At 59.5% G+C, this 57,047-nt stretch carries 50 protein-coding genes and 2 tRNA genes (2 of these 52 running past the window's edge); 21 read left to right on the forward strand and 31 right to left on the reverse strand.

Annotated features, from left to right (window positions below; all coding sequences use genetic code 11):
* Positions 1–135: the 5' portion of a hydrogen peroxide-inducible genes activator gene (locus GWQ27_RS15515; RefSeq protein WP_005313062.1), read on the reverse strand. Its footprint begins 774 nt before the window's first position; the window shows 135 of its 909 coding nt (coding positions 1–135); it begins with the start codon at positions 133–135; its stop codon lies off the left edge, out of view.
* 146 nt (positions 136–281) lie between these two features.
* Here GWQ27_RS15515 and GWQ27_RS15520 point away from each other — a divergent pair, with 146 nt between their 5' ends.
* Complete coding sequence (locus tag GWQ27_RS15520; protein ID WP_005313082.1) at positions 282–884, forward strand: peroxiredoxin C; 603 nt, start codon at positions 282–284, stop codon at positions 882–884.
* Positions 885–1,029: 145 nt separating this feature from the next.
* On the opposite strand, the gene GWQ27_RS15525 is transcribed toward GWQ27_RS15520, so the two are convergent.
* From GWQ27_RS15525 to GWQ27_RS15550, 6 genes are all read right to left on the reverse strand, one after another.
* A complete protein-coding gene (locus GWQ27_RS15525) occupies positions 1,030–1,995 on the reverse strand; it encodes an alpha-L-glutamate ligase-like protein (RefSeq protein ID WP_275907725.1) in 966 nt (321 codons plus the stop codon).
* A gap of 3 nt (positions 1,996–1,998) precedes the next feature.
* Positions 1,999–3,537 (reverse strand): inactive transglutaminase family protein, encoded by a 1,539-nt coding sequence (locus tag GWQ27_RS15530; RefSeq protein WP_059112566.1) that lies wholly within the window; start codon positions 3,535–3,537, stop codon positions 1,999–2,001.
* A gap of 3 nt (positions 3,538–3,540) precedes the next feature.
* Positions 3,541–4,299 carry an ATP-dependent zinc protease gene (locus GWQ27_RS15535; RefSeq protein WP_021137920.1) on the reverse strand — a complete coding sequence of 253 codons (759 nt, stop codon included), beginning with the start codon at positions 4,297–4,299 and terminating at the stop codon, positions 3,541–3,543.
* Between the two features lie 82 nt (positions 4,300–4,381).
* The gene (gene cmoB, locus GWQ27_RS15540) at positions 4,382–5,359 is read right to left on the reverse strand and encodes a tRNA 5-methoxyuridine(34)/uridine 5-oxyacetic acid(34) synthase CmoB (RefSeq protein WP_275907726.1); all 978 of its coding nucleotides are present in this window, start codon (positions 5,357–5,359) and stop codon (positions 4,382–4,384) included.
* 3 nt (positions 5,360–5,362) lie between these two features.
* Positions 5,363–6,106, reverse strand: coding sequence for a carboxy-S-adenosyl-L-methionine synthase CmoA (gene cmoA, locus GWQ27_RS15545; protein ID WP_059112564.1), 744 nt, complete (start codon positions 6,104–6,106; stop codon positions 5,363–5,365).
* 276 nt (positions 6,107–6,382) lie between these two features.
* Positions 6,383–7,231 carry a DUF72 domain-containing protein gene (locus GWQ27_RS15550; RefSeq protein ID WP_275907727.1) on the reverse strand — a complete coding sequence of 283 codons (849 nt, stop codon included), beginning with the start codon at positions 7,229–7,231 and terminating at the stop codon, positions 6,383–6,385.
* A gap of 431 nt (positions 7,232–7,662) precedes the next feature.
* Between GWQ27_RS15550 and aspS the strand changes: the two genes are divergently transcribed.
* The 3 genes from aspS to GWQ27_RS15565 all read left to right on the forward strand — a co-directional run bounded on the left by aspS (position 7,663) and on the right by GWQ27_RS15565 (position 12,215).
* Entirely contained in the window at positions 7,663–9,429 is a 1,767-nt protein-coding gene (aspS, locus tag GWQ27_RS15555; protein ID WP_275907728.1) for an aspartate--tRNA ligase, read from the forward strand.
* 92 nt (positions 9,430–9,521) lie between these two features.
* A complete protein-coding gene (locus tag GWQ27_RS15560; RefSeq protein WP_005313105.1) occupies positions 9,522–10,262 on the forward strand; it encodes a YebC/PmpR family DNA-binding transcriptional regulator in 741 nt (246 codons plus the stop codon).
* A gap of 327 nt (positions 10,263–10,589) precedes the next feature.
* Complete coding sequence (locus GWQ27_RS15565) at positions 10,590–12,215, forward strand: phosphoethanolamine--lipid A transferase (RefSeq protein WP_275907729.1); 1,626 nt, start codon at positions 10,590–10,592, stop codon at positions 12,213–12,215.
* A gap of 69 nt (positions 12,216–12,284) precedes the next feature.
* Here GWQ27_RS15565 and GWQ27_RS15570 read toward each other — a convergent pair whose 3' ends face one another.
* From GWQ27_RS15570 to nagB, 3 genes are read right to left on the reverse strand one after another with little or no spacing between them, the layout of a single operon-like run.
* Complete coding sequence (locus GWQ27_RS15570; protein WP_005309674.1) at positions 12,285–13,499, reverse strand: ROK family protein; 1,215 nt, start codon at positions 13,497–13,499, stop codon at positions 12,285–12,287.
* Between the two features lie 4 nt (positions 13,500–13,503).
* Positions 13,504–14,649: an N-acetylglucosamine-6-phosphate deacetylase gene (gene nagA, locus GWQ27_RS15575; protein WP_275907730.1), complete on the reverse strand. Its 1,146-nt coding sequence runs from the start codon at positions 14,647–14,649 to the stop codon at positions 13,504–13,506.
* Positions 14,650–14,658: 9 nt separating this feature from the next.
* On the reverse strand, positions 14,659–15,459 hold the full coding sequence (gene nagB, locus GWQ27_RS15580) for a glucosamine-6-phosphate deaminase (protein WP_021137914.1): 801 nt from the start codon (positions 15,457–15,459) through the stop codon (positions 14,659–14,661).
* A 273-nt stretch (positions 15,460–15,732) separates the two neighbouring features.
* On the opposite strand from nagB, the gene nagE reads away from it, so the two are divergent.
* The 3 genes from nagE to glnS all read left to right on the forward strand — a co-directional run bounded on the left by nagE (position 15,733) and on the right by glnS (position 22,002).
* The gene (gene nagE / locus GWQ27_RS15585; protein ID WP_058395030.1) at positions 15,733–17,208 is read left to right on the forward strand and encodes an N-acetylglucosamine-specific PTS transporter subunit IIBC; all 1,476 of its coding nucleotides are present in this window, start codon (positions 15,733–15,735) and stop codon (positions 17,206–17,208) included.
* Between the two features lie 121 nt (positions 17,209–17,329).
* Positions 17,330–19,993: a beta-N-acetylhexosaminidase gene (locus GWQ27_RS15590; protein WP_275907731.1), complete on the forward strand. Its 2,664-nt coding sequence runs from the start codon at positions 17,330–17,332 to the stop codon at positions 19,991–19,993.
* Between the two features lie 347 nt (positions 19,994–20,340).
* A complete protein-coding gene (gene glnS, locus GWQ27_RS15595) occupies positions 20,341–22,002 on the forward strand; it encodes a glutamine--tRNA ligase (protein ID WP_275907732.1) in 1,662 nt (553 codons plus the stop codon).
* A 111-nt stretch (positions 22,003–22,113) separates the two neighbouring features.
* Here the strand turns inward: glnS and fur are convergent, their stop codons facing one another.
* Positions 22,114–22,545 (reverse strand): ferric iron uptake transcriptional regulator, encoded by a 432-nt coding sequence (gene fur, locus GWQ27_RS15600; RefSeq protein WP_021137910.1) that lies wholly within the window; start codon positions 22,543–22,545, stop codon positions 22,114–22,116.
* Positions 22,546–22,789: 244 nt separating this feature from the next.
* Between fur and GWQ27_RS15605 the strand changes: the two genes are divergently transcribed.
* A complete protein-coding gene (locus GWQ27_RS15605) occupies positions 22,790–23,263 on the forward strand; it encodes a DUF4442 domain-containing protein (protein ID WP_005309695.1) in 474 nt (157 codons plus the stop codon).
* A 71-nt stretch (positions 23,264–23,334) separates the two neighbouring features.
* On the opposite strand, the gene fldA is transcribed toward GWQ27_RS15605, so the two are convergent.
* The 4 genes from fldA to GWQ27_RS15625 are packed head-to-tail and all read right to left on the reverse strand — an operon-like array spanning position 23,335 to position 25,257.
* A complete protein-coding gene (gene fldA / locus GWQ27_RS15610) occupies positions 23,335–23,859 on the reverse strand; it encodes a flavodoxin FldA (protein WP_017412672.1) in 525 nt (174 codons plus the stop codon).
* Between the two features lie 39 nt (positions 23,860–23,898).
* Positions 23,899–24,195 carry a LexA regulated protein gene (ybfE, locus tag GWQ27_RS15615; protein WP_005309699.1) on the reverse strand — a complete coding sequence of 99 codons (297 nt, stop codon included), beginning with the start codon at positions 24,193–24,195 and terminating at the stop codon, positions 23,899–23,901.
* Between the two features lie 20 nt (positions 24,196–24,215).
* The gene (locus GWQ27_RS15620; RefSeq protein WP_005309702.1) at positions 24,216–24,437 is read right to left on the reverse strand and encodes a DUF2788 domain-containing protein; all 222 of its coding nucleotides are present in this window, start codon (positions 24,435–24,437) and stop codon (positions 24,216–24,218) included.
* Between the two features lie 55 nt (positions 24,438–24,492).
* Complete coding sequence (locus GWQ27_RS15625) at positions 24,493–25,257, reverse strand: alpha/beta fold hydrolase (RefSeq protein WP_275907743.1); 765 nt, start codon at positions 25,255–25,257, stop codon at positions 24,493–24,495.
* 288 nt (positions 25,258–25,545) lie between these two features.
* On the opposite strand from GWQ27_RS15625, the gene seqA reads away from it, so the two are divergent.
* Entirely contained in the window at positions 25,546–26,055 is a 510-nt protein-coding gene (gene seqA, locus GWQ27_RS15630; RefSeq protein ID WP_021137907.1) for a replication initiation negative regulator SeqA, read from the forward strand.
* A 57-nt stretch (positions 26,056–26,112) separates the two neighbouring features.
* Positions 26,113–27,762: a phosphoglucomutase (alpha-D-glucose-1,6-bisphosphate-dependent) gene (gene pgm, locus GWQ27_RS15635; RefSeq protein WP_275907733.1), complete on the forward strand. Its 1,650-nt coding sequence runs from the start codon at positions 26,113–26,115 to the stop codon at positions 27,760–27,762.
* Positions 27,763–27,873: 111 nt separating this feature from the next.
* On the opposite strand, the gene GWQ27_RS15640 is transcribed toward pgm, so the two are convergent.
* Positions 27,874–28,767, reverse strand: a complete 894-nt coding sequence (locus tag GWQ27_RS15640) for an EamA family transporter (RefSeq protein WP_275907734.1) — start codon at positions 28,765–28,767, stop codon at positions 27,874–27,876.
* Positions 28,768–28,861: 94 nt separating this feature from the next.
* Between GWQ27_RS15640 and GWQ27_RS15645 the strand changes: the two genes are divergently transcribed.
* Positions 28,862–29,344 carry a MarR family transcriptional regulator gene (locus GWQ27_RS15645; RefSeq protein WP_219598664.1) on the forward strand — a complete coding sequence of 161 codons (483 nt, stop codon included), beginning with the start codon at positions 28,862–28,864 and terminating at the stop codon, positions 29,342–29,344.
* 45 nt (positions 29,345–29,389) lie between these two features.
* On the opposite strand, the gene mltB is transcribed toward GWQ27_RS15645, so the two are convergent.
* The 8 genes from mltB to GWQ27_RS15685 form a co-directional block, all read right to left on the reverse strand.
* On the reverse strand, positions 29,390–30,478 hold the full coding sequence (gene mltB / locus GWQ27_RS15650; protein ID WP_169046437.1) for a lytic murein transglycosylase B: 1,089 nt from the start codon (positions 30,476–30,478) through the stop codon (positions 29,390–29,392).
* Between the two features lie 149 nt (positions 30,479–30,627).
* Positions 30,628–31,233, reverse strand: a complete 606-nt coding sequence (locus GWQ27_RS15655) for a CDP-alcohol phosphatidyltransferase family protein (protein WP_005309725.1) — start codon at positions 31,231–31,233, stop codon at positions 30,628–30,630.
* Positions 31,226–31,888: an ATP-binding cassette domain-containing protein gene (locus GWQ27_RS15660; RefSeq protein WP_275907735.1), complete on the reverse strand. Its 663-nt coding sequence runs from the start codon at positions 31,886–31,888 to the stop codon at positions 31,226–31,228. The genes GWQ27_RS15655 and GWQ27_RS15660 overlap by 8 nt, the downstream gene beginning before the upstream one ends.
* Positions 31,889–31,904: 16 nt before the next feature.
* Positions 31,905–33,587, reverse strand: coding sequence for an ABC transporter permease (locus tag GWQ27_RS15665; RefSeq protein ID WP_275907736.1), 1,683 nt, complete (start codon positions 33,585–33,587; stop codon positions 31,905–31,907).
* Positions 33,587–34,771 carry an ABC transporter substrate-binding protein gene (locus tag GWQ27_RS15670; RefSeq protein ID WP_271771363.1) on the reverse strand — a complete coding sequence of 395 codons (1,185 nt, stop codon included), beginning with the start codon at positions 34,769–34,771 and terminating at the stop codon, positions 33,587–33,589. Before GWQ27_RS15670 ends, GWQ27_RS15665 begins: the two co-directional genes overlap by 1 nt.
* Before the next feature lie 22 nt (positions 34,772–34,793).
* The gene (locus GWQ27_RS15675) at positions 34,794–36,959 is read right to left on the reverse strand and encodes a bifunctional TVP38/TMEM64 family protein/FAD-dependent oxidoreductase (protein WP_275907737.1); all 2,166 of its coding nucleotides are present in this window, start codon (positions 36,957–36,959) and stop codon (positions 34,794–34,796) included.
* Positions 36,959–37,552, reverse strand: a complete 594-nt coding sequence (locus GWQ27_RS15680) for a carboxymuconolactone decarboxylase family protein (protein WP_005309739.1) — start codon at positions 37,550–37,552, stop codon at positions 36,959–36,961. Before GWQ27_RS15680 ends, GWQ27_RS15675 begins: the two co-directional genes overlap by 1 nt.
* Positions 37,542–38,240, reverse strand: coding sequence for a DUF1499 domain-containing protein (locus tag GWQ27_RS15685; protein ID WP_275907738.1), 699 nt, complete (start codon positions 38,238–38,240; stop codon positions 37,542–37,544). Before GWQ27_RS15685 ends, GWQ27_RS15680 begins: the two co-directional genes overlap by 11 nt.
* A 51-nt stretch (positions 38,241–38,291) precedes the next feature.
* On the opposite strand from GWQ27_RS15685, the gene GWQ27_RS15690 reads away from it, so the two are divergent.
* The gene (locus tag GWQ27_RS15690; RefSeq protein ID WP_275907739.1) at positions 38,292–38,852 is read left to right on the forward strand and encodes a peptide-methionine (S)-S-oxide reductase; all 561 of its coding nucleotides are present in this window, start codon (positions 38,292–38,294) and stop codon (positions 38,850–38,852) included.
* 19 nt (positions 38,853–38,871) lie between these two features.
* Here GWQ27_RS15690 and GWQ27_RS15695 read toward each other — a convergent pair whose 3' ends face one another.
* Positions 38,872–39,150, reverse strand: a complete 279-nt coding sequence (locus tag GWQ27_RS15695; RefSeq protein ID WP_275907740.1) for a peptidylprolyl isomerase — start codon at positions 39,148–39,150, stop codon at positions 38,872–38,874.
* A 78-nt stretch (positions 39,151–39,228) separates the two neighbouring features.
* A complete protein-coding gene (locus GWQ27_RS15700) occupies positions 39,229–39,603 on the reverse strand; it encodes a hypothetical protein (protein ID WP_005309754.1) in 375 nt (124 codons plus the stop codon).
* Between the two features lie 577 nt (positions 39,604–40,180).
* Here GWQ27_RS15700 and GWQ27_RS15705 point away from each other — a divergent pair.
* Both GWQ27_RS15705 and GWQ27_RS15710 read left to right on the forward strand, forming a co-directional pair.
* The gene (locus GWQ27_RS15705; protein ID WP_011898917.1) at positions 40,181–41,956 is read left to right on the forward strand and encodes an autotransporter assembly complex family protein; all 1,776 of its coding nucleotides are present in this window, start codon (positions 40,181–40,183) and stop codon (positions 41,954–41,956) included.
* Between the two features lie 61 nt (positions 41,957–42,017).
* Positions 42,018–45,833, forward strand: coding sequence for a translocation/assembly module TamB domain-containing protein (locus tag GWQ27_RS15710; RefSeq protein WP_265452313.1), 3,816 nt, complete (start codon positions 42,018–42,020; stop codon positions 45,831–45,833).
* Between the two features lie 123 nt (positions 45,834–45,956).
* On the opposite strand, the gene GWQ27_RS15715 is transcribed toward GWQ27_RS15710, so the two are convergent.
* Together GWQ27_RS15715 and GWQ27_RS15720 are read right to left on the reverse strand one after the other, a co-directional pair.
* Positions 45,957–46,041, reverse strand: a tRNA-Tyr gene (locus GWQ27_RS15715).
* 54 nt (positions 46,042–46,095) lie between these two features.
* Positions 46,096–46,180, reverse strand: a tRNA-Tyr gene (locus tag GWQ27_RS15720).
* A 125-nt stretch (positions 46,181–46,305) separates the two neighbouring features.
* Here GWQ27_RS15720 and GWQ27_RS15725 point away from each other — a divergent pair.
* Entirely contained in the window at positions 46,306–46,815 is a 510-nt protein-coding gene (locus GWQ27_RS15725; protein ID WP_111588592.1) for a VC2046/SO_2500 family protein, read from the forward strand.
* Between the two features lie 101 nt (positions 46,816–46,916).
* On the opposite strand, the gene raiA is transcribed toward GWQ27_RS15725, so the two are convergent.
* On the reverse strand, positions 46,917–47,255 hold the full coding sequence (gene raiA / locus GWQ27_RS15730; RefSeq protein WP_005309768.1) for a ribosome-associated translation inhibitor RaiA: 339 nt from the start codon (positions 47,253–47,255) through the stop codon (positions 46,917–46,919).
* A 371-nt stretch (positions 47,256–47,626) separates the two neighbouring features.
* Here raiA and GWQ27_RS15735 point away from each other — a divergent pair, with 371 nt between their 5' ends.
* The 5 genes from GWQ27_RS15735 (at position 47,627) to yciA (ending at position 54,944) form a co-directional block, all read left to right on the forward strand.
* Positions 47,627–50,125: an EAL domain-containing protein gene (locus GWQ27_RS15735; RefSeq protein WP_265452314.1), complete on the forward strand. Its 2,499-nt coding sequence runs from the start codon at positions 47,627–47,629 to the stop codon at positions 50,123–50,125.
* A gap of 103 nt (positions 50,126–50,228) precedes the next feature.
* A complete protein-coding gene (locus GWQ27_RS15740) occupies positions 50,229–52,145 on the forward strand; it encodes a transglycosylase SLT domain-containing protein (protein ID WP_131731790.1) in 1,917 nt (638 codons plus the stop codon).
* 179 nt (positions 52,146–52,324) lie between these two features.
* Positions 52,325–53,323: a LacI family DNA-binding transcriptional regulator gene (locus GWQ27_RS15745; RefSeq protein WP_034523272.1), complete on the forward strand. Its 999-nt coding sequence runs from the start codon at positions 52,325–52,327 to the stop codon at positions 53,321–53,323.
* A 260-nt stretch (positions 53,324–53,583) separates the two neighbouring features.
* Positions 53,584–54,396, forward strand: a complete 813-nt coding sequence (locus GWQ27_RS15750) for an NAD-dependent epimerase/dehydratase family protein (RefSeq protein ID WP_275907741.1) — start codon at positions 53,584–53,586, stop codon at positions 54,394–54,396.
* 149 nt (positions 54,397–54,545) lie between these two features.
* Positions 54,546–54,944, forward strand: a complete 399-nt coding sequence (gene yciA, locus GWQ27_RS15755; protein WP_005309782.1) for an acyl-CoA thioester hydrolase YciA — start codon at positions 54,546–54,548, stop codon at positions 54,942–54,944.
* Between the two features lie 6 nt (positions 54,945–54,950).
* On the opposite strand, the gene GWQ27_RS15760 is transcribed toward yciA, so the two are convergent.
* Positions 54,951–55,175 (reverse strand): hypothetical protein, encoded by a 225-nt coding sequence (locus tag GWQ27_RS15760; protein ID WP_034523267.1) that lies wholly within the window; start codon positions 55,173–55,175, stop codon positions 54,951–54,953.
* Positions 55,176–55,286: 111 nt separating this feature from the next.
* Between GWQ27_RS15760 and GWQ27_RS15765 the strand changes: the two genes are divergently transcribed.
* On the forward strand, positions 55,287–56,132 hold the full coding sequence (locus tag GWQ27_RS15765; RefSeq protein WP_155602990.1) for an endonuclease/exonuclease/phosphatase family protein: 846 nt from the start codon (positions 55,287–55,289) through the stop codon (positions 56,130–56,132).
* Positions 56,133–56,216: 84 nt separating this feature from the next.
* Here GWQ27_RS15765 and GWQ27_RS15770 read toward each other — a convergent pair whose 3' ends face one another.
* Positions 56,217–57,047, reverse strand: partial view of a LysM peptidoglycan-binding domain-containing protein gene (locus GWQ27_RS15770; RefSeq protein ID WP_034523263.1) — the 3' portion only. Its footprint extends 717 nt past the window's final position; the window shows 831 of its 1,548 coding nt (coding positions 718–1,548); the start codon falls outside the window, past its right edge — the gene reads right to left on this strand; the stop codon is at positions 56,217–56,219.

Here is a 57,047-nt window from a genome sequence, read left to right on the forward strand (position 1 = left end):
GTCTTCCAGCGTCTGGATCCCGGTACTCAGGGTGGACTGGCTGACATGACAGGCCTTGGCGGCGCGATTGAAGTTCTTGTGCTCGTCGAGAGCGACCAGATATTGCAGCTGTTTCAGGCTGGGCCAACGTTGCATAGGAAAACCCGATGAATGCTATCTATTTAATTTGATTTAACTAATCTACCACTGGGTATAGGGTTTGTCGCTTGAATTAGACGGACTTGGCTCTAGGTAGCCCAATCCTGACAGGATTGTTCACTTCACATAATGAGGAATTGAATATGGTATTGGTAGGCCGTCCCGCACCTGATTTCACCGCTGCTGCCGTTCTGGGCAATGGCCAGATTGTTGACTCCTTCAACCTGGCGTCCCACATCAAAGGCAAAGCAGCTGTCCTGTTCTTCTATCCCCTCGATTTCACCTTCGTTTGTCCGTCCGAGCTGATTGCCTTCGATCACCGCTATGAAGAGTTCCAGAAGCGTGGTGTGGAAGTGATCGGTGTTTCCATCGATTCCCAGTTCTCCCACAACGCCTGGCGTAACACCAAGGTGGAAGATGGCGGTATCGGTCAGGTGAAATACCCGCTGATCGCCGACGTGAAGCACGAAATCTGCAAAGCCTATGACGTCGAGCACCCGGAAGCCGGTGTGGCCTTCCGTGGCTCCTTCCTGATCGACAGCCACGGCATGGTGCGTCATCAGGTGGTCAACGATCTGCCCCTTGGCCGCAACATCGACGAGATGCTGCGCATGGTCGATGCCCTGCAATTCCACGAAGAGCATGGCGAAGTGTGCCCGGCCCAGTGGGAGAAGGGTAAAAAAGGCATGACAGCTTCTGCTGATGGCGTTGCCAAGTACCTGTCCGAGAACGCTGCCTCCCTGTAATGGGGTCTGCGTACCGGATACCGAAAAACCGATGCCAAGGCATCGGTTTTTTTCTGCCTGCCGCCAGCCAAATCATGTAAAAGGCCGAATGCCAGCCATAAAAAAGCGCGCCTCGGGGCGCGCTTTTGCTATCCGGGTGGTGGGGCTACTCGTCGAAGATACCGAAGTGATCCTTGGCGAAGCTGACCCGCTGCTCCACGTTCATCTTGACCTGACCCAGCTTCTCGATGGTCTTGAGATTGGGCACCAGGCCGCGACCGTTGGCGATCTGGATGGCAAGGCCGGGACGGGCGTTGAGCTCCAGCAGCATGGGGCCGCGGAACTTGTCCAGCACCATGTCTGTGCCTATGTAACCCAGACCCGACATCTCATAGCAGGAGGCTGCCAGCGTCAGCAAGGTATCCCAGTGAGGCACCTTGAGATCGTACAGATCGAGGCCGGTATCCGGGTGATGACGCAGCGGATTGCCAAACTGTACCGCCCGCAGCGCCCGGCCGGTGCGCAGGCACAGGCCCACCCCCACGGCGCCCTGGTGCAGGTTTGCCTTGCCGTCGGAGGCGGCGGTGGAGAGACGCATCATGGCCATCACCGGAAAGCCCTTGAAGATGATCACCCGTGCATCGGGCACCCCTTCGAACGAGTAACCGTCGAACACATCATCAAAGTTGATGAGGCCTTCAACGAGCGCTATGTCGGGCTTGCCGCCGAGGGAATAGAGCCCCGCCAGAATGTTGGAGACATGGCGCTCCAGATCCTGACCGGTAGACGCGCTGCCATTCGGTTTGAAGAAGAGACCCTCTTCCTGACGGAGGATCACCAGGATCCCCTTGCCGCCGGAGCCACGGGCCGGCTTGATACAAAAGCCAGGCCAATCTTTTACCAGTTCGGTAATGCGGCCAACGTCATGCTGCTCGCGGATGGTGCCGATAAGCTCGGGCACTGTCACACCTGCATCCAGCGCGATGCGCTTGGTCTGCAGCTTGTCATCCACCAGCGGGTAGAGGCGACGCGGGTTGTAGCGGCTGATGTAGGAGTGGTTGCGCTTGTTCATGCCGAGGATGCCTGCCTGAGACAGGCTCCACGGGCTGGTGTATTTTTCCCAGAACCACATCTGTTACTTGTCCTTACCCGGGGTGGCGCCAGACTTGATCTCGTTCACCAGCGGCTTGAAACGCTTGAGCTCGCTCAGCTTGTAGCCGGTGTAGTTGCCCAGCAGCAGCACGGTCGCCATCAGCACCAGCTGCAGGCCGAGGAAGTTGAAGGTCAGATGACGGATCAGCTCGTTATCCATGGCTAGGTAGGCGATGACCGCCACCAGCAGGGATCCACCGCCCTGACGCACCACCTCTTTCGGACCCTCTTCTTCCCACAGAATGGACATCCGCTCTATGGTCCAGGAGAGGATGATCATCGGGAAGAAGGTGATCTTCATGCCGTCGGTCAGCCCCAGCTTGAAAGCGAAGGCGGAGAAGATACCGATCATCGAGATCACCATTATGATGATCGCCGATATTCGGGCGACCAGCAGCAGGTTGAGCCGCGACAGATAGGAGCGGATGACCAGACCCGTGCCGACGATCAGCAGGAAGCCGACCAGGCCGGTAACCAGCGAGGTCTGGATGAAGGCGACCGCGATCAGCACAGGCATGAAGGTGCCCGAGGTCTTGATACCGACGATAACCCGCAGGAACACCACCATCAGCACGCCGATGGGGATCAGCAGCAAGCCTTTGAACAGCGCCTGCTCTTCCAGCGGCAGACTGTGGATGGAGAAGTTCTGCATCTCGGACTTTTCGAACTTCTGCGCCAGCGCCACGTTGACCGGTTGTTCCTGCTCGATCATCGAGAAGGTGACCCTGGAGTTGTGGCCGCCGGTCACGTCCAGCAGGGCGCCTGAGTTATATTCCCACAGCAGCAGGTTGGCAGGGCGACCCTGTTCACCGGTTTGCGGGTTGAACAGCTTGTAGTCGGTCGGACTGTTGAATACCTGCAGGTAATCCACCAGCTCCTGGCGACGACGGCCGTCTTCCAGACTCAGGGCATGGACCACCCGCGCCGGGACGTCAGCGTTGCTCAGCAGCTCTGCAATCAGGCTGGCACGGCTCTTGTGAGATTTCAGCAGCTCGGCGTTCTGCTCCTGTTTCTCTATTTCCTTGATGATCTCGCGGGTCAGGGTGTAACCGTCGGCAGAGCGTTCCTGGGCCCGTTCGGAGATCTGCTTCATGGCAGTGGCGTAAGGCTCGCTCTCTATCTGCTTCTCGATGACGGGAGGCTTTGCCAGGGCAGCTGGCTTGGCATGGTCGTCAGCCATCATGTCGACGCGGTAGTAGAGCTCCTGGCGGCCTGAGGCGGAACGGATCGACCACTCGGCGCGGGCATCCCCGTCTTTCTCGACAAATGACAGGCCGTAGCCCGGGCTTGCGGCGTTCTCGTTCATCAGGGTGAAACCGGGCTGGGTGCCCGGAATGGCCAGGGAGGCGATCACCGGCTCACCGGTGGCTTCAAATTCGAGCTTGGCCTCGATGGACCAGATCTGGCGTTTCTCACCCGGCGTCAGCGGTACATCCAACGCTATGTGGTGATAAAACGTCATCCCCAGGCCGACAATGAACAGCAGGGCGACCAGCAAATAGAACGGCTTACGGGAAACCATGGATTATTTCACATCCTTGAGCGTGGGTTTTGGTTGGATATATTCGCGGGCCACATCAACCACAGCGATGTCTTTCAAAAATTCACGACCCAGCAGCACGGGGAAGGTCATGTCGCTGCGATCTTTGAGGGTAAATTCAGCCTTTTCGGTCATGTCACCGATCCGCACCGCCAGACGCACCACGGGACGACGGTCGAGATCGTCGGCAGAGGCCTGGCGCACACGTACGTGGCGTACCAGCGGCGCTTCGATCTGGATCTTGTCGTCCATCTCCTGGTGGCTCAGGAAGAAGCGCACCCAGTTTTTGCCGTTGCGCTCGAAGATGGTGATGTCCTGGGCGCTGATGGAAGAGGTGGTCGCGCCGGTATCGACCCGCGCCTGGAAGGCGTCATTGGCGGCATCAACCCAGATCCACTCGGCTTCACCCACCAGCAATTTGCCGTCGACTGTGTGGCCCTGGCTCGGGGCCTGGCACTTCTCGGTCGGGATCGCCATGGGTTTGGGTGGCTCGGGAGCCAGGTTTTCGAGCTTGCTGTCGACTTTTTTCACGGACTCTTTCATGTTGTTGACATCGGTGTTGAGCTGAACCAGCAGGTGCTGTTGCTGCACATACTGCTTCTGTTGCTGTTCCATGGATGTTTGCAGGCGTTGCTCGCTCAAGCTTATCTCGCCGCGAAGCTCTGCCAGCGTCAAGGTTGGTACCGGAGGCGCTTTATCCACACTGACACACCCGCCGAGACTGAGCAGGGAGAGCAGGGTCATTCCTTTTAATTTGCTTTTCATGTCATTCATTTAACTGTGCTTCCTGGAATTGGGTCAGTGTAACTTCCGCTGGCGCCATCGGCTAGTCTTTGGCCTTTCTGGCAATCAGTACGGCACGTTTCGGCGCCGGGTGTCCTTCTACCGTGAGCGCGGGATCCGCAGGATCCAGATAGTCGCTCAGGGATTCATTGATCATCCAGTCGGTACGACGCTGTTCGTCGGTGCTGGTCATATTCTCGTCTACTATCCGCACGTCGGTGAAGCCGCAGCGCTCGACCCACAGCTTGAGGGCGCTGCTTGAAGGAATAAACCAGACGTTGCGCATCTTGCCGTAACGGTCGGTGGGCATCAGCACGTCGTTGACCCCGCCGTCAATCACTAGCGTCTCCAGCACCAGCTCGCCATCATCTTTCAATTGATTGCGCAGCTGCTCGATATGTTCGATGGGGGATTTGCGGTGATAGAGCACCCCCATGGAGAAGACGGTGTCAAAGGCGCGCAGGTCAGGCAGCTCCTGAATGCCCAGCGGCAACAGGTGAGCGCGCTGATCGCCGCCGGTGAAGTGACGAATGGCCTCGAACTGGCACAAAAACAGCGGGCTCGGGTCTATGCCGACGGCCAGTTTGGCCCCTTCGCCGACCATGCGCCAGAGGTGATAGCCGCTGCCGCAGCCCACATCCAGCACATAGCGGCCAGCCAGCGGGCTGATGTGGGGCAATACCCGATCCCACTTCCAGTCGGAGCGCCACTCGGTATCGATGTGGATGCCGTGGACCCTGAAGGGCCCCTTGCGCCAGGGCATGAATTGGCGCAGCAGACTCTCGACTTTTTTGCGCTCCCCTTCACTCAAGCTCTGGCTATTGCCTATCTCGACGCCCCGTTGCAGCTCGATATGGCCGGGCGCTGTGGTGGGCAGCTTGTTGAGGGCGCGATTCCAGCGCGGCAGGTCCCCGTGCAGGTTGTCGTGCTGCCAGGCATGCAGCTGAGCGGGCAGGGTATGCAACCAGTGGCTCAGCCGGTTCTTGGCGATCAGTTGATAAAAATTGGCAAAGTCGATCATGGCTTAGTTGGCGTCGCTGGATTTGATGGCAATCATGGAACCGAAGTTGAAGCACTGGAACCAGAGATCCTGATGAACGAAGCCGGCGCTTTGCAGGCGGGATCTGTGGGTCTCCAGGCTGTCGGTACGCATCACGTTCTCGAGGGCGTTGCGTTTCTGGCTGATCTCCAGCTCGCTGTAGCCATTGGCGCGTTTGAAGTCCAGGTGCAGCTCGATGAGCAGATCGTTGACCGGTTCATCCTCGAAGCGGAACTTCTCGCTCAGGATCAGAATGCCGCCCGGACGCAGACCATCAAAAATGCGCTGGATAAGGGCCATCCGCTTTTCGGGGTCTACGAACTGCAGGGTGAAGTTGAGCACCACCACAGAGGCGTTTTCGATCGCTATGTCGCAGATGTCCGCCTCGACCAGCTCCACCGGCACCTCGGATTTGAAACCCGAAAGGTGGGCACGGGCGCGTTCTATCATGGGGTGAGAGAGATCCACCGCCGTGATGTGGCAACCCGGTTGAGTCAGGTGGCGACGCATGGCCTGGGTGGCTGCGCCGAGGGAGCAGCCAAGATCGTACAGACGGCTCTGTGGCTGGGCATAACGGGCAGCCATCATGCCGATGGCGGAGATGATGTTGCTGTAGCCCGGTACAGACCGCTGGATCATGTCGGGGAAGACGTCGACGACTTGTTCGTCAAAGCAAAAGTCCCCCAATCGGGCGATAGGGGCAGCAAAAATTTGGTCTTTGGTATGCATGCTTGCGCAACCTGACAGCCGGGGTGTAATCCGGCTGTATTGTTCAATTGAGTCGTTGGGTGATACCCATCAGAGTAGATATATCACCTGTTTACGAACGGGGTGACTGGCCTTGAGTTCCTTCGGGCCGTCCCAGTTCGTATGGGCCATGTTCCGGACCCTTGCTTGGGGCGCTAGTGTAGAGGATTGATGGGCATTTGTCTTGACGCCGAGCCCTGTCCGGCCACAAAAAAGTGGCTTTTTTTGCGCCTGATGAATGGCTGGTGCAGTGGCTGGCTAAAAGCGCAGCACGCCCTGGCGCGCGCGATCGTTTTCCCCCGGCCAGGGGGCCATCTCCTGTCCCAACAGGTATGTTATCTGACGGGCCAGTTCGGGTGACTGGGTATTGTCAGCAGTATGTATAAAGAGGTAGAGATCCTTTCCCTCCGCCAGCCACTGACGCCAGTGGGGCAACCAGCTTGGCAGGAAGGGGTGATTGGCGGCCGGTTCCGGCAGACCGATGAGCCGCACCACGGGGGCGCTGGCGGTGGCCAGCAGGTGCACCGGCAGTCTGGGCTTCTTGCCCTGTGCATCTATCATGGCTGCCGTGGTGGCTGGCACAGAAAACAATGGCCGACTGTCGAGCATGATGCGGTTGATGCCTTTTTCCATCAGCATGCGGTTGAGGCTGCGCTCTGCTTCCCCTTTGCCGAAGAAATCGGGATGACGTACCTCAAGGGCATAGCGAAACTGTGTCGGCAGCCGGTTAAAGAATTCAGCGAGGCGGGGAAGGCCGCTCGGGCCGAAGCGCGCGGGCAGTTGCAGCTTGAGCAGTCCCAGCTTGTCGTGCAGCGGGGTGAGCAGGCGAATGAAGTCGGTCACCTGCTTGTCTACGCTCACCAGATCGCTCTGGTGACTGATTTCTTTCGGAAACTTAAAGCTGAAACGAAAGTGGGCAGGCACCGCATCGGCCCAGCGCTGCACTGTGTCAGGGGTGGGCGAGGCGTAAAAGGTGGTGTTGCCTTCCACTGTGTTGAACACCCGGGCGTAGTGGGCGAGATGTTCGGCGGGTTTGGCGCCCACACCCAATAATTGACCGGGCCAGGCCGGGTGCGACCATTGTGGCAGGCCCAAAAAGAGGCTCATGGCGGATCCTGTCTGCGGGTTTATCTCGGTTTATGCCCATTTTTTGCCTTGAGACGCAAAAAACAGGGCAAAGGAGGCTGCTGGCCATTTTACCCAAATGGGGGTTTTCCTCTATAATGCCAGCCCTTTTGTTTGCCAATTTGTTGTGACTCGCCCCGCTGTGCGCATATTGTGGCGACGGTAGCGGCCATGAATTGGCCAAACAACGATGCTTTCCGATGCCCTCTGACCGACTGCCCGGCCGCTTGCCAGCCGCCTCTGGTCGAGCCGATATCGGTGGCAGGTGTCCGATCCAGGGGGTCGGACGGTACGAGACAGATTTCAAACCGGGCAAGAACAAGACTCTGGCCAGCTGTGAGACGGACTGTGCTGCCAGTCGTGCCCGGCGGCTCAGGTTAACCGTCTCTCTACAATTTCGAAGGAAGAAGTCCATGCGCTCTATCTATTGCGGACAGGTCAATGAGGCCCATGCCGGGCAGACCATTACATTGTGCGGTTGGGTCCATCGTCGTCGCGACCTCGGCGGTCTGATCTTTATCGACATGCGTGACCGGGAAGGGATCGTGCAGGTGTTCTTCGATCCGGACAAGCCGGACGCCTTCGCCCTGGCCTCCGAATTGCGCGGCGAGTTCTGCATTCAGGTTTCAGGTGTGGTACGTACCCGTCCTGACTCCCAGCGCAACAGTGACATGGCCACAGGTGCCATCGAAGTGTTCGCCCATGAGCTCACCATCATCAACCGCGCCGAGCCGCTGCCGCTGGACTTCAACCAGGTCAACAGCGAAGAGCAGCGTCTCAAGTTCCGCTACCTGGACCTGCGTCGCCCCGAGATGGCCAAGTACCTGAAGACCCGTGCCAAGGCCAGTGCCTTCGTACGTCGCTTCATGGACGAGCACGGCTTCCTCGACATCGAAACCCCCATGCTGACCAAGGCCACCCCGGAAGGTGCCCGTGACTATCTGGTGCCGAGCCGGGTGCACAAGGGCAAGTTCTACGCCCTGCCGCAGTCCCCGCAGCTGTTCAAGCAGTTGCTGATGATGTCCGGCTTCGATCGCTACTACCAGATCGTCAAGTGCTTCCGTGACGAAGACCTGCGTGCCGACCGCCAGCCGGAATTCACCCAGATAGACGTGGAGACCTCCTTCATGACGGCGCCGCAAGTGCGCGAGCTGATGGAAGAGATGATCCGCAACCTGTGGCAACACGTGCTGGCCGTGGATCTGGGCGACTTCCCTGTCATGACCTTTGACGAGGCCATGCGCCGCTTCGGCTCCGACAAGCCGGACCTGCGTCTGCCGATGGAGCTGGTCGATGTGGCAGATCTGCTGACCGCCGTCGAGTTTGCCGTGTTTGCCGGCCCCGCCAACGATCCGAAAGGCCGCGTGGCTGCCCTGAAAGTACCGGGCGGCGCCGAGCTGTCCCGCAAGCAGATCGACGAGTACACCAAGTTTGTCGGCATCTACGGTGCCAAGGGCCTGGCCTGGATGAAGGTCAACAACGCCGCCAACGGCCTCGAAGGGGTTCAGTCTCCGGTTGCCAAGTTCCTCTCCGATGAGATAGTGCGCGAGATCCTGGCCCGTACCGGCGCCGCCGACGGCGACATCATCTTCTTCGGCGCCGACAGCAAGAAAGTGGTGGCCGATGCCATCGGTGCCCTACGTCTGAAAGTGGGCCGCGATCTGGGTCTGATGGAAAACAGCTGGAAGCCGCTGTGGGTCATCGACTTCCCCATGTTCGAGGAAGACAGCGAAGGCGGCCTGGCGGCCATGCACCATCCCTTCACCGCGCCGAGCAACCTGGGCCCGAGCGAGCTGAAAGCCAACCCGCTCAGCGCCTATGCCAACGCCTACGACATGGTCATCAACGGCTACGAAGTGGGTGGCGGTTCTGTGCGTATCCACAACAGCGAGATGCAGGCCACCGTATTCGACATCCTCGGCATCACACCTGCCGAGCAGCGTCTGAAGTTCGGCTTCCTGCTGGATGCGCTGAAGTACGGTACCCCGCCGCACGCCGGTCTGGCCTTCGGTCTGGATCGTCTGAGCATGCTGCTGACCGGTACCGACAACATCCGGGACGTGATTGCCTTCCCGAAAACCACGGCGGCCGCCTGTCTGATGACAGACGCCCCCAGCTTTGCCAACCAGGCGCAGATGAGCGAACTGGCGATTGCGACGACCGTCAAGGGTGATGAATAAGCCGGCATCCGGCACAGTCCCGGCCGCGCCCGGCGCGGCCTACCCGGTCACTTTGTGTTATTGAAATCTAAAAAATATAACGGAGAGTCTCTATGGCAGGTCACAGTAAATGGGCCAACATCAAACACCGCAAGGCAGCTCAGGATGCCAAGCGCGGCAAGATCTTCACCAAGCTGATCCGTGAAATCACCACCTCGGCCCGTATCGGTGATCCGGATCCTGCCAACAACCCGCGCCTGCGTGCGGCTGTGACGGCAGCCCTGACCAGCAACATGACCCGCGAAACCATCAACCGCGCCATCGCGCGTGGGGCCGGTGGTGGCGACGGCGAGCAGCTCGAGACCATCGTCTACGAAGGTTACGGCCCGGCAGGCTCCGCCGTCATGGTGGAGTGTCTGACCGATAACCGCAACCGTACCGTGGCGGAAGTGCGTCATGCCTTCAGCAAGAGCGGCGGCAACTTGGGCACCGATGGCTCGGTTGCCTACCTGTTCAGCAAGAAAGGGCTGCTGACCTTCGTCGGTGTCGATGAAGATGCCCTGATGGATGCGGCACTGGAAGCGGGCGCCGATGACGTTGTGACCGAGGAAGATGGTTCCATCGAGGTGTACACCACCCCGAACGACTTCGGTACCGTGCTGGATGCGCTGGAAGCCGCCGGCTTCAAGGCCCAGAACGCCGAAGTGACCATGATCCCTTCCACCGAAGCCGAGCTGGATGCGGAAACCGCCCCCAAGCTGATGCGTCTCATCGACATGCTGGAAGATCTGGACGACGTGCAGGAGGTGTACCACAACGGCTCCATCTCTGACGAAGTCGCTGCTACCCTCTGATCGCCAGAGTGCACACGCGAGGAGATGGCATCACAACGGCGCCATCTTCCTCCGACGAAGTCGCCGCTACCCTCTGATCGTATGCTGAGCACATATTAAAAACGGCAGCCTTCAGGCTGCCGTTTTTGTCTCTTGTTCTCTTCCCGCCAAGGTACTTGCTCCCCTTAACTCTCCCTTAAGTTTGGCTTTTTAAGCTGCCTGCAGTATCCGGGCCCCCAGCCCATTATCGCTATCGCCTTCAAACAGCGTCGCGCGGTAAGCGAGATGCCAACAACGGGAGTGCCCATGCCGGGCCCCCAGTCCTGCCTGATTTGTCGGAGTATCGTTATGCGCATCACCCTGGGCGTGATGAAGGTGAATCTGTTGCTGGTGCTGCTGTTTGCACTGGTGTTCAACTGGCCCATCTTCCTGCACTTTTACACCATTCTCACTCAGCTGGATCACGTCAAGGTGGGCTTTGTCCTCTCTATCCCCCTGGTGTTGCTGGCCGCACTCAATGCGGTGTTTCTGCCCTTTACCTTCCGCTATCTGCTCAAGCCCTTCTTCGTGCTGCTGATCCTGCTGGGCTCTGTGGTCAGCTACGCCATGCTCAAATATGGCGTCATCTTCGACAGGGACATGGTACAGAATATGGTTGCGACCAATACGGGGGAGGTGAGCGCCTACCTCAATGGCTCGGTCGCGCTCTGGTTTCTGCTGACCGGTGTGCTGCCGGCGCTGGCCTTGTTGTGGGTGAAGATTGAATATCCCAGCCCCTGGTATAGAGGCCTTGGCCTGCGACTTGGTTCCATCGCCCTGTCACTGCTGTTTCTGATGGGTGTGGCTACGCTCTATTATCAGGATTACGCCTCGGTCGGGCGCAACAACAAGTCTCTTGGCAAGGAGATAGTGCCAGCCAACTATGTACACGGCTTCTATCGCTATGCCAGAGATATACTGTTTGCCACCCCCATTCCTTATCAGCCGCTGGGGACGGACGCCAGGGTGGTGGGGCAGGGGAACAAGCCGACCCTGATGTTCCTGGTGGTGGGGGAGACGGCGCGTAGCCAGAATTACTCCCTCAACGGCTATCGCAAGCAGACCAACAGTTTCACCGAGCAGGAAGCGGGAGTCATCTCCTTCAAGGACGTGCGCTCCTGCGGTACGGCTACGGCTGTCTCCGTGCCCTGCATGTTCTCCAATCTCACCCGGCGCGGGTATGACGACACCCTGGCCCAGTCTCGGGACGGCATGCTGGATGTGCTGCAACACGCAGGTGTCTCTGTGCTCTGGAAGGAGAACGATGGCGGCTGCAAGGGGGTGTGCAAGAATGTGCCCACCATAGATATCGAGGCCAAGGCCTTCCCGCAGTATTGCCAGCAGGGTTCATGCTACGACGAGGTGATGCTGGAAGGGCTGGATCGACAGATTGCCGACATGAAGGGCAAGCAGGGCAACAAGCTGGTGGCTTTTCATCTGATGGGCAGCCATGGTCCGACCTACTATCGCCGTTATCCTGCGTCCGAGCGTTTCTTCGTGCCGGACTGCCCGCGCAGTGACATCGAGAATTGCAGCAACGAAGAGCTGGTCAATACCTATGACAACACCATTCGCTATACCGACAAGGTGGTGGCGCAACTGATAGAGAAGCTCAAGTCACTGCAAACGGATTACAACGTGGGGTTGGTCTATCTCTCCGACCATGGCGAATCCCTCGGTGCCATGGGGCTCTATCTGCACGGCACTCCCTACCAGTTTGCGCCGGATGATCAGACCCGGGTGCCGCTGCTGACCTGGTTCTCTCCGCAGTTGCAGGCGGATCGCCAGCTGAACATGGGGTGTCTGCAACAGGAGGCGAGCAGCAAGCGCTTCTCCCATGACAACTTGTTCCACTCTATGCTGGGGATCATGGATGTGCAGACCAGCGTCTATGACGGTGCCTTGGACTTGTTCAAGCCGTGTAGGGCGGGATAAACCGGCGAAAAGCGCACAATAAAAAACGGCAGCCAGTGGCTGCCGTTTTTGTTTCGCAAGGCCAGTGCTTTACTTCTGCTCCATGATGATCTGCAACAGATCACCCTCCAGCAGGGCCCGTTTCACCAGGGCGAAGCCGCCTATGGTGGGCTGGTTCTGGAAGCGGGCCTTCACGATGGGCAGGCCACGGTGGAAGCTCGGCAGTGACTGGTGTTCGACACAACGGCGAATGGCCGGGAAGAGGATCTCTTCGGCGGCGGTGATTTCGCCTGCGATCAGCACCTTCTGCGGGTTGAACAGGTTGACCGTGATGGCCACCGCCCGTCCCAGGTGCTCACCCACGTTCTCGATCACGCTGCGTGCCAGCTCATCCCCGGCCATAGCCGCCTTGCACACCTCCTGTATGGTGATGTGCTTCTCCTGCAGCGAGCTCAGGTGGCCGCGACTGATCAGCTCTTTTACCTTGTCGACAATGGCCTCGTTGGAGGCGATGGTCTCCAGGCAGCCAAAGTTGCCGCAGTGGCAGCGCTTGCCCAGCGGTTCGACCTGGATGTGGCCGATTTCGCCGACGTTGCGGTTCTGACCGAGGAACACCTTGCCCTTGGTGATGATGCCGGAGCCGGCACCCTGGTGCACACTCACCAGAATGGAGTCCATGCAGTCGCGGGACTCGCCGAAGAAGTGTTCGGCCAATGCCAGCGAGCGGGTGTCGTTGCCCACGTAGCAGGGGAGGTTGAAGTGGTTTTCCAGCAGCTTGGCCAGGGCCAGATTGCGGATCTGGTACTTGGGGGTATAGATGACCATACCCGATTCCGGATTGACCAGGCCCGGCATGGTCAGCGCTATGCTGATCAGGTTGCGGTTGCGCTCCTGCTGGGAGTCCATGAAGGCACCAATTTCCCGCAGCAGCATGTCGACCACAGGCTGTTGATCGATCTCGGTCACCTGGGTGACGTGCTGATCGAGCTCCTTGCCATCGAGATCGTACAGGCTCAACTGCAGATAGCCGCGGCCGAGCTTGGCGGACACAAACTGAAAGCGATGCTTGATGGTGGTCAGGGAGATGGCGCGCCGCCCGCCGGTAGAGGCTTGCGGTGAGGTCTCCTTGATCAGGCCATGCTCGATCAGTTGCCGGGTTATTTTGGTCACGCTGGCCGGGGCCAGCTGACTCAACTCGGCAATTTTGACCCGCGAGATGGGGCCTTGCAGGTCGATGAGCCGATATACGGCCGCACTGTTGACCTGCTTGATAAGATCTACGTTTGCTATTTGTCCGCCAGTCATAGTGTCACTGTGTTGTGTAGTGTCCGTTAACCACGGTCCCGCAGACCGTGAAGGTCTGATCAAAGACAGTCAGGTTGGCTATTTTTCCGACCTGGATACTACCGAGACGTGAGTCCCATCCAATGGCGCGAGCGGGATAAAGAGTGGCCATTCTCAGTGCTTCATCAAGCGGTAATCCGACCTGTTTGACCAGATTCTCCACCCCCTCAATCATGGTGAGGGCAGAGCCGCCGAGTGTACCATTCTCATCGACGCACTGACCATCGCGGAAATAGACGGTTGCGCCACAAAAATCAAACTTCTCAAAGCCTTCCGGCGCACCGGCGGGGGCGGTCGCGTCGGTGACCAGCACCAGTCTCTCCCCCAGCATCTTGTGGGCCAGTCGTACGTTGGCCCAGTGCACATGGTGTCCATCGACGATGACGCCGGCATAGACATCCTTGCGATCATAGATGGCACCCACCACACCCGGCTCGCGGCCGTTCACGGTCGGGGTCATGGCGTTGTAGAGGTGGGTAGCAAAACGGATGCCATCATCAAAGCCGGCCATGGCCTGATCGTAGTTGGCGGCGGTATGGCCGGCGGAGACCAGTATTCCTGCCTCCACCAGCTGACGAATGTGCTCGGGCTTGTTGCGCTCCGGTGCCAGGGTGATCTTGGCGATGGCATTGCTGTTGGCGCAGAAGAAGTCGATCATCTCGTCGGCGGGCTGGCGGATCTGGGCGGCCGGGTGTATGCCTTTGCGCTTGAGGTTGGTGTAGGGGCCTTCCAGATGCACGCCCAGTACTTCATTCGGGTGCGCGGCCATGTAGTCGCGGGTCACGGCGACGGCCCGCTTCATGTCCGCATCCGGGCTGGTGATCAGGGTCGGCAGGAAGCTGGTGGTACCGGATTTGAGGTTGGCGGCCTGCATGATCGCCAGTGTCTCTGTGGAGATGTCGGTGTTGAACATGACGCCGCCACAGCCGTTGAGCTGCACGTCGATAAAGCCGGCGCAGAGGTTGGCGCCATGCAGATCATGTCGCTCTATACCGGCAGGCAGCTCGGCCTGATGCTGGATGGCGGCAATCTTGTTGCCCTCGATCACGACCCCGTAACCGGTCAGCACACAGCTGCCGGTGTAGAGGGTGCAATTGGTCAATGCGTACATGGTGGCTCCTTACAGACGGCCGATGTTGGCGGCTTCGAGCTGCTGGAAGTAACGCACCGTCTTGACCTTGAGCTCCATGGTGGAGGGCTCGTCGCACACCATCATTCCCTTCGGATGCAGTTGCAGGGTGGAGATGGTCCACATGTGGTTGACGCTGCCTTCCACTGCTGCTTGCAGGGCCTGGGCCTTGCCGTGGCCAGTGACCAGGATCATGATCTCTTCGGCGTCCATCAGGGTGCCGACACCCACTGTCAGCGCCAGCTTGGGCACCTGCTCCATGTCACCGCCGAAGAAGCGGGAGTTGGCGATACGGGTGTCCTCGGTCAGGGTCTTGACCCGGGTGCGAGAGGAGAGGGAGGAGGCCGGTTCGTTGAAGGCGATGTGACCGTCATTGCCGACGCCACCCATGAAGAGGTTGATCTTGCCATAGGACTTGATCTTGTCCTCATAGCGCTTGCATTCGGCCACCAGATCCTCGGCGTTGCCGTTGAGGATGTTGATGTTTTCCGGGCGGATGTCGATGTGACAGAAGAAGTTGTTGTGCATGAAGCTGTGGTAGCTCTCGGGGTGATCTTCCGGCAGGCCGACATATTCGTCCATGTTGAAGGTGACCACGTGCTCGAAGCTCACTTCGCCGGCTTTATGCAGCTCGATCAGGCGCTTGTAGGTGTTGAGCGGGGTGCCGCCGGTGGGCAGGCCCAGTACGAAGGGGCGATCGGCCGTGGGTTTGAACCCATTGATACGGTCAACGATGTAACGGGCAGACCACAGACCCACTTGGCTGGCAGATTTCAACGGGATCAGGCGCATTGTAGATACCTCTGTACGGGTTGCTGCCGGGGTGTCGGCGGCAAATAGGCTAAGACGGATTCAAGTTGTTTTATAGCGTAAATAAAGATTGCGAACTAAGCCACATGTATCCGCTACCTTTATCTCGTTTGGGTGATAATGATCACGATTACAGGTTTATTAATTTGCGCAGCGAAATAAAAGCCCTAGACTGCCAATCAAGCCTTGATGGCTTATGCGTCAAACGTGATAAGCACTTAATTTCTAGAAAAACATTAACTAAGGAGAGGAACCGTGAACATTCTCGGTTATTTGCAAAAGATCGGCCGTGCCCTGATGGTGCCGGTAGCGGTATTGCCTGCCGCCGCGATCCTGATGGGGGTTGGCTACTGGATTGACCCTAACGGTTGGGGTGGTGACAGCGCGCTGGCTGCCTTCCTGATCAAGGCCGGTGCTGCCATCATTGACAACATGTCAGTGCTGTTTGCTGTCGGTGTTGCCTACGGCATGTCCAAGGACAAAGACGGCTCTGCCGCACTGGCCGGTCTGGTCGGTTTCCTGGTCGTGACCACACTGTTGAGCCCGGGTGCCGTTGCCCAGATCAAGAGTATCGCGATTGAAGATGTACCCGCGGCTTTTGGCAAGATCAACAACCAGTTTATCGGCATCTTGACCGGTGTGATTGCCGCCGAGCTCTATAACCGTTTCAGCAGTGTCGAACTGCACAAGGCGCTGGCTTTCTTCTCCGGCCGTCGTCTGGTGCCGATCGTGACCTCAGTGGTGATGATCATCGTCTCCTTCATCCTGATGGCCGTTTGGCCTGTCATTTACGGTGGTCTGGTGGGCTTTGGTGAATCCATCGTCAGCCTGGGCTCTACCGGTGCCGGCATCTACGCCTTCTTCAACCGTCTGCTGATCCCAATTGGTCTGCACCACGCCCTGAACTCAGTGTTCTGGTTCAACGTGGCCGGTATCAACGACATCCCGAACTTCCTGGGTGGTCAGGGTACCATTGATGCCGCACTGGCTGCCGGTAAGAGCCTGGATCAGGTGAAAGGCGTTGTCGGTATGTATCAGGCTGGCTTCTTCCCCATCATGATGTTCGGTCTGCCGGGCGCAGCCTTGGCCATCTATCACTCTGCCAAGAAAGAGAACAAGGACAAGGTTGCATCCATCATGATCGCCGCCGCCTTCGCTTCTTTCTTCACCGGTGTGACCGAGCCGCTCGAGTTCTCCTTCATGTTCGTGGCACCGGTACTCTATGTCATCCATGCCCTGCTGACCGGTATCTCTGTGTTCATCGCCGCCAGCATGCAGTGGATGGCTGGTTTCGGTTTTAGTGCTGGTCTGGTGGATATGGTGCTCTCCAGCCGCAACCCGCTGGCGACCCAGTGGTACATGTTGCTGGTACAGGGTCTGGTGTTCTTCGGTCTCTACTACCTGGTATTCCGTGCCGTCATCGTCAAGTTCAACCTGAAAACTCCGGGTCGTGAAGATGATGAAGCCGTACCGGCACAGGCTCAGACCACTGACCGCACCGAACTGGCTCGCCAGTATCTGGAAGTGCTGGGTGGCCAAGACAACCTGGTTACCATCGATGCCTGCATCACCCGTCTGCGTCTGACCCTGAAAGACCGCAGCATAGTGGATGAGCGCAAGCTGAAAGCTCTGGGAGCGGCCGGTGTGGTCAAGCTCGGTGAACAGAACCTGCAGGTGATTCTGGGCCCCTTGGCCGAGATCATTGCCGGTGAGATGAAGGCCCTGCGTTAATCGGGCGCCAAGCTCGCCTCAAGTCTAAGTCCATTGTTGACATAACTAGGGCCCCGCCACGGGGCCCAATATAAAAAACGCCAAGAAAATCCAACCTTTACTTCAAATGAGAGCAGCAGTTATGAACTTGAAACATTCTCTGTTAGCCATTGCCATGTCTACTATTTTTGTCAGCCAGGTACAGGCAGCCGATGCCGCCAAGCAAGCCGTGGTCGACTCCCTCGCCAGCAACTTGGTGGTCAAGTACGAAGTCGTCACCAACGACGGTGCCGGTGCCGGCCTCGATTGCCAGGCGCTGGGTTCCGAGTGGGCGAGCTGTGGCGTTGCCAAGCTGCACCTGACCAATACCGGTGCTGACGTGACCTCCAAGGATTGGGGTATTTATGTCTCCTCCATCCGTCGTATCCAGCGCGTCGACAACGACCAGTTCACCATCACCCATCTGACCGGCGACCTCTATCGTTTGACGCCAACCGAGCAGTTTAAGGGTTTTGCCAAGGATGCCACGGTCGAAGTACCGCTGGTGGTGGAATATTGGGTATTGTTCGAATCTGACATCATGCCTGGCTGGTATGTGGCTGCCGACGGCGCAGAGCCCAAGGTGATTGCCAGCATGAGCAACATCGACGACGCCAGCACCTACGAGAAGCCGATGCCGGCCGATGGCTGGAAGCGTACCAGGGATGACAACAACATCCTGATGAACAGCGAGACCCGTTTCGATGCCAACCTGACCAGCAGCCTGCTGCCAGCCAGCAAGATTGATGATCAGATACTGCCGACCCCGCTCAAGCAAGTGATCAAATCGGGTCCGCAAGTGGACTTCTCCACCATCAAGCTCAACGCGCTGGACTTGCCAAGCGATCGCGCCGAAGCCCTGAAGGCTCAACTGACCAAGCTGGGTGTTACCCTCTCCGACACCGGCTATCCAGTGACCATCAAGCTCGGCAGCAAGCTCAAGCAGGCTGAAGGTTATGACCTGACTATCGGCAAGCAGGGCACAGTGATCCAGGGTCACGACATCGAGGGTGCCTTCTGGGGCGCGCAATCCCTGCTCTCCCTGCTGGGGGTGAATGACAAGCTGGTGAGCCAGATGAGCGTCGAGGATGCGCCGCGTTTTGAATACCGCGGCATGCAGACCGACGTGGCCCGTCACTTCAGAAGCCTCGAAACCATGAAGAAGCTGGTTGACCAGATGTCAGCCATGAAGCTCAACAAGTTGCACCTCGGTCTGACCAACGATGAAGGCTGGCGTCTGGAGATCCCGGGTCTGCCGGAGCTGACGGACGTAGGCAGCCAGCGTTGCCACGATCTGTCTGAAACCAAGTGCCTGATGCCGCAGCTGGGTTCCGGACCGACCAGCGACAACCAGGGTTCCGGTTTCTACAGCAAGTCCGACTACATCGATTTGGTGCGTTATGCCAAGGCGCGTGGTGTTACCGTCATCCCCGAGATCAACATGCCGGCGCACGCCCGTGCTGCCGTGGTCTCCATGGAAGCGCGTTACCAGCGTCTGATGAACGAGGGCAAAGAGGCCGAAGCCAACCAGTTCCGTCTGACTGACCCGGCGGATACCTCCAACGTTACCTCGGTGCAGTTCTACGACAAAATGTCCTTCATCAACCCTTGCCAGCCGGGTGCTGCGACCTTCGTGAGCAAGGTGATGGATGAAGTGGCCCAGATGCACCAGGCCGCCGGTCAGCCGTTGACCGCCTGGCACTACGGTGGTGACGAGGCGAAGAACATCATGCAGGGCGGTGGCTATCAGGATCCGGCCATCACCCAGAAAGCCGATCTGGTCGCCTGGAAGGGCAACGTCGACTCCAGCAAGCAGGACAAGCCGTTCGGCAAATCGCCTGTCTGCCAGAAGATGATCGATGATGGCAAGATCAAGGACGTGGCCGAGCTGCCGGTTTACTTCGCCAAGGAAGTGAGCGAGCTGGCGAAAGAGCGTGGCTTCTCCACCCTGCAGGCATGGGAAGATGGCCTCAAGTACGCCAATAGCGCCAAGGATTTCGCCACCGACAAGACAGTGGTCAACTTCTGGGAAACCCTCTACTGGGGTGGCTTCAACGAAGCGATGAAGTGGGCGCACAAGGGTTATGACGTTGTGCTCTCCAACCCGGATTACCTCTACTTCGACTTCCCGAACGAGGTACACCCGGCCGAGCGTGGCTACTACTGGGCAACCCGTTTCAATGACACCCGCAAGGTGTTCGCCTTTGCTCCGGAAAACCTGCCGCAGAACGCCGAGACCTCGGTTGACCGCGACGGCAACGCCTTCGTGGCCAAGGGTGACCAGGATCCGGTCAAGTTCCGCGGTATCTCCGGTCAGCAGTGGAGTGAAACCGTGCGGACCGATGCCCAGTACGAGTACATGGTCTACCCGCGTATCTTCTCCGTGGCCGAGCGTGCCTGGCACAAAGGTGGCTTCGAGCTGAACTATGTGAAGGGCCGTGAGTTCTCCGGTGAGACCAAGCATGTCAACAAGGCCACCCTCAACAAAGAGTGGAACCAGTTCGCCAACCTGCTGGGTCAGCGCGTGCTGCCGAAGCTGGATCAGGCTGGTGTTGAATACCGCCTCTCAGTACCGGGCGCCAAGGTCATCAATGGCAAGCTTGAAGCGAACGTGGATCTGCCGGGCTTGCCCATCCAGTACAGCCTGGACGGCAGCACCTGGACTGCCTATGACGCCGCGGCCAAGCCGAGCGTGACCGGCAAGGTCTACCTGCGTACCACCAGTTTCGATGGCCAGCGCACCAGTCGCGTCACCGAGCTGAACTGATAGCAGCCAACCGCTAACACCAGGCGGGTCGCAAGACCCGCCTTTCCCAAGGCCGACACTGCATCGGGTTTGGGAAAGGTTGACTGTGCGTGTGAGCCTTTGTTGTGTGTGTGTATTGTCTGTTTTTGTTTTTCATCACCTTGAACCCCGCCCAGTGCGGGGTCTTTTTTATCCGCGAGCAGAGGATGGCGGCTGGATCACTTCGTTTTGGCGTGCCAAGGGGCCGGATTGGCCAAATTCAGGTTGAGGCAAGGCGCGTAATGAGGGATCATAACCGGCTTGATGGCGGGGGGATGAGGGTGCCAGCCGGCACAACTTCCGCCAGTGACGCATTTTTGAGGTGAGCCATGAGTCAGGCGAACAGCCCAACTAACTTTATTCGTCAGATCATTGATGAAGATCTGGCCAGCGGTAAGCACAACCACGTGCATACCCGTTTTCCGCCCGAGCCGAACGGTTATCTCCATATCGGCCACGCCAAGTCAATCTGTCTGAACTTTGGCATCGCCCGTGACTATCAGGGCCAGTGCAACCTGCGTTTCGATGACACCAACCCGGTGAAAGAAGACATCGAGTACGTGGAGTCCATCAAGCAGGACGTGCAGTGGCTTGGCTTCCAGTGGAGCGGCGAGATCTGCTACTCCTCCGACTATTTCGACAAGCTGCACGGCTACGCCATCGAGCTTATCGAAAAAGGTCTGGCCTATGTGGACGAGCTTTCTGCGGAGCAGATGCGCGAGTACCGCGGCACCCTGACCGAGGCCGGCAAAAACAGCCCGTTCCGCGATCGTCCAGTGGCCGAGAACCTGGCGCTGTTTGCCAAGATGAAGAACGGCGAGTTTGCCGAAGGCACCGCTTGCTTGCGTGCCAAGATCGACATGGCGTCCCCCTTCATGGTGATGCGCGATCCGGTTATCTATCGCATCAAGTTTGCCCACCATCACCAGACAGGTGACAAGTGGTGCATCTATCCGATGTATGACTTCACCCACTGCATTTCGGATGCGCTGGAAGGGATCACCCACTCCATCTGTACCCTGGAGTTCCAGGACAACCGTCGTCTGTATGACTGGGTGCTGGACAACATCACCATCGACTGCCACCCGCGTCAGTACGAGTTCTCTCGTCTGAACCTCGAATACACCGTCATGTCCAAGCGCAAGCTGAACCTGCTGGTGACCGAGAAGCACGTGGATGGCTGGGATGATCCGCGCATGCTGACCGTTTCCGGTCTGCGTCGTCGTGGCTACACCTCTGCCTCCATCCGCGAGTTCTGCAAACGCATTGGCGTGACCAAGCAGGACAACATAGTCGAGATGAGCATGCTGGAAGCCTGCATCCGTGACGATCTCAACGAGAACGCACCGCGCGCCATGGCCGTGTTGCATCCGGTGAGGGTGGTCATTGAGAACCTGGCGGCCGACGAGGTGTTGACCGCACCGGCGCACCCGAACAACGCCGAGATGGGTACCCGTGAACTGAACTTTACCCGCGAGATCTTCATCGACGAAGCGGACTTCAAAGAAGAAGCGAACAAGCAGTTCAAGCGACTGGTGCTGGGCAAGGAAGTGCGCCTGCGCAACGCCTATGTGATCAAGGCCGAGCGGGTCGAGAAGGATGCGGATGGCAAGGTGACCTGCATCTACTGCTCCTACGATCCCGAGACCCTGGGCAAGGATCCGGCGGATGGTCGCAAGGTGAAGGGGGTGATCCACTGGGTCAGCGCCACTCACTCCCTGCCGGCCGAGATCCGTCTCTACGATCGTCTGTTCAAGATGCCGAACCCGGGTGCCGAGGATGACTTCGAAGGGGCACTCAATCCGGATTCGCTGGTGATCATCGAGGGTGCCCGCGTCGAGGCTTCCCTCAAGGACGCCAAGCCGGAGTTTGCCTACCAGTTCGAGCGCGAAGGCTACTTCTGTGCCGACAACAAGCTCTCCAGCGCCGAGCACCTGGTGTTCAACCGCACCGTGGCCCTGCGGGACGTCTGGGGCAAGGCCGAGGCCTGATGGCCAAAGCCTGACAAGCAGAGGGCAGGGGAGACCCTGCCGCTCTTGCCCAGATTACGGATGCAAAAAAGCCAGCGTTATGCTGGCTTTTTTATTGACCGGTGCAAGCGTCTATGAATCTTCGTGCTTGCAGTCGCCATTGGCGCAGTGGCCGTACAGATAGAGGCTGTGATTGGTCAGGCGAATGTTGTGATGCTTGGCGATATCGCGCTGGCGCTGCTCGATCACCTCATCGGAAAACTCGATCACCTTGCCACAATCAAGGCAGACCAGGTGGTCGTGGTGTTCCTGGGTGGCCAGTTCGAATACCGACTTGCCACCTTCGAAGTGGTGACGGGTAACAATACCGGCATCATCAAACTGGTTGAGAACGCGATATACGGTAGCGAGACCAATCTCTTCACCCTGGTCGATCAGTCGTTTGTACAGATCTTCCGCACTGGTGTGCTGGCAATCCGGCTGTTGCAGGATTTCCAGAATTTTGACGCGGGGCAAGGTGATCTTGAGCCCGGCCTTTTTTAACGCTTGGTTGTTGTCTGCCATATTCTACTTATTCGCATTCTCGAAGGTGTGGTTATTCTGATTGACTGCCGCTGGAATGGCAACCACGAACTCGCTTGGCCTGTCATTATAGGTCGTAGCCAACCTAAAAATAAACCCAGTAATTCAAGGGCTTTAGCGCAAAGTCCGCCATCTGGCCGAATTGATCAAATCCTGTCGCCGGCTTGCTCAGCGGACGAATGTTGATAAGATGTAACCTTCTTCATTGTCTGGTCGGATGAGATCCATGGATTGGCTTTTTGACAACGCGGCCTGGGTGCGGCGCGCCCTCAACGCCTGGCCTCCCTTCTGGGGCGCCGGCATCAAGATAGAAACCCTGAGTGATGACTTCCGTTTTTGCCGGGTGACGTTGAAGTCACGCTGGTGGAACAAGAACGCCAACCGCACCCAGTTTGGCGGCAGCATGTTTGCGATGACGGATCCCATCTATCCGCTGATGCTGATGGGGTACTTCAAGAACCGCTATTACGTCTGGGACAAGGCGGGCAGCATCAACTACATCAAGCCGGGTAAGGGCAAGCTGGTGGCCGAGTTCAACCTGACCGACGGCAAGCTGGCGTCCATAGTGGCGGCGACAGAGGGGGGCAACAAGCACTTCCCCGAGTTCGAGGTCACGGTGCAGGACAAGAGTGGCGAGCTGGTGGCACAGGTCAAACGCACCCTCTATGTGCGTGCCAAACCCGAGCACAGAGGTGGCTGAAAAGATCGGATCGCAAAAACAACAAGGGCCCCGGCGGGGCCCTTGTTGTCAGAGGTAGCTGGCTTGCCGGATCACTCCAGCTCGGCCAGGCACATCTCTTCATGCAGCTGCTTGCACCAGCCCTTGACGCGCTCGGCGGTCAGTTCCGGCTGGCGATCTTCGTCGATACCCAGACCAACGAAGTGCTTGTCATCCACCACAGCCTTGGAGGCTTCAAACTCGTAACCGGCGGTTGGCCAGTTGCCGATGATGATGGCGCCTTTGGCTTCGACGATGTCACGCAGTGTGCCCATGGCGTCGAGGAAGTACTCGGCATAGTCTTCCTGATCGCCGCATCCGAAGATGGCAACCAGCTTGTTGGTGAAGTCGATCTCTTCCAGCTCGGGGAAGAAGTCATCCCAATCGGCTTGGGCTTCGCCGTAATACCAAGTCGGGATACCGAACATCAGCAGATCGAAGCTGTCGATGTCGGCCTTGCTGCTCTTGGCAATGTCACGGACTTCAATCAGTTGTTTGCCCAGTTCTTTCTGGATCATCTTGGCGACAGCTTCGGTATTACCGGTATCGCTGCCGAAAAACAGACCTACACTAGCCATAGTGTTTAGTTACCCGTATCTGGTGTTAATGCTTAACGGTCAGATTGCGATGCCTGCTGCGAAAGCAGACTCAATCTGTTGCTTCAGGATAGATTGGATCAGCTCGGCTCGGCTGACGTTCTGTTGTAACGCAAGTTGGTTCAGGCGCTCCAGCAACTCGGCCTCCACCTTTAACTCGACCCGTTTCAGGCCGTTCTCGCGATCGCGCTTAAGCTGGTTGCGCTTGTTGATCTTGAGTTGGGTCTCACGGGGGAGTGGATTGGTCTTTGGCCTGCCGGGGCGCTTCTCATTTGCGAACAGATCCAGTGTTGTTCGATCAGTTTGCTGTTTGGCCATACATCACAGATGAAAATAAGTTAGCCGATCCCTGAGCCTTCCCAGCCCAATTCGATCAGCCCCTTGGCGACAAAACCCGCGCAACCCAGACAGAGTACCAACCAGACGATCACTCGACCAAAACGGGGCACGTTGCCGCGTTTGAGTACGTCGTGAATGGCCAGGCCAATCAATATGAAAATGGCCAGCAAGAATAACTTCAGGCCCAGACTCTCAATCAGATCGATATGTTCACTTAGCATGGATTGCGCACACTCCTTATGACGGGCGCACTATATCACAAAGGATTTGAAACTGTTAACCGCCTGTCGACAGGAAATCCACAACCAATTTGTTGAACAAAACCGGCTTTTCGGCGTGCAGCCAGTGACCTGTTCCGGCGATGATGCGCGCCTTTGCCGCCGGGAATTGTGCCATCACAGTGTCGGTATATTGGGGCTGCATATAGTCCGAATCGCCGCCCTTGATAAAGAGTGTCGGTCCTTCGAATCGATGCTGGTTGTCGGGCCAGCCCATGATGTTGGCGTAATTGTGCTCAAGGGCCGGTACGTTGAAACGCCAGCCCCAACCGGACTCTCCCTTGGCGAAGGATTTGAGCAGGAACTGGCGTACGCCGGCGATCTCGATGTGCTCGGCCAGAATGGCCTCTGCCTCGCTGCGGTTCTGCACTGGCTGGTTCAGGGTGGCGTTGAGACCGGCGAACACATTCTGATGGCGGGAGTGGGGATAGGCGACAGGGGCTATGTCGGCCACCACCAGCCTGGCAACCCGGGCGGGAGCCTGCTTGGCCAGTTGCATGGCGACCTTGCCGCCCATGGAGTGACCGACCAGAGATACCTGATCCAGTGCCAGGGCATCGAGCAGGGCGAGTACGTCGGCAGCCTGCTGGGGATAGCTCATCTCGTTGCTGTGGAACGAGGCGCCGTGGTTGCGCAGATCCACGCTGATGACGCGATAGTGTTCGCTCAGGGCGCGTGCCAGCAGCCCCAGGTTGTCCAGGCTGCCGAACAGGCCGTGGATCAGCACAACGGCTTGGCCCTGGCCCTGTTCCTTGAAGTTCAATAATGGGTTTTGTTGCAAAATAACACCTTGTCGGTCGTGGGCTTTTTTGCCTTATTTTTAACACACTGAAAGAAAAGGATTTCATTCCTTGAGGGTCATTTTTTTGTGGTTTTTTTTCAAAAAAATGACGCCGGATGCGCTATCAGTGCGGAGGATCACACACTTGGCCCCGTATTATGCCGTATTCTCGATGAGATTCATGCACATCTGCCAGCCCTTGGCTTGGGCTGCCGGGTTTGCCTATGTATAATCGCCGCATCCGAATTTCGACGAGTCCAGCGCATCCCTATGAAAACCATCGAGCTTGATGACGATCTCTACTTCTATATCGCCAGCCAGACCCGGCACATTGGTGAGAGTGCCTCCGATATCCTGCGCCGTCTGCTGGAGCAGCCCACGCACATAACAGTGCCGGTTGCCGAGCCTGTGGACCTTCCCCAGCCGAGCGTCGCCACCGATGCCATGGGACTGCAGGCCCTGCTCGACTCTGGCGAGCTGCAAAAAGAAGAGAAGTCCATCAACCGCTTCATGCAGGTGCTCAGTACCCTCTATCGGGATAATCCGGTCGGGTTTACCCAGGCCACCGAAATCAAGGGGCGCAAGCGCGTCTATTTCTCGCGGGATCCCGAGGCACTGCGTGCCAGCGGCAGCACCACCAAGCCCAAGCCTGTGCCGGATACCCCGTTCTGGGTGATCAGCAATACCAATACCAGTCGCAAGCAGAACATGGTGGCCCAGATGATGGCCAGCATGGGCTACGACGAGGCGCTGATCGCCCAGGTAAGCAGCGCGATTTAACGGTTCATCAAGTTCAGGCCTTGCCCGGCAAGGCCGCCATCAAGCAAGGATAACGCCATGGCTCAGCATTCCCACGCCGGTCAGCCGGCTCGTTTAAGTGACCTGACCAACATTCCCCGTCTGGTCAGCGCCTACTACCTCAACAAGCCTGACATGAGCCGCCCCGAGCAGCGGGTGGCCTTCGGCACCTCCGGCCACCGTGGCAGTGCCTTGCACAATGCCTTTACCGAATCTCACATCCTGGCGGTAACCCAGGCGCTGGTGGAGTATCGCCAGCAGGCCGGCATCACGGGCCCGCTGTTTGTCGGTATGGATACTCACGCCCTGTCTGAATCCGCCTTTGCCAGCGCGGTGGAAGTGCTGGCGGCCAACGGCGTCGAGACTCGCATTCAGGCTGGTATGGGCTTCACGCCGACGCCGGTCATCTCTCACGCCATCCTGCGCCACAACGCTTGTAAACCCGCTGCGCGCGCTGACGGTGTGGTGATCACCCCGTCCCACAATCCGCCGGAAGATGGCGGCTTCAAGTACAACCCACCCCACGGTGGCCCCGCCGAAGGTGAGATCACCAAGTGGGTGGAAGACAGGGCCAACGCCATTCTGGAAGCCGGTCTGGCCGGCGTGAAACGCATGCCATTCGCCGATGCCCTCAAGAGCCCCTTCGTGGTTGAGCACGACTATGTCACCCCCTATGTGGACGACCTGAAAAACGTGCTGGATCTGGAAGCCATCAAGAAAGCGGGCATCAAGATAGGTGTGGATCCGCTGGGCGGCTCAGGCGTCGCCTACTGGGACGTCATCGCCATGACCTATGGTCTGAACATCGAGGTGGTCAACTATCGTGTCGACCCAACCTTCTCCTTCATGACCCTGGATAAAGACGGCAAGATCCGGATGGATTGCTCCAGTCCGTTTGCCATGGCGGGCCTGATTGCCCTCAAGGACAAGTTCGACATCGCCCTTGGCAACGACCCTGACTACGACCGTCACGGCATCGTCACCAAGGCGGGTCTGATGAACCCGAACCACTATCTGGCGGTGGCGATCCAGTATCTGTTTACCCATCGCACCGGCTGGCCCAAAGCGGCTGCCGTCGGCAAGACGCTGGTCTCCTCTTCGATGATCGACCGGGTTGCCGGCGAGATTGGCCGTACCCTGAAAGAGGTGCCGGTCGGCTTCAAGTGGTTCGTGGATGGCCTCTACAGCGGCGAGTTTGGTTTTGGTGGCGAGGAGAGCGCAGGCGCCTCCTTCCTGCGTAAAGACGGCACCGTCTGGACCACCGACAAGGATGGCTTCATTCTGGCGCTGCTGGCGGCCGAAATTCTGGCGGTCACCGGCAAGGATCCCCAGGTGCATTACGATGCACTGGAAGCCAAATTCGGCCGCTCCAGCTACCGCCGTATCGATGCCCCTGCCAACAGCGCGCAAAAAGCCGTGCTCTCCAAGCTGGATCCGGCACTGGTCGAAGCCTCTACTCTGGCCGGTGAGCCCATCATTGCCAAGCTGACCCGCGCACCGGGCAACGATGCCGCCATCGGTGGCCTCAAGGTGGTGACCGAGAACGGCTGGTTCGCGGCGCGTCCCTCCGGTACCGAGTCCATCTACAAGATCTACATGGAGAGCTTCAAGGGCGAGGCACACCTGGATCTTATCCAGCAAGAAGCCCAGCAGATTGTCTCTGCTGCGCTGGCCAAGGCGGGCGTCTGACCCATGCCGTTGGCGGGCTGAATTGAACATCGGATAGATAGCAAGAGGAGCCACGGCGGCTCCTCTTTTTTATGGTTCTTTTTCTCGGTTCAGGGGTTTCCCTGCCCGGCCTCAGGCCTTGTCATCGGTGATCGCCGCCCCGGCGATATTCGCCCTGCGGGCTTGCCAGCGCTTGAAGAAGGAGCGCGCCGGCAACTTCATCAGAAACAGGGAGAGCAGGATCACTCCTATGCCGAGCCACTGCCGGCCATCCAGGGTTTCACCGACCATCAGCACGCCCAGGGAGACCGCCACCATGGGGTTGGTGAGGGCCAGCATGCCCATTACCTCGGGGCCATGACGCTTGAGCCCCCACAGCCAGGCCCAGTAGGCTAGCGCCGTGTTGAGCAAAATGAGCCAGACAAGCCCGGGTGCTGCAGCTGATTGGGGCAGTGGCATGGGACCGGCCAGCCACCAGGCGAGCGGGATCAGCATCAGGCCACCGAGCAGCAGTTGCCAGGCGGTGAGGGCCAGCAGATCGCTCACCGGCCAGCGCTGCATCCAGCGGCTGGATTGACCGATCAGCAGGGTTGCCAGCAGGGCGCATGTCACACCTATGGGATCCAGATTGGTGGAGGGATTGAGCAGCAGCAAGACACCGGTGAGCCCCATCAGCCCCAGTAGCAACCACTTCAGGGTTGGCCGCGTGCCATCCTGCAACCAGGCCAGCAGCATGAGAACCAGCGGCAGTGTGGCCCCGAGCGTGCCTGCCACTGTCCCCGGTAGCCGGAAGGCGGCCACAAACAGCAGGGCAAAGAAGGCGGCTATGTTGCAAAACGCCAGCAGGAACTGCTTGCCCCAGGGCAGGGGCGGTAGACGCGGATGCAGCAACAACAGGAGCAGCCCGGCCGGCAGCGCCCGCCACACGGCCACCCAGTAGGGGGAGTAGTCAGTCAGGTAGAGGCTGACGACGGCATAGGTACTGCCCCATAGCAGGGGGGCCAGCAAGGCAATCAGCAGTGGCATGGCTTATCTCTTTATGAAGTATCTTTTTGTGAAGATAACTTAGTCTCAAATTGGTTTACTATCAAGTATCTCGATAAAAAGATAAGTGACCAAGATGGACAGTGATCATGTAGATATGCTGCTGGCCCAGTGGGCCCGGCAAAGACCGGATCTCGACTGCTCTCCCATGGGGGTGCTGGGTCGGGTGGCGCGGATGGCGGCGATCGCCGGCCGCGAGGTGAGCGAAGAGCTCAAGACGTGCGGCCTGCTGGGCAGCGACTTCGATATTCTGGCGACCCTGCGCCGGGCCGGTGAACCGCTGACGCCGACCGCGCTCTATCAAGCTGCCATGTTGAGCTCCGGGGCCATGACGGCCCGGCTCGACAAGCTGGCAGAGCGTGGCCTGATCGAGCGACAGGCGGCGCCGAGCGACAGGCGCAGCCTGCTGGTCTGCCTGACGGCGTCTGGGCACGAACTGGTCGATCGGGCTGTCGAGCGGCATGTGGCGAACGAGCGGCGTTTGCTGGCGCCACTGACCGAGGCTGAACAGGCTCAGTTGGCTGCCTTGCTCAAACGCTGGTTGCTGGAAAACGAGTAATAAAAACGGGCCCGTTGGGCCCGTTTTATTGGCAAGCAGCCTGACTCAGTAACCGCCTCTGGCAGCCTTGACCGCCAGCCCCAGCTGCCACACCGCCATGGCGTAGTGGGTGCTGTGGTTGTAGCGGGTAATGGTGTAGAAGTTCGGCAGGCCGTACCAGTATTGATAGCCGGTGCCGACATCCAGGCGCAGCAGGCTTGCTTCGCTGTGGTTGCCAAGGTTGCTGATAGGATTCAGACCGGCGCGGTGCAAGGTGGTGATCGGGTAACGGGTCTGAAAGCCATGCTCATAGCCGGGCAGCTGGCCCTGACCACGCACCGCTACCGGTTGACCCTGCTCCCAGCCATGCGCCTTGAAGTAGTTGGCCACGCTGCCGATTGCATCCACCGGATCCCACAAGTTGGTGTGGCCATTGCCGTCAAAGTCCACTGCGTAGCGCTGGAAGCTCGATGGCATGAACTGGCCATACCCCATGGCGCCGGCGTAGGAGCCCTTGGGTTCGGTGGGGTCCATCCCCTCATCCCGGGTCATCACCAGGAAGGCCTCCAGTTCGCCGGTAAAGAATTCGGCGCGGCGCGGATAGTCGAAGGCCAGGGTCGCCAGCGCATCCAGAATGCGGGTCTTGCCCATTACCCGACCCCAGCGGGTCTCCACGCCTATGATGCCGACGATGATTTCGGGCGGCACCCCATATTCCTGTTCGGCACGGTTGAGCTCGCTCTCGTACTCACGCCAGAAGTTGACGCCATTTTGCACGTTGTCCGGCGTGATGAACTTGGCGCGGTAGCGATTCCAGGCGCCGGTCGGTCCGATTGGCTTGGCGGTGGTGGGGGCCTGGGCATCCATCAGCCGTATTATCCAGTCATAGCGATCCGCCTGTGCCAGCAGTCGATGCAGCTCGACGCTGTCAAAACCGTGCTTCTCGACCATGCGTTGGACGAAGCTGTCCACGTTGTTGCGATTGGCGAAGTCTCCCTTGCTAACCCCTTGACTGTAAGCAGGTTGTATTTGTGGCGTCTGATTGATGAAGGCACTTTTGAACGGCTTGGCCACGGGTTTGGGGGCAGGCGTGCTGCTGCAACCGTAGAGCAGGGGAAACAGGGAAAGAGTGAGCACGGAGACAAGGCGACGCATAAGGTTCTCATGAGCCTGAAAAAGAGTGTCGACATGGTAAAACATTGTCATCCATGCGCAAGTGCTCAGTGCATGGATGAGGGCTCAAACTCGTGGCCTGCCGATAGGTTGGTGCGCTCCGCGCCCCTATGCCCTAAGCCCGAATAACGTTACTCGCCAAGGGTATGGTAACCGCTCCAGAGCCGGGTCAGGGTGGTGACAAGACAGAGCAGGGCAAAGCCGTAGGCCAGGGTTGCAAACCCGGCGGGCCAGAGGCACATCAGCACGAACAGGGTTATGGTCTCGCTGCCCTCCGTCAGGCCCCCGAGATAATAGAGGGACTTGTGGTGATAGACGGGATTTTCAATCCCCCGCTTGCCCGCCATGATGGCAAAGGCCAGAAAGCTCGACCCCGTGCCCATGAAGGCGAACAGCAGGGTGGCGGCGGGCAGGGCGTTGGCGGGGGCACTCAGGGCAAACCCCAGCACTACGGCGGCGTAGAAGATGAAATCGAGGGTGATGTCCAGAAAGCCGCCGCAGTCGGTGATCTTCGTCTCTCGCGCCACAGCGCCATCGAGCCCGTCCAGCAGCCGGTTGAACAAGATGACGAGCAGCGCCCAGGAATAGAGCTCCAGGGCCAGCAGTGGCAGTGCCAGCATGCCGATGGCAAAGCCGGTCAGGCTTATCTGGTTGGCGCTGATCCCGGCTCGGCAAAGGGGTTTGGCCAGCCGGGTGAGGGGACTGCGAATAAGGGGGATCAGATGGCGGTCAAACAAGGTCGGTGTCCTCTTTGGTAAAACAGGGAGTGGTGAGCGTCAGGATAGCCCCCGGCGCATCTTCCTCGTCATGGGTAACCAGAATGGCAGGGATGCCCAAGGCTGTGAGTCGCTCGAACACCAGGGTTCTGAAGGCGGCGCGCAGCGGCTTGTCGAGGCGGGAAAAGGGCTCGTCCAGCAACAGGGCCCTGGGTTCTGCCAGCAAAGCCCGCAGCAGACTGACCCGCGCCCTCTGGCCGCCGGAGAGTGCTCCCGGCAGCTTGTCGGCCTGATCGACCAGCGCTACTTCTGCCAGCGTGTCCAGCGCCTTTGCCCGTCTGGCCGCCGCGCCCTTGAGGGTGGCAGGCATGCCGAACATCAGGTTTTCAGCCACCGTCAGATGGGCAAACAGCAGGTCATCCTGAAACAGCATGCCGATACGCCGGGTCTGGGGAGGCAGTGAGGTGAGCAGCCGTTGACCCAGCCATATATCCCCTTCCAGCCTGATCGGCCCCCAGGGCGGCAAGACTCCTGCCAGTGCCGCCAGCAGTGAGCTCTTGCCACAACCACTGGGGCCCATCAGGGTCAGCACCTCACCGGGGGCAACCTGTAGCGCAGGCAGCGACAGCAGCAGGTTCTCATCGAGGTAGAGATGAAGTGGGGTTGTGTTTAGCATCGGCAGCTTCTCGTGTTCATCGGGCGTCCTTTAGCGCAGGGTTGAGCCGGGCTGGCAGCCAGAGTGCCAGCAGATAGATGACAAGGGGCAGCAGCAGTTGCAGCAGGCCATAGAGGCCAGCCAGCCGCCGGTTGAGGCCGCTGCCGATGGCCACCGCCTCAGTGGTGATGGTGACCACTCTGCCTGCGCCAAACAGCAGGGTTGGCAGGTATTGGGCCAGACTTACCGCTGCCCCCACCGCAAAGGCAAAGAGCAGCGGACGTGCCAGCAGGGGCCCTTTCACCCGCCACCAGACGTGCCAGGGGCTGGCCCCCAGGGTGAGCGCGGCCTGAGTGATGCGCGGGTCGAACTGGCGATAGGGCCCCTGCAGGCAGAGATAGACATAGGGGAAGACAAACAGCAGCTGGCTCCAGAGCACCCAGTCCCACCCAATCCCGCCCCCCAGCCAGTCAAGCCCCAGCCGGATGCCAAACAGCAGGCTGGCCTGGGGCAGCAGCAGTGGCAAACAGATGAGCCAGAGGGGCCAGGGCCGACGGCCTTGCTGGGCCTCCAGACTCAATACCGCCATCAGCAGCGCCAGCAGTCCGCTCGCCAGTGCCAGCAGGGCACTCGTCACAAGCAGGGGCATCAGGCCGGGCAGGAGTGCATGCCAATGGTGGCCGCTCCACTGACCAGGCAGCAGGTCGGGAAAGGACCAGCGCCGGGTCAGCGACCAGATCACCAAGGCTGCCAGCACCGCCAGATTGATGACCATCAGGGTAAAGGTTGTGATGCAGGTCAATCTGGCTATCAGCGGATTTGGCTCGGCGCGCCGGCCATCGAGCCAGGCGTGCTTGCCGACAGTCGTGTGGCCCCACTCCAGCAGCCGCAAACCGGCGAGCAGCAGCAGGTTGATGGCGAGCAGCAAGAGGGCGCCGCTGGCGGTGGCGCCGCGCCAGCCAAGGTCTGGATCCTGATACCAGAGCCAGAGCCGCACGGCCAGCGGGGCAGGGGCATCGGGTCCCAGCAGCAGTGCGAGATCCACCACGGCCACTCCGTACGCGGCCACCGCATAGAGGGGCAGGCGCAGAGCGGGCCAGAGCGCAGGCAACAACAGGCGCCACCAGATCTGCGGGGCACTGAAACCCAGGCTGGCGCCAAGCCACTGCTGGCGGGCCAGCTTGGCGGGTTCTTGCGCTGCCAGTGCCATCAGCAGCAGGAAAGGGGTCTCTTTGAGGATCAGCGCCAGGATAAGACCGAGCCCGACCGGGTCTTTGATGGTCTGCCAGTCCGGGGGCAGCTCAAAACCGGTCAAGGAGGGAGAGACGAGCCGCAACAACCAGCCGGAGGGGGCGAGCAGGAAAGCAAAACCGATGGCAAAGGCGACGTGGGGCAGCGCCAGCAGGGGGGAGAGCAGACGGCGCAGCAGCCGAAAGCTGCGGCTCTCTTCCCCGTTCTTGACGCTGTACGCCAGCAGTAGTGCGGTCAACAGCAGACTGCCCAGGGTGGAGGCAGCCGCAATCCAGAAGCTCAAGGCTGCCGAGTGCCAGAGCCCGGGCTGGGCCAGCAGGCACTGAATATGCGGGCTGAGTGTCCCCTGTGTCACCAGCAGCCACAGCCCTCCCAGCAGGGGGGCGGCCAGCAGGAGGGCGCAGAGGAGGGTAAACATGGGGCGCCAGCCGAGGGTGCGGCGGATGGCGTTGCCGAGTCCTGCCGTCATCAGTGACCGTAACGCTCGGCCCAGGCCGCTTCGAGCTTGGTCTGCCAGCTGGGATGGGGCTCAGCCACCGCCTTGAAGCGCAGGGCTGGTACCTGTTTGGTGGTCGCTGGCAAGGCGTCGCTGCGCAGCACGCTGGGATCTCCCCAAAAGGCGGGCTCGGCCTTGCGGGCCTGGGCTGCTGGGCTCAGCAGAAAGTTGGCTACCACCTTGGCACCCGCGCGGGCGTTGGCGTTGAACGGGATGGCGAGAAAATGGCTGTTGGTGAGCGCCCCTTTCTCCATGGCCACGGCCACCACGCTGGGGGGCAGGGCGCCGTTTTGCACCGCACTCTGCGCTTCTTGCGGGTTGAAGCTGATGGCCATGGCCAGCTCACCGTCATCCAGCAACTGGCGAGTCTCGGCGGCGCCGGTGGGGAACAGCTTGCCCTTGCGCCAGAGCACCGGGTGCAGTTCATCGAGCCAGACCCAGAGCGGCGCTGTGAGTCTGGCAAAATCGGCATCGGTTGCCTCCCGATAGAGTGGGTCAGGAGCCGGGGTCAGCTCCAGCAATATCTGTTTGAGAAAGCTGGAGCCATGAAACTGGGGCGGCTTGGGATAGCTGAAACGACCGGGATGGGCCTTGGCCCAGGCGAGCAGCGCCTCTGCGGAGCGGGGGGGATTGCTCACCTCGTCCCTGTTCACCATCAGGTTGAGCTGGCCTATGCCCCAAGGCGCTTCCAGTCCCTCTACCGGTACCGTGAAGTCCTCATTCACCGGCAGGCTCTTGTCCACCAGGGCCAGGTTGGGCAGCTCATGGCTGAAGGGGGTACCCAACAGCCCCTGCTCCTTGAGCGCCTTGAAATTCTCGCCGTTGACCCAGAGCAGATCGATGGGGCCGCCCGTAGTTTTGCCAGCCTGTTTGTTGGCCAGCAGCTGGCTGACGCTCTGGGCTATGTCATCCACTTTCACCTGCACCAGCTTGACCTGATACTGACGCTCAAGCTCCTGCCCCGCCCACACCAGATAGGTGTTGATCTCCGGGCTGCCGCCCCAGGCGTTGAAGTAGACGGTCTGGCCCTTCGCCTGATCAAGGGTCTGCTGCCAACGGGATCCCTCGTCGGCAGTGTCATCGGCAAAGAGTGTGCCGCTTGCCAGCAGGGGCAGGGAGCACAACAGGGATTTGAGCAAAGGCAGGGTCTTGAACATGGGCGTTACCTTGGGCAAAGGGTCAGGCGCCGCGGCGCCAGTGGTGATAACGGGCCAGCAGGGCCAGCACCCGAGTGGGCTGATGGGCCCGTTTCCATTCACCGGCCACGTACTTGTTCCCCTCCATCAGGGTGGGATAGGCGTGGATGGTGGCGAGTATCTTGCCAAGCCCCAGCTGGTGGCGCATGGCGAGCACGAATTCGGCGAGCCGCTCACCGGCGTGAGTGCCCACTATGGTGGCGCCGAGGATCTTGTCGTTGCCGGGCATCGTCAGCACCTCGATAAAGCCATGGCGCTCCCCATCGGCAATGGCGCGATCCAGCTCCCCTAGCACGAAGCGGGTCACCTCGAAGGGGATTCCTTGAGCCATGGCCTCCTTGCGGTTGAGACCCACCCTGGCAATTTCCGGGCTGGTGTAGGTCGCCGCGGGGATCACGCTGTAATCCGCCTTGAAGCGCTTGAACTGGCCGAACAGGGCATTGACGGCGGCATACCAGGCCTGATGGGCGGCAAAGTGAGTGAACTGGTAGGGTCCTGCCACGTCCCCCACCGCCAGTATGCTGGGGTAGTTGGTGGCGAGAAAACCATCGACAGCAATAGTGCCGCGTGGCGCCAGCTCGACCCCCAGCGTTTCGAGGCCGAAGCCGCTTACATTTGCAACCCGTCCCAGTGCCAGCAGCAGTTGATCCCCTTCAACCATCAGGCGTTGATCGCCCCGACACAGGTGGAGCCGGATGGGGAGGTGTTCCCCTTGCTCACTCCCTTCTTGCGGCAAATAATCGACCCGCTCGGCACGCCAGCTGGTGAGCAGGGTGACGCCGTCCGCCGCCATCTGGTGCTGCACGGCATCGGCTACGTCGCGCTCTTCACGAGGCAGCAGCTGATCGGCCAGCTCCACTTGGGTGACCGGAATGCCAAGCAGGGCGAAGCTCTGGGCCAGCTCGCAGCCAATGGGGCCGCCGCCCAGCACCAGCAGGCGGCGGGGCGGGGTGCGCAGCTGCCAGACGGTATCCGAGGTGAGATAAGGCGTGTCGGCCAATCCGGGCAGATCCGGCACCAGGGGGCTTGCCCCGGTGGCGATCACGATATGGCGGCTGGTGAGGCGCTGGCCATTCACCTCCACCTCCCAGGGAGAGACCAGTTTTGCTTCGCCCTCGATGCACTCCACGCCTAGGCCCTGATAGCGTGCCACCGAGTCGTGGGGCTCGACCTCCTTGATCACCTGTGCCACCCGCGCCATCACGGCGGCAAAATCGGCGCGGGCCTGACTCGGGCTAAAACCCAGTTCCCCGGCCCTGCGCTGCTCCGCGGCAAAGCGGCTACTTCGGATCAGTGCCTTGGAGGGAACGCAGCCGGTATTGAGGCAGTCCCCGCCCATCCTGTGCTTCTCGATGAGCGCCACCTTGGCCTTCACCGCCGCGGCAATGTAGCTGGTCACCAGGCCGCCGGCGCCGGCACCTATCACCAGCAGGTTGTAGTCATAGCGGCTTGGCTTTTGATAGGGGGCATGGAGGCGACGCAGGGCCAGCCATGCCATCGCCCTCTTCATCAGAAAGGGCATCAGTCCCAGCAGGGTCAGCGCCACCATCAGGCCGGGGGAGAGAATATTGCCCGTGCTGGTGAGAGTCGCCAGCTCACTCCCCGCCAGTACATAGACGAAGGTGCCGGGCAGCATGCCAAGCTGGCTCACCCAGTAGTAGGTACTGACTCTGATGGGGGTGAGCCCCATCAACAGATTGACCAGAAAGAAGGGGAAGAGCGGGATGAGGCGCAGGCTCAGCAGGTAGGCTGCGCCGTCTTTTGCCATGCCGGCCTGAAACGTGGCCAGCTTGTCGCCAAAGTGCCTGAGTACCCAGTCGCGCAGCAGGAAGCGGGCGCTGAGAAAAGCCAGTGTGGCTCCGAGCGTACTGGCAAAGGAGACCAGCAGCAGCCCCCAGCCAATACCGAATACAGCGCTGCCCCCCAGGGTCAGCAGGCTGGCGCCGGGCAGTGAGAGGGCGGTACTGATCACATAGAGAGCCACAAACAGCAGGCAGGCGGCGACAAAATGGGTGTCGACCAGCTGTGCCAGTGCATCCTGGTGGGCCTGCAACTGGGACAGGCTCAGGTAGCGGCCGAGATCGAGGGTGAAAAAGGCGCCAATCAGGCACCCCATCACCAGCAGGAGCAGCAGGCGGGCGCGCTTCATCAGGCGTCCTTGCCGGGCTGCTGTTCTTGAGCTGCCACGGGGCGCTCAGGTTGCACCGGCAACTGGCAGAAACCCTGGGGGGCAATATCGAGGGCCGCATTGAACTTGGCCGACATGTTCTGGAAGGCGACAAGACCGGTCAGTTCCACCATGGCATCGTCATCGAACCAGGGCTTGAGGCGAGCCGCCTGCTCGTCGCTCACCCCATCGAGCCCTGTCATGGCTTCGGTGTAGTCGAGCACCGCCTTTTCCCGTTCGTCGAACAGGGGGCTGGTGCGCCAGTGGGCCAGCGCCTCCACCTTGTCGCTGGAGCCCGCTCGCTTGATGAGGGTCATGGCGTTGATGTCGACACAGAAACGACACCAGTTGAGCTGGGAGACCCTGACCGTCACCAGGGAGCGCAGCACGGGATCGATGGGAGAGCGCTTGCGGTTGATGACACCATACAGGGTGGCCACGGCGGCAAACAGCCGTGGTGAGCGGCCCCAGCATTTGCCCGGGATCAGCACCTGACCGTAGTTGCGTTTTTGCAGCCAGAAAAAGGGGCGAATAAACCAGGCATATTCCCGGTCCGGTTTGACCTCAACGCGCATACTGATCCTCTTCAATTTTCTTCATCTTGGGTTTATAGGCACCGCCTAACCGTTCGTTGAGCAGATCCAGAAATGCATGGATCCGAGCCCGATTCGCACCCAGATCGCTGCGCCCCTGACGGGAGGCAGAGCGCATGTCGACTCGGGTCTCCTTGGGACCCGTGAAGACCCTCAAGGCCACGTCATCCTGAAAGCCGAACCAGCGAGAGGTGACGACGGCATCAATGCCGGTTGGGCTCGGTCGTTGCTGCCAGCCGAGCTCTTCCATCAGCTCGCTCGCTTCCGTGATCACCTCGACCGGGGAGGCTCTGGTATAGAGAGGACCGGGATTTTTCTCAAATACTTGCAAGGGGGCCGGATTTATCGGCAGATCCTGCGGGCTTCTCAGTTCGGCAGCCCAGGCAAGGGCGGGGGGATGATAGGGATCCGTGCTGACATCGTTGGTCAGCGGCATGCGCAGTGCTTGCACCACAAACAGCAGGGGCAGCAACAGGGGAACTATGCCCCACAGACTTGGCACCTTGTGCCGGCTCCAGGGCAGGCGCAACAAGAGACCAAGGGCTATCAGGGCGCTGACGAGACAGAGGGCGAAGCCTGCCCACCAGGGCCAGAGATGCATGCGACTGCCGAGGGCGCCAGCGAGGGGCAGCATCCAGGCCAGCAGTGGCCACCACAAATAACTGGGCATAACGGGGATCCACTGGTTATGATGGACATGTGCCCAGAAGGATAAACTTAATTGACTGATAACGTTAGTAAATTTATCTCAATCCTGCTGCTTTTCCAAAGCACACCGCTCTGGGCGGACAGCGCTGTCATGGCGGCAGGGGACATGTGGCGCGCCGAGATCATTTATGAAGGCGTGCCCGGCGTGACCCGGGTCGAGCCCGGTTATGTCACACCCGAGCTGAAAGGAAACCCGGACGCTGAAAAGAGGGCGATGCGGCGTCAGGCGGTACGCATCGAATACGATCCGGCTTTGGTGGGATATGGGGATCTGCTCAACATTTTCTGGCAACTGGTGGATGGCAATGATGGGGGCGGACAATATTGCAACCGTGGTCAGGCATTCGCCCCTGCGCTGTTGCCAAGGGATGATTTTCAATGGCGTCTGGCTGACATCAGCCTGACCCGCTGGCAGGCCCTGCATGGTCGGGCTAGCCGAGTATCGCTCTGGCCGGACAGCCGGTTCACGCCGGCACCCGAGATGGATAACTGGGCACAACGCCATCCCTGGCGCTTTGGCTTCTATGCCCGCCGGTGCGGCGGTTGGCCCCTGGTGTTGTCACCCGAGCTCTGAGCCATCCGTTTATGAGCAATCAGTTGCGGTATAGCACCTTGATGAGGTGAAAGCCGAACTTGGTGCGCACAGGGCCGAGTACGGTCAGCAGCTCACCCTTGAACACGGCATCGTCAAACGGCTTGATCATGTCACCCTTCGAAAACTCCCCCAGATCCCCCGAGCGCTTGGATGAGGCGCAGGTGGAGAAGCGCTTGGCCATCTGGCCAAAGTCGGCTCCCTTGGCAAGTTTCTCCTTGATCTCCAGACACTGCTTCTCGGTCTTGACCAGGATGTGCTGGGCACAGGCTTTCTTCATTCGGGTGCTCCTCGGCGGATGGCAAATCGGGGCGCAAGATTACCCCAATTCATCGCACACGTCAGCCGGACTCTGGCATTAGCCACGCAGGTGAGCCGTCAGATGCGCCCTTGGGCGTGATTGCCACAGTATTTCCAGCCCCAGCAGGGCATGCAGGCTCCAGATGGCCAGGGGGTTGAGCCAGTTGCCACCCAGTTGCAGGGTGGCCAGCGCACTGCCCGCCAGCAGCAGGGTGACACCCGGCAGGCGCCAGTGTGCTGGCAGCGGTGCCAGCATGGCTAGCCCCAGCAAAATGGCGAGCCCGAACGGCAGATTGAGCGCAGTAAAGGCCAGCGCCTGTTGGCCGTTCATGCCCGTCAGCAAGGCCAGCATGGCGCTGCAACAGGCGAGAAAAGTGATGAATTCGAGACGATCGGCAATATAGTCAGCCATCTGTTCGCTACGTGCATGCATGATGTGTCCCCTCAATGAATAACGCCAAGGCTGGCGAAGATGATGTGCGTCCCTTTGTTGATAGACCCAGTGTGGTGGAGGGAGAGGCAAGGTGGCAGCGGGATAAATCGATTGAGGTGAACGAGGCTTTGATTATTGTTACTCAACCAATTGATTTATATCGTCTAAATAGACATGCCTTCAAGGGAGGGGGACGCCAGGGCCAGTGTTTGGGGGCAGGCCATGAGGGCGGTGATGTCATTTTGACCGTTTGCCGACAATGGATGTCGCATCATCCGGGGCGCCTGGAGAGTGGGTCCTTGACGTGAGTCGCCGCCGTTGAGGCGGTACTTCATGGCCTGACGGGCGAGGAATTCCCCTTTTTACCCGCAATGGTGCAGGTCAGCGTGGCCGGCGCGGGGGTAAAGGGGGTCACCCGGTCGGCAAAGGCTTCAATAATATGGTGAATTTCAATGCCACCCCGCTCTGATGTTGGGCTGGGGATATGCTAGGATGAGGCGCGCTTGCCATCGAGTGAGCCTCATTATCGTTCTGAATACTGCATTATTTTAATCATGTTCTTCGGGGAAATTGACGTTTGACAGGATGCAATCCGCCCCTGCCAGCAGGGATCTCACCGCCCGGACGGGCGTTCCGTCGCGGGCTTCGTGCACTTGGCCTGAGCCTCTGTCTGCTGCTGGTTGTCACGCCCGCCATGGCGGCCAAGCTCACCTATCAGATCAAGGGTCTGAGAGGGGATAACAAGAGCAACGTTGAAGCCTACCTCAATGCCCTGCCTGTCTATCAGGAACGCCAGTTCCGCCCCGCGCGCGCCAAGATCACCGAGAGCGTGCAAAAAGCCTTGCAGGTCTATGGCTACTATCAGCCCAAAATCACCCTGAGTCGCGACAAGCAGGCTCCCTCCAAGGTGGTGATAGAGGTGGATCCGGGCAAGCCTGTCATCATCTCTCGCCTCGATATTTTGCTGGAAGGGGACGCGGGCAGCGACGAGGTTTACAGCGAGCTGCTGGACAAGCTGCCCTTGAAAGAGGGCGATGCCCTCAACCACGGCAAGTACGAATCCATCAAGGCGGATCTGGGTAACCTGGGGCTGGCCCGGGGTTATTTCGATGCCAAGATCAGCAAGAGCCAGGTCAAGGTGTTCCCGGATCAGGGCACGGCCGAAATCTTCATCCTGTTCCGCTCCGGCCCCCGCTATCACTTTGGCGAGATCCACTACGACGCCACACCGGAGGCGCTGCGCCTCATTCGACCGCTCATCAACATCAAGCGTGGCGACCCTTATCTGGCGATCCGGATGGCCGAGATGTCGCAGGATGTCTCCTCCACCAAGCTGTTCAAGCAGGTGGATATCAAGCCCATGATCAGTCAGGCCGAGGGTAACCGTGTGCCTGTGCAGGTCACCTTGTCCAACCGGGTTGACCACGAGATTGAGACGGGGGTCGGCTTTGCCACCGACGTGGGCCCGCGCATGAGTGCCACCTGGGAGAAGCCCTGGGTCAACCGCTATGGTCACCGCCTCAACGCGACCGCCAATGTCTCCGCCCCTCAGGCCGATCTCAGCTTCGATTACCAGATCCCGGTGGGCAACCCGCTGCGGGATTATTACTCCCTGCAAACCGGCTATCGCTATACCAACAACAATGACACCCGCTCCGATCTCGCCACCTTCAGCGTCCACCGCTGGACGCGGCGTCCGGAGACATGGGACCGTGACGTCTTCATCCGGCTTGAAAACGAAAGCTATGTGCAGGGCAAGGATGAAGGGAACAGCTTGCTGCTGATCCCCGGCGTCTCCTGGTCGCGGCTGCGGGTGCGAGGTGGTCTGGTACCGGACTGGGGTGATCGCCAGCAACTGACCCTGGAGTTTTCCGACCCTTACTGGGGATCGGATATCAGCTTCATGCGGGTGTGGGGCCGCAGCAAGTGGCTGCGCACCTTGGGGGATGATCACCGCTTCCTGCTGCGGGCCGAGCAGGGCGCCATCATAGGGGACAGCTTCTCGCTGGTACCCCCTTCCTTGCGCTTCTTTACCGGGGGCGATCAGACGGTACGTGGCTACGGCTATGAGACCATCTCGCCGCGAGACAGTGATGGCAAGTTGCTGGGGGGGCGCTACGTGAGCGCCGCCAGTGCCGAATACAACTACCGGTTCAGCGACAAGTGGCTCGGCGCCCTGTTCGTGGATGGCGGCACGGCGACCGAGGATTACAGCGAAGCCTGGAAGATAGGAACCGGTGTTGGTGTGCGCTGGGTGACCCCCATAGGTCAGGTCAGGCTCGATCTGGCTGTGGGCATTTCCGAGGAAGACAAGCCGCTGCGGCTGCATTTCGCGCTGGGGCCTGAATTATGATTTCGTTTGAACGCACGTTTCTTTGGCCGCTGCGGCTGCATGTTTCGCGGGGGTCTGCACTGTGATCTGGGTAAAACGCATTTTTCTCTGGCTGATGGGGCTAGTCTTCTTGCTGCTCATCGGCGTCAGCCTGCTGGGGTTCACCCACCAGGGCAACAAGTGGCTGTGGTTGCAGGCCAGGGCTGCGCTGCCTTCTCTCAAGGGGGAGTTGGTGGCTGGCCAACTGGGCTACGGCTGGACCCTGGAAGGGGTCGGCTGGCAGGATGAACTGGTGGATGTCACTGTGGATCGCGCCGTGCTCGACTGGGATCTTGGCAAGCTGCTGCAGGGCAAGCTCTGGATAAAATCCCTGTCGGTTACCCATCCTGTGGTGAAGGTTGCCGAGTCTGAACCGACACCGGAAACGCCATCGGAGCCTTTTGTCTGGCGGCCCTTGCCGCTGAAAATTCAGATCGACAGCCTCAAGGTGGCAGATCTGGATCTGGCGGTACCCGGGGTCGCGGTAACCCTCACGTCGCTGGATATCGGTGCCTCCCTCAATCGCAAGGGGCTCATAGTGCGTGGGCCCGTGCTCGATGGTCTGAGCGTGATCCTGGCCGAGACACCGCCTGCCAATGCAGCCAAGCCAGCTGCAGACAAGGCTGCCAGAGAGAAAGCGACCAAAGACAAGGCAACTGCAGACAAGGCCGCCACCCAACCCATGCTGAGCGCCAAGGCGCAGAAGGCGGGCAAGGGCAAGGCAGAGCAGGCAGCACCCATAACCTTGCCTGCCATTCACTTGCCATTCCCGATCCAGCTGGAAGGTTTGCATGCCACCAAGCTGCACTACCAGCAAGGGGAGCTGCTCGAAGGGCTCGATTTTCTGCGGTTGTCGGCCACGGCAAAAGAGGAGCGCATCGAGGTGCGCGAGCTCTCCCTGCGCCATGCCATGGCGGATCTGGCGCTCAAGGGCCATGTCCGGCTGACCGAGGATTATCCGCTGGCGTTGACCCTGGATGCCAAGGCCCGCAAGGGGTTGCTGGATGGTGAACTGAAAGGGGAGCAGGCGACCCTGACCCTGGGTGGCTCAGTGGGCAAGCTGGCGCTGGCACTGCAAGCCAAGGGGCCTGTGGCCGCCAACCTCAAAGGGTCATTGGCCCCCCTCAACCCTGACTTGCCGTTTGACTTGGCGCTGGAGTGGAAGCGCCTCGGCTGGCCCCTGCACACCGTCACCAAACAAGCAGCCAAGGACGAGCCCGGCTATCAGCTGGACAAGGGTAGCCTGACCGCCAAGGGCAAGCTCTCTGCCTACCAATTTGCCTTGAATACCGCCGGCAAGGGCACGGATGTGCCCCCCTTCAAGCTGGCGCTGACGGGCAAGGGGGATCTGGAACAACTCAACCAGATAAACCTGCAGCTCAACGCCCTGAAAGGGGAGCTCAAGCTCGATGGCAAGCTGGCCTGGAACAAGGGGGTTCGCTGGCAGGGCACCACCGAATTCAAGGAGATCAATCCCGCCGAACTGGTGCCTGAACTCAAGGGCAAGCTGGCGGGCAAGATAGTCAGCCGTTTCGAACTGAGCGAGGCGGGTCACTGGCAGTTGCAACTGCCCGAGCTGAAAGTCGAGGGCAAGCTTAATCAGTATCCCCTCGCCATCCAGGGCGAGATCAGCGGCAACGACAAGATGGAGTGGCAGATCCCGGCTCTGGCACTGCAAAGCGGCCCCAACCGGTTGCAGGCCAAGGGCAGCCTCAGCCAGCAGGCGTGGCGACTGGATGCGGATCTCGATGCCCCCAATCTGACGGGGCTCTATCCTGGCCTGAAAGGGGACATAAAGGGACAGGTGCGTCTGACCGGTAATCAGAAAGCGCCGCGGGTCACCACTGAACTGGTCTCCAGCCGTCTCTATTATGCGGGCACGGATCTGAAAGGGATCGCCATCAAGGGCAATGCTCTGGTCGGTGACAAGCCGGCCGGTGAACTGGCGCTGACGGTGGCGAGTCTGGTGCAGGGAAAAACCACCCTCAGTCAGCTGGCCCTGACGCTTAGTGGCGACCTCAACCAACATGTGCTGAGTCTGACCATGAAGGGCGATCCGGTTGCAGCCAACCTCAACCTGAGCGGCGGGCTGCGCGGAGATCGCTGGCGTGGTGCCTTGTCGGAGCTCAAGCTGAAGACGCCGTTGCGGCGCTGGGAGCTGACCGACCCCTGGGCCCTTGATCTCGATCTGCCACGCCAGCGGCTGACCATGGGGGATCTCTGCCTGACCTCCCAAGGGGCCAGCCTCTGCGTCAAGGGGAGCCAGGTCTCGGCCCAGCAAGGAAGCCTGGAGTTTGCCCTAAGCGAGTTTGATCTCAAGCGCCTGCGTCCCTGGCTGCCGGAAAACTTCCGCTGGCAGGCGGTGCTCTCAGCCGATGGTCGCGCCAGCTGGCGTGGCAATCAGCCGACACTGCACGCCAATGTGCGCACCACACCGGGCACCTTTGTGGCTGACGGGCTCAAGACCGATTATCAGCGCCTCGAACTGGGGGTGGATTTTGAACGCCAGCAGGCGGCGATCCGGCTCGACTTTGTCTCCAAACAGATAGGTCATATCGATACCGATCTGCTGATCAAGGATCCGGCCGGTCGTGGCACTCTGTCGGGCCAGCTCAAGTTTGATGACCTCAAGCTGACGACGTTTGCCCCCCTCATTCCCGAGGTGCGCTCCCTGCAGGGGGTCATCTCGGCCGATGCCCGCTTCGATGGCACACTGGCGTCCCCTCTGCTGTTCGGTCAGCTCAACCTGCTCGATGGAGAGGTGCAGACCCACTCCGACATGGTGACCCTCTCCAAGCTGGTGACCCACCTCAAGATAGAAGGCAACCGGGCCGAGCTTGACGGTACCATGCTAGTGGGCAAGGGCCCGCTGGCGCTGGGTGGCTGGCTGAGCTGGGCCAGCATGCCGGTAACGGGCAGTCTCACCATTCAGGGCAAGGAGCTGGAAGCCCAGTATCCGGGTATGGGACGGGTACGGCTCTCCCCTGACATCGCCATCTCGCTGGGAGAGGAGACCCAGGTCAGTGGTCAGGTCGATATTCCCTGGGCGCGGATCCTGGTCAAGAGCCTGCCGGAGAGTGCTGTCTCTGTCTCCGACGATGTGACCGTGATCTATGACGACCTGCCGCCTGTGCCCAAGGCGGCGCCGCTGCCGATGGCCATCAAGCTGGCCATTCGGCTCGGGGACGACGTTCGGCTCGATGCCATGGGGCTCAAGACCCGGGTGGGCGGCGGCATCAATATCAGCCAGCAGCCTTCCCGGCCACTGGCGGGCAACGGTCAGCTGGTGCTCAACGATGGTCGCTTCAGGGCTTATGGCCAGAACCTCATCATCAAGGATGGCCGCATCCTCTTCTCAGGCCCGCTCGATCGACCCTTCCTCAACATAGAGGCCTATCGGGATCCGGATACCATAGAGGACAAGGTGACGGTCGGGGTGCGGGTGACAGGGCCGGCGAGCAAGCCCAAGATCACCGTCTATTCCGAGCCGCAGATGGCACAATCAGAACAGCTCTCCTATCTGCTGCGCGGCAAGGGCCTGCAGACCAGTGGTGAAGATGGTGGTTTCAACGGCCTGCTGGTGGCCGGTGCCGTCAGCCAGGCCAATGGCGTGGTCTCCAGCCTGGGGGAATCCCTCGGTATGAGCGATGTGGCGCTCGATACCGCCGGCAGTGGCAACAACACTCAGGTGACCCTGTCGGCCTACCTGTTGCCCGGTTTGCAGTTCCAGTACGGGGTCGGCGTGTTCAGCCCCATCGCCGAGTTCAAACTGCGTTACGAGCTGATGCCCAGACTCTATCTGCAGGCCATGAGCGGCGTCGCCCAAGCGGTGGACATCTTCTACCGCTTCACCCTGTAGGGCAGGGAAAAACGGGAGGCCTTGGCCTCCCGTTTTCATGGGTGCAGTGTGATGGTGGGTCACACGACATCCTGGATGGCCAGAAATGCGAAAACCCGGCGCCAGGCCGGGTTTTCTGAAGAGTGGTGGAGGGAGAAGGATTCGAACCTTCGAAGGCAGAGCCGTCAGATTTACAGTCTGATCCCTTTGGCCGCTCGGGAACCCCTCCACGGGGTATTGCATACTTTTATTGGCCTGACTTGCGTACTGGCTGCACTTGAAATGGTGGAGGGAGAAGGATTCGAACCTTCGAAGGCAGAGCCGTCAGATTTACAGTCTGATCCCTTTGGCCGCTCGGGAACCCCTCCACAAGTGCGAGGCGCATACTAACAGATCTTCTGTCGTTGTGAACCCCTTGGCGGGATTTTTCCTGCTCAAAGGATCCGATTTGCGGCCGATAAGCAATGAAACCACTATTTCCAAGAGTTATCTCATGTTACCCAGCGCGATTCGTGATCAGCTGTTGGTTGACGAGGCCCAGCTGGGGCAGCGTCTCAACCGTGATCTCCAGCACGGAGACAGGGCCGACTTTCGTCTGCACCTGGCCCTGCTGACCGATGCTGTGGAAGAGCAGCCCTGGTTCGATCCGGTGCGGGTTTCCAAGCCAGATACCCGGGTCTGGCGCAGCCATTTTGAACTACCGGCCGTGACCCCCTTGCAAGGAGGCGAGGATGATGGGGGATCTGCGTACCTCAATGAGCGGTTGCAGCAGGGGGGATCCATGGTGGATGTGAGGCTTTGGCTGGCGCTGCGATCACCGCCTTTGCTCGGCCCGCAAGCTGCGCTGGATCCTGCCGTCTATGACAACCTCTCGCCCCTGGGTCGCGAGCGCTGGCAGCACAAGCTGGCGGATCAACCAAGGCGTGACGATCCCTTGCTCATGTTGCCAGTCCTCAATGCATTGCAAGAAGGGGTGGATACGCGGTTGCACTGGTTAAGTTGAGGACAGCGGCACAAGCATGAAGGGGATCGTACAAAAGTCAGCATGCAAAAAGGCGGGAAGATCCCGCCTTTGAATTCGAATTGGTGTGATGTGATTGTGGATTATGCGTCGGCTTCGTCCGGCTGGGGAATTTCCTTGGCACTGGCCGCCGCACGACGGGCAATGGGTTTTTCGATGTGACGGGTGAGCTGACGCTCCAGCTTTTGCCCCAGTTCAGTGATGGCGGCGTAGAGATCCTCGTGTTCTGCCTGGGCAAACAGTTTGCCGTTGGGGATGCCAGCAGTGGCTTCAATGATGAACATCAGACGCTCTTTGGAGACAATCACATGAGGTGTGATGAGAGGCACCTGAAGACGTTCGAGCTTTTCAAAACGGGATTCAATGCGCTCGCGGATAGCCGGGGTAATGTCGATGATTTTGCTGGTAATTTCGATTTTCATATTGGCCCCCTTCGGGTCGTCTTGCTTGTGTCTTCACCTTCAGATTACTCATGGGGGAATAATGAAATGTGATCTGGGTCACGAAATGAGCCCTTTACTATCATGGGAGATATAAATTGTGATCTTTTCCCGTTCTGCACCAAAAAGCGCTTGAGCTCCATGAAACAGGCAGGCAGTATGGGAAAACTTGGATCGTTTCTGTCCCTTCTTGGCAGCGCCGCATGTCGACCTCATGTCCGGTTTCCACCGCTTAGTCTCGCATCTTTCGCACTTCCCGCCGCACCTCGTCATGCCGTAGTGCGACCTGTGAATGTGGGCGCTATCAAGTTATTCGGGCATTGAACGTGGTTGTTGTGGTGTTGGAGTAGTACATGAAACAGCAAGCCACTCAAATGATGTGGTTTTATGATCGACAACAGGAGCAGTGGAGCCTGTCCGATCATGCCTCTTACCAGCTTTGGCAAGGGGAGGGCGCACACCCCTGGGCCGGTCAGCTGGCTGCAGATGATGAACCCGGATTCTCCGATTTTCTCTCCAGACTCTATCACTCGCACCAACCGGCCCAGTTTATCGGCCATTTGAACGATGAAGAGGGGAGCGTGCGCCACGTGCTCTGGAGCGGTCAGTACATCCCCGCCCAGCAGGTTTGCTGTGGCTGGCTTGCGCCGCTCGATACCACCCGCAGCACCCCCTTGCCTGCCGAGTTATCCCAGCAGCTTCCTCTGTTGCAAGACCCCTTGCTGGCCCAGCTGGCCCAGGCCCTTTCCGCCAGAACAGGGCTCGATTTCTTCGATACCCTGGTCAATCAGCTGGCCCATATTCTGGTTGCGGATGCGGTCTGGCTGGCAGAGCGTACTGGCAGCGATCGCCTCAAGGTGCTGGCCTGTCACGGCATCGACCTCAAGGAGTACGAGCTCGCTGGCATGCCCTGTCAGCAGGTTTATCGGCGCGGTGAAGCCTGTGTGGTCACCCTTGAGGCCCATTGTCAGCTCAACCCCCAGCTAAAGGCGGGGCAGCGTTATTACGCCCAGCCGCTGTTTGACCGAAATGGCCAGATCCTGGGTCATCTGGCCCTGCTTTTCTCCGGCGAAATTGAGATCCCCAATCTGGGCTCAGTGTTGACCATCTTCTCCGTGCGTATGGTGGCCGAGCTGGAGCGGCTGCAGAGCGACGCCCAGTTGCGGCTCTCTGCGGTGGCGTTTGAAACTCATGAAGGCATCATCATCACGGATCCTGATTTCAAGATCCTGCGGGTCAACCATGCCTTCAGCCAGATCACCGGTTTTGACAGCCAGCGTGTGATAGGTCTGCATCTGGGCAATGAGCTTTGGTCAGGGCTTGATGGCCTTGGCTACGAGCTCAATACCCTCAATCGCTGGCAGGGGGAGACTCAGCGCCTGCACTTCGATGGTCACACCTATCCCCAGTGGGAAATCGTCACGCCTGTGCAGGATGACAAAGGCGTTATCAGCCATTTTGTCATCTGCTTCGAAGACATCTCTGAGCGTAAAGCGGCTGAGCGCCGCATTCAGGATCTTGCCTACTACGATGAGCTGACCGGCCTGCCCAATCGCCGTCAGTTGCACGAAACCCTGGCGCAGGCGTTCAGCGAAGCGAGCCGTGACAACCTGATCGGGGCCCTGTTGTTCATCGATCTGGATCACTTCAAGACCATCAACGACTCCCTCGGTCACGCTACCGGCGACTGGTTGCTCAAGGAGGTATCCAGCCGCCTCAAGCGATTGGTGCGTCAGGGGGACTGCCTGGCCAGACTCGGCGGTGACGAGTTCGTGCTGCTGCTGCCCTCCCTCTCGGCCAGCCCGCCTCAGGCGGAGATGCAGGCCGACCTCATCGCCGAGCGGCTCATCAGCGAGATTGCTGCGCCTTACAACCATGGTGTGCAGGTGCTGCACATAGGTGCCAGCGTCGGTATTACCCTCTTTCCTGGGCGTGAGCAGGGGGTGGATGACTTGCTCAAGCAGGCTGATACCGCCATGTATCAGGCCAAGTCGGCGGGCCGCAAGACCCGGCGCTTCTTCGATGCCTCCATGCAGCAACAGGCGGATCGTCGCTTGCTCATTCATAACGAATTGCGCAATGCCTTGAGCCAGCAGGAGCTGACGCTCTATTACCAGCCCCAGCACATGGTGGAAGGAGGCGATATCATAGGCGTTGAGGCGCTGATCCGCTGGCAACCGCCGGGGAGGGCACTGGTCTCACCCGCCGAGTTCATTCCCATCGCCGAGGAGACGGATCTCATCGTCGACATCGGCAACTGGGTGCTGCACGAGGCGTGCGCCCAGTATGTGCTGTGGGAGGAAAACGGCATCCATATCCCCCAGCTGTCGGTCAATGTGAGTGCCAAGCAGTTCCATGCCACCGATTTTGTCGAATGCATTCACGACGTACTGGCGGCGACCGGCATGGACCCCGCCTGCCTGAATCTGGAGATCACGGAGTCGGTGGTGCTGGGGCATGCGGAAGACACCATCAGCAAGATGAGTGAGCTCAAGGCCATTGGCATCAGCTTCGCCATCGATGACTTCGGTGCCGGCTACTCCTCCCTGAGTTACCTGAAACGGCTGCCGGCCGATGAGCTCAAGATCGACCGCTCCTTCATTCAGGACATTCCCAAGGATGGCGACAACATGGCCATCGTCGAGGCTGTCATCGCCATGGCGCGTCACATGGGGTTCAACGTGACGGCAGAGGGGGTGGAATCCCGCCAGCAGCTGGAGTTCCTGCAAGCTCAGGGCTGTCATTTCTATCAGGGTTACCTCGCCTCCAAGCCGCTGCCTGTGCCCTATCTGGAGCGCTATGTCCGGCGTCTGACCCACAACGACCATACCTGTGTGGTGGCAGAAAAATAGTATGGTGGGCGAGCTGTAGCCCTTGATGTTAACGGGTAGAATGAGTGGACATGACACCACCGCCAGCGGGCGGTGGCATTGCTGCTCAATGGAGACGTCTTTGGTGAAAGCCGTGCAGGGAATCATATTATCGGCGCTGTTCGTGCCAGGACTTCTGATGCCAGTCGCGGCACAGACAATGGATCAGTCCCTCTATCGTCAGGCCTATGACGCGGTACGTGCCAACGATCAGGCTCGTTTCCAGCAAATTCGTGCCCGTTTGACCCATTATCCGCTGTTGCCCTATCTGGATTATTACCAGTTGGCCTTTCGGCCCGGGGCGGCAGACTATGACAAAGTAACCCGTTTCATTCGCGAACACGGCGATACGCCGCAATCCAATCGCCTGGAGCGCAGCTACCTGACCCATCTGGCCCAGAGCCAGCAGTGGTCCCAGTTCCTGCGCTTCTACCCGGCCAAGCCGAGTTCCACCGATCTGCTCTGCATGCACTATCAGGCCCGTTACTACACGGGACAGCAGACCCAGGCCTTGCAGGAGGCTGGCAAGCTCTGGTTGAGCGGCCAATCCCGTCCCGATGCCTGTGCCCCTTTGTTCCAGCTCTGGCAGCAGGCCGGATTGCGCACTCAGGAGAAGGTCTGGACCCGCATGACCTTGGCGTTTGAAGCGGAAAACCCCAACCTGATCCGCCATCTGGGCGCCCAACTTGGCAGCGGTATGCGGCCTTACGCCGATCAGATGATCGCCTTGTTCGAGCAGCCTGCAAGGGCGATGAATCCGGCTTACTTTTCCACGGCAGCGCCCTCGCGGCGACTGCTGTCACTGGGACTGGCCCGTTATGCCAATCAGCAGCCCGAATCCGTGTTGCGCCAGCTTGCGCAAGCTCGCTCCCGCTTTGGTTTGACACCTGCCGAGGTGGCGCCGGTGGAGCGGGCTGTGGCCCGTCGCCTGCTGCTGGATCGATCCATTTCCCAGCGCAGTTGGGTAGATGCCACTGTCGTGCGGCTCGATGACCCGGATCTGCTGGAGCTCAGAGCCCGCCTTGCCATCTGGGAACAGGACTGGCGCGGCCTCTCCGGTTGGGTCAAGCGCATGCCGATGGCCTTGCAGAAAGAGGATCGCTGGCGTTACTGGCTGGCACGGTCGCTGGAAGTGCAGGGGCAGAAGAAACCGGCGCGGGATCTCTATCTGGAAACGGCCAACTTGCGCGGCTTCTATGGCTTTATGGCGGCTCAGCGTACCGGCGTGCCTTATCGCATCAAGAACCAGAGCGCCGGCACCAAGGTGCCTGACTGGCGTACCGCAACTCACCGCTGGCCCTTCCTGCTGCGGGTGCGTGAGCTGCTGGACATGAACGAAATCACGGCGGCGCGCGCTGAGTGGGTCCACAACATGGATCGCAACCCGGTTGCCCAGCGCATCGAGTTCGGTCATATAGCGCTCAATCAGGGCTGGCATGAGCTGGCTATTCTGGCCAGCATCCGCGCCGAAGCCTGGGATGCGATCGAGTTGCGTTTTCCCAAACCCTACAAGCAGACCTTCAGCCAGATGGCGCGGGAGCGCTCGGTCGATATGAGCCTGCTTTATGCGGTGTCGCGCCAGGAGAGCGCCCTCTACCCGCGGGCAGAATCGCCGGTGGGTGCGCGCGGCCTGATGCAGTTGATGCCGGGTACCGCCAAGGAGACAGCCAGCAAGCTGGGGGTGCCTTATCGCAATCCCGAGCAGTTGTTCGAGCCTACCCTCAATGTCAGGTTGGGGAGTGCCTACCTCAAGCGCTTGCTGGATGTGTATGACGGCAACCGTATTCTAGCGACGGCGGCTTACAACGCCGGGCCGGGGCGGGTGAAACGCTGGCGGGAGCAGAGTCGCAATCGGCCAATGGATGTCTGGGTCGAGAGCATCCCTTACAAGGAGACACGCAACTATGTGCAGAATGTGCTGTCGTTCGATCTCATCTACCAGCACAAGCTGCAACAGCCGTTGCGCTTCATGTCCGAACGCGAGCTGAGTCACGCTTATTGAGACGGCAGCCGCCCTGGCGGCTGCCCAATTCCCTTTCCTTCCCCAAAATGGTTATTATCCCACAAGGTTTTGTTACAAAAGGAAACCTGTCAGGTGATCGGGCGCCACGTCTTGGTCTGACAGGTTCGATATAATCGCCCGATCAACACAGACAGGCTTCCCCAACAAAGGAATTGATAGTGGCAACGATTAAAGACGTTTCTCGGTTGGCCAATGTGTCCATTTCAACTGTGTCGCGGGTGATCAACAACACGGCACAAGTGGCACCAGAAAAGCGTGTGGCCGTATTGGCGGCCATGAAGGAACTGAATTTTCGTCCCAACAGTTTTGCCCAGGCGCTGGTCAGCAAGCGATCCAACTGCATCGGCGTACTGGTAGGGGACCTGTGTGGTGGCCCCTTTTTCGCCCAGATGATGCGCGGCATCGAGACCATGGTCGACAAGGCGGACAAATTCACCATCGTCATGTCCGGCAACCATGATGCGGCACGTGAGCGTCATGCCATTCAGGCGCTGCTGCAGCGCCAGTGCGATGCCTTGATCTTGCACAGCAAGGCCCTGCCGGACGAGGAGCTGAGCGAACTGGTGGCAGGCAATACCCCCATCGTCTTCATCAACCGACAGGTACCGGGTGCAGAGGATCGCTGTGTCTGGCTGGATAACCAGGCCGGTATTACCACTGCGTGTCAGCATCTGCTGGATGCCGGGCATAGCAAGATTGCCTTCGTGACCTCGGATGACGAAGAGTTTGTGGATGGCTTGCAGCGGATGGCGGGTTACCGCTACGCCCTGCAACGGGCGGGCATTGAGCTGGATCCAGCGCTGATTGGCCGTGCCTTCGCCGATGAAAACGGCGGTTATGTGGCCATGGGCGAGCTGCTGGAGCGGGGCGTAGAATTCACTGCCGTGCTCGGTTTCAATGACGCCATGGTGGCGGGAGCCATCTCCTGTCTGCTGGAGCGTGGCTACAAGATCCCGCAGCAGATCTCTGTGGTGGGTTTTGATGACATCCCTTATGCCCGTTACATCTACCCCAAGCTCACGACAGTGCGCTATCCCATCGAGGAGATGGGTGGCCGCGCGGCCGAGCTGGCCTTGCGTCTGCTGGATCACAAGCCGGTCGACGGACTGACGCTCAAGTTCGAAGCAGAACTGGTCAGTCGCGAATCTGTCGCCTGATGAGATGAAATTGGCCCTGAATGGGCCAATTTTTCACTGACTCCGCATTAAAAATTGAAACCGTTTTCAGAAATCCTTTTCAACTGTGATCCGCTTCAAAGCTTTTTGGCCAGCCTGCCACTAGCATAGGCCCCACGAATTAGGAGCCTGCGCTCCCGATTTTCCCGCTGTGGGAGGTAACTGGTCAATCCAGCTATTTCCTTCGTTACTTTCGACGGTCATCATGGATGGCCGTTTTTTTTTTGCCAGGATTTTTGCCAATGACAACAGAATGCAGGAACCAGACGGGAATAGTGGGAGCCGGTTGGCTGGGGTTGCCGCTGGCGCGGGCGTTGCAGGCGCAAGGCCAGGCCGTGGTAGTGACGGTCAGCTCGGCCGAGAAGGCCGAGCGCTTGACCGCCGAAGGCGTGAAGGCCTGGCCGCTGCAATTGTCGGCCCGGCTGGATGTTTTGCCGCTGGTCTGCCGCGAGCTGGTGATCTGCGTACCACCGAGCAAGACGGAGGATTACCCTGCGGCCATTGCCCGGCTATGCCAGCTGGCAAAAGCTGCGGGTGTGCAGAGAGTGCTGTTCGTCAGCGCCACTTCGGTATGGGCGCCAGGGCAGGGGGAAGGGGAGCAGCCCAGACCCGGCCACGCCAGAGGGGAGCGAATGCTCGCTGCCGAGCAGGCTGTGTTGACCGCCGGTTTTGAGTGCGCCATGGTGCTGCGCCCCGCCGGTCTTTACGGCCCGGATCGCCATCCCGGTCGTTTTCTGGCGGGCAAGACCCTCGATGGCGGAGCCCAAGCGGTAAACCTGGTGCATCTGGATGATGTGGTGGCGGCCTGTCAGCTGATGCTGGCGCACGCAGAGAACGGGGATGCCTATAACCTGAGCGCTCCCGTGCATCCGCGCCGCGAGCAGTTCTATCCATTTGCGGCTCGCCTGCTCGGTTTGCCGGCACCCAGCTTCATCGAACCAGCCGGGACCTTTGCCCCCATCGAGGGCCAGCTTATCTGCCTGCGCCTCGGTTTTAGCTACCGCTGGCCCGATCCGGCCCACTGGTTTGCCGAGCAGGCCGCACTGGGTCACTGAGGCTGCCTAGCCTTCGTTCAATTGTGTTTCCCTGCCGGGTAACATGCGGCTCCAAAGGCCCATTTTGGCTGAGAACGCAGGGCAATTGAGGTTTGCCAAGGCGGGGCTCGCCCCCTATCATGCCGCCATTCATGATAGAGAGAGCGGTAATGATGGTAGATACAAAACGTCACCCTGACGGGGAACTGTTGCTGAGAACCCTGGCGATGCCAGCCGATACCAACCCCAATGGCGATATCTTCGGGGGCTGGATCATGTCCCAGATGGATATAGGTGGGGGCATCATGGCCAAGGAGCTGGCAAAAGGACGTATTTGTACCGTTTCCGTCGAAGGCATGACCTTTCACAGCCCGGTCAAGGTCGGTGATGTGGTGTGTTGCTACGGGCGTTGCCTGAAGATTGGCCGCAGCTCCATGCGTCTGAAGCTGGAGGTCTGGGTCAAGCCGGTGCTGCGTGCAAACGAGGCTCAACGTTACTGCGTGACAGAGGGGATTTTCACCTATGTTGCCATCGACGAGCAGGGTAAATCCCGTCCGGTACCCGTCTGATCCGGCTCAGACAAGTCGGGCGTTGATGATGGATATTTCCTGCTCAAAGCCGGTTTTTTGCCGTATCATGCGTTCCAGCATCTCTTCCGAGCCGACACACTGCTCGGTGTCGAACAGACAGAGATCGCACTGGGGATCCCGTCTGATCTGATAGACGGTGGAAAGCTCCACTTGATGACAATTTCCTTGTTGATCATAAAATGTCACGCGGTACTGGTGCTGTCTCGCCATCGTTGAATTCCTTCTGGATGAGCCGGGCCGGACACGAGCTATGAGCCTAGTCGGCAGCGGTGACGTTTGTGATGGTCATGACACAATGCAGAGGCAGGTGGTTGTTAGCCAATGAAAAATAGTTATCGCATTCTGGGTACGTCGCTGTTGACGTTGGGGTTGGTTGGCTGTTTCGAGGTACCGGATCAGGATCATATGATCACGGCGCAGGGCATCATTCCCGGCGTCAACTGCCAGAAGCCGCCACTGGTGGCGCTGGCCTCCACCGCCTTGCCCCGCGAGTTTGGCATCACAGTCTGGAACCTCTACAAGGGTCAGCGTAAAAACTGGCGCGAGGGGCTGGACGAGTATGCCAAATCCCAGGATCTGGTGTTGTTGCAGGAGTCGGCGACCCGTCCGGACATGCTGAACTGGCTCAAGGCCGGTGAGTTTCAGTGGCAACAGTTGCAAGCCTTTACTCAGGGCGGCGTTTCATTTGGCGTCATGACGGTCGCCAAAACGCCACAGGCCTTCGTCTGCGGCGTTCGTTCCCCCGAGCCTCTGCTACGCATTCCAAAATCTGGTCTGGTCAGCCTGTACCCCTTGCAGGGCGATCCTGACGGTGTGTTGGTGGTAAACCTGCATGCGGTCAACTTCGAACTGGGCATGGCCACCTTCCGCGAACAGCTCAATGACCTGACGGCTCTCATTCGCCGTCATCAGGGGCCCGTCATTCTGGCCGGGGATTTCAACACCTGGAGCGACAAGCGGGAATTCTGGTTGAACAAGCTGGTGGGGGAGCTGGGGTTGCAGGAAGCCATTCCTGTGCCGGATCTGCGCCGTACCGCATTTGGCCGTCCGCTGGATCATCTCTATTACCGCAATCTGGATCTGGTGGAAGTGAGCAGCCCGGCCACCGATGCCTCGGATCACAATCCCATCATGGCGCGCTTTTCGGCACAGGCCATCACTCCCTGATGGATGTTCCCGGATAGGAGCAGCAAGACTTGATAAAAAAACACCCCGCACTTGGCGGGGTGTTTTCGTATGGAGTGCTGAACATCAGCTGCTGTTCTTCACGAACAGGGTCAGTTCCTGACCCGGCTTGAGATAGTCACTCTTGCCGAGCTGATTCCAGCGCATCACATCCATTACGGCAACCTGAAAACGGGCCGCAATGGCGGAGAGGGAGTCACCGCGGCGTACCTGATAGACCATGGACTTGTTGCTGCTCTTGCCCTGCTTGGGCCAGATCACCAGCTTCATGCCGGGTTTCAGGGACGATTTGGCATTGAGACCGTTCCACTTTGCCAGCTCGTCATGATTGACTCCGTGAGCCTGGCTGATGCTCCAGAGGCTGTCGCCGGAACGCACCTTGTACTGGAGCTTGCCACCGCTGCGCTTGGCGACTTGCTGCGGCTTGCTCTGAACGGCCGGACTGACAACAGCCTTGCTGCTGCCGGTCGGGATCATCAGGGTCTGGCCACGGCGCAGATTGTTGCCACGCAGGTTGTTGGCCAACTTGAGTTGTTGCACACTCACCCCGTTGTTCTGGGCGATGCGGGAGAGGGTATCGCCACTGACGACCTGATAGGAGCGGGTGCGGATACGCTCGCCCTGTGGCAGATCGGCCAGCGCCAGCTCCAGAGTATCGGCATATTCGACCGGTACCAGCAGCCGATAGGGGCCCTGGGGAGAGGTCGACCAGCGGCTCAGGGCCGGGTTGACCTCTTTCAGCTGAGCCGGACGCAAGCCCGCCAGCTGAGCTGCCACATTCAAGTCGATCTGGCCTCCGGTATTGACCACCCGCAGCTGCGGTTTGTTGGCCAGTACCGGCAGGGTGACATTGTAGTTGTCCGCATTGCGGATCATGTCAGCCATCGCCAGGATCTT

Origin of the sequence: Aeromonas sp. 5HA1 (genome assembly GCF_029237245.1) — a bacterium.
GTDB classification, from domain to species: domain Bacteria; phylum Pseudomonadota; class Gammaproteobacteria; order Enterobacterales; family Aeromonadaceae; genus Aeromonas; species Aeromonas salmonicida.

What these genes read in the sequence shown, in the direction of transcription:
- GWQ27_RS15520 (WP_005313082.1), top strand. Translation starts at nt 282, where the DNA reads ATGGTATTGGTAGGCCGTCCCGCACCTGATTTCACCGCTGCTGCCGTT.
- GWQ27_RS15525 (WP_275907725.1), bottom strand. Translation starts at nt 1,995, where the DNA reads ATGTGGTTCTGGGAAAAATACACCAGCCCGTGGAGCCTGTCTCAGGCA.
- GWQ27_RS15530 (WP_059112566.1), bottom strand. Translation starts at nt 3,537, where the DNA reads ATGGTTTCCCGTAAGCCGTTCTATTTGCTGGTCGCCCTGCTGTTCATT.
- GWQ27_RS15535 (WP_021137920.1), bottom strand. Translation starts at nt 4,299, where the DNA reads ATGACCCTGCTCTCCCTGCTCAGTCTCGGCGGGTGTGTCAGTGTGGAT.
- cmoB (WP_275907726.1), bottom strand. Translation starts at nt 5,359, where the DNA reads ATGATCGACTTTGCCAATTTTTATCAACTGATCGCCAAGAACCGGCTG.
- cmoA (WP_059112564.1), bottom strand. Translation starts at nt 6,106, where the DNA reads ATGCATACCAAAGACCAAATTTTTGCTGCCCCTATCGCCCGATTGGGG.
- GWQ27_RS15550 (WP_275907727.1), bottom strand. Translation starts at nt 7,231, where the DNA reads ATGAGCCTCTTTTTGGGCCTGCCACAATGGTCGCACCCGGCCTGGCCC.
- aspS (WP_275907728.1), top strand. Translation starts at nt 7,663, where the DNA reads ATGCGCTCTATCTATTGCGGACAGGTCAATGAGGCCCATGCCGGGCAG.
- GWQ27_RS15560 (WP_005313105.1), top strand. Translation starts at nt 9,522, where the DNA reads ATGGCAGGTCACAGTAAATGGGCCAACATCAAACACCGCAAGGCAGCT.
- GWQ27_RS15565 (WP_275907729.1), top strand. Translation starts at nt 10,590, where the DNA reads ATGCGCATCACCCTGGGCGTGATGAAGGTGAATCTGTTGCTGGTGCTG.
- GWQ27_RS15570 (WP_005309674.1), bottom strand. Translation starts at nt 13,499, where the DNA reads ATGACTGGCGGACAAATAGCAAACGTAGATCTTATCAAGCAGGTCAAC.
- nagA (WP_275907730.1), bottom strand. Translation starts at nt 14,649, where the DNA reads ATGTACGCATTGACCAATTGCACCCTCTACACCGGCAGCTGTGTGCTG.
- nagB (WP_021137914.1), bottom strand. Translation starts at nt 15,459, where the DNA reads ATGCGCCTGATCCCGTTGAAATCTGCCAGCCAAGTGGGTCTGTGGTCT.
- GWQ27_RS15590 (WP_275907731.1), top strand. Translation starts at nt 17,330, where the DNA reads ATGAACTTGAAACATTCTCTGTTAGCCATTGCCATGTCTACTATTTTT.
- glnS (WP_275907732.1), top strand. Translation starts at nt 20,341, where the DNA reads ATGAGTCAGGCGAACAGCCCAACTAACTTTATTCGTCAGATCATTGAT.
- fur (WP_021137910.1), bottom strand. Translation starts at nt 22,545, where the DNA reads ATGGCAGACAACAACCAAGCGTTAAAAAAGGCCGGGCTCAAGATCACC.
- GWQ27_RS15605 (WP_005309695.1), top strand. Translation starts at nt 22,790, where the DNA reads ATGGATTGGCTTTTTGACAACGCGGCCTGGGTGCGGCGCGCCCTCAAC.
- fldA (WP_017412672.1), bottom strand. Translation starts at nt 23,859, where the DNA reads ATGGCTAGTGTAGGTCTGTTTTTCGGCAGCGATACCGGTAATACCGAA.
- ybfE (WP_005309699.1), bottom strand. Translation starts at nt 24,195, where the DNA reads ATGGCCAAACAGCAAACTGATCGAACAACACTGGATCTGTTCGCAAAT.
- GWQ27_RS15620 (WP_005309702.1), bottom strand. Translation starts at nt 24,437, where the DNA reads ATGCTAAGTGAACATATCGATCTGATTGAGAGTCTGGGCCTGAAGTTA.
- seqA (WP_021137907.1), top strand. Translation starts at nt 25,546, where the DNA reads ATGAAAACCATCGAGCTTGATGACGATCTCTACTTCTATATCGCCAGC.
- pgm (WP_275907733.1), top strand. Translation starts at nt 26,113, where the DNA reads ATGGCTCAGCATTCCCACGCCGGTCAGCCGGCTCGTTTAAGTGACCTG.
- GWQ27_RS15640 (WP_275907734.1), bottom strand. Translation starts at nt 28,767, where the DNA reads ATGCCACTGCTGATTGCCTTGCTGGCCCCCCTGCTATGGGGCAGTACC.
- GWQ27_RS15645 (WP_219598664.1), top strand. Translation starts at nt 28,862, where the DNA reads ATGGACAGTGATCATGTAGATATGCTGCTGGCCCAGTGGGCCCGGCAA.
- mltB (WP_169046437.1), bottom strand. Translation starts at nt 30,478, where the DNA reads ATGCGTCGCCTTGTCTCCGTGCTCACTCTTTCCCTGTTTCCCCTGCTC.
- GWQ27_RS15660 (WP_275907735.1), bottom strand. Translation starts at nt 31,888, where the DNA reads ATGCTAAACACAACCCCACTTCATCTCTACCTCGATGAGAACCTGCTG.
- GWQ27_RS15665 (WP_275907736.1), bottom strand. Translation starts at nt 33,587, where the DNA reads ATGACGGCAGGACTCGGCAACGCCATCCGCCGCACCCTCGGCTGGCGC.
- GWQ27_RS15670 (WP_271771363.1), bottom strand. Translation starts at nt 34,771, where the DNA reads ATGTTCAAGACCCTGCCTTTGCTCAAATCCCTGTTGTGCTCCCTGCCC.
- GWQ27_RS15675 (WP_275907737.1), bottom strand. Translation starts at nt 36,959, where the DNA reads ATGAAGCGCGCCCGCCTGCTGCTCCTGCTGGTGATGGGGTGCCTGATT.
- GWQ27_RS15680 (WP_005309739.1), bottom strand. Translation starts at nt 37,552, where the DNA reads ATGCGCGTTGAGGTCAAACCGGACCGGGAATATGCCTGGTTTATTCGC.
- GWQ27_RS15685 (WP_275907738.1), bottom strand. Translation starts at nt 38,240, where the DNA reads ATGCCCAGTTATTTGTGGTGGCCACTGCTGGCCTGGATGCTGCCCCTC.
- GWQ27_RS15695 (WP_275907740.1), bottom strand. Translation starts at nt 39,150, where the DNA reads ATGAAGAAAGCCTGTGCCCAGCACATCCTGGTCAAGACCGAGAAGCAG.
- GWQ27_RS15700 (WP_005309754.1), bottom strand. Translation starts at nt 39,603, where the DNA reads ATGCATGCACGTAGCGAACAGATGGCTGACTATATTGCCGATCGTCTC.
- GWQ27_RS15725 (WP_111588592.1), top strand. Translation starts at nt 46,306, where the DNA reads ATGTTACCCAGCGCGATTCGTGATCAGCTGTTGGTTGACGAGGCCCAG.
- raiA (WP_005309768.1), bottom strand. Translation starts at nt 47,255, where the DNA reads ATGAAAATCGAAATTACCAGCAAAATCATCGACATTACCCCGGCTATC.
- GWQ27_RS15735 (WP_265452314.1), top strand. Translation starts at nt 47,627, where the DNA reads ATGAAACAGCAAGCCACTCAAATGATGTGGTTTTATGATCGACAACAG.
- GWQ27_RS15750 (WP_275907741.1), top strand. Translation starts at nt 53,584, where the DNA reads ATGACAACAGAATGCAGGAACCAGACGGGAATAGTGGGAGCCGGTTGG.
- yciA (WP_005309782.1), top strand. Translation starts at nt 54,546, where the DNA reads ATGATGGTAGATACAAAACGTCACCCTGACGGGGAACTGTTGCTGAGA.
- GWQ27_RS15760 (WP_034523267.1), bottom strand. Translation starts at nt 55,175, where the DNA reads ATGGCGAGACAGCACCAGTACCGCGTGACATTTTATGATCAACAAGGA.
- GWQ27_RS15765 (WP_155602990.1), top strand. Translation starts at nt 55,287, where the DNA reads ATGAAAAATAGTTATCGCATTCTGGGTACGTCGCTGTTGACGTTGGGG.